This is a genomic window from Bradyrhizobium sp. HKCCYLRH3059 (assembly GCF_051168035.1).
Lineage (GTDB): Bacteria > Pseudomonadota > Alphaproteobacteria > Rhizobiales > Xanthobacteraceae > Bradyrhizobium.
In genome coordinates this window covers 280,624-337,527 of record NZ_JBNPUF010000003.1, presented here as the reverse complement: position 1 = coordinate 337,527, position 56,904 = coordinate 280,624, and the positions used below count along the sequence as shown (strand labels likewise).

Annotated in this window: 52 protein-coding genes (2 of these 52 cut by a window edge); 17 read left to right on the top strand and 35 right to left on the bottom strand. The window is 67.4% G+C overall.

What is annotated here, in order from left to right; translation table 11 throughout:
- The 9 genes in view from puhB to bchF are tightly spaced (at most 19 nt apart) and all read right to left on the bottom strand, a layout consistent with a single transcriptional unit that may run on beyond the window.
- Positions 1-58: the start of a photosynthetic complex putative assembly protein PuhB gene (gene puhB / locus ACQR13_RS12340; RefSeq protein WP_315714325.1), read on the bottom strand. The gene continues 593 nt to the left of window position 1, outside the view; the window shows 58 of its 651 coding nt (coding positions 1-58); its start codon is at positions 56-58; its stop codon lies beyond the left edge, outside the window.
- Positions 55-837: a photosynthetic reaction center subunit H gene (puhA, locus tag ACQR13_RS12335; protein ID WP_316193176.1), complete on the bottom strand. Its 783-nt coding sequence runs from the start codon at positions 835-837 to the stop codon at positions 55-57. Before puhA ends, puhB begins: the two co-directional genes overlap by 4 nt.
- Positions 838-856: 19 nt before the next feature.
- On the bottom strand, positions 857-2,287 hold the full coding sequence (locus tag ACQR13_RS12330) for a BCD family MFS transporter (RefSeq protein ID WP_434862863.1): 1,431 nt from the start codon (positions 2,285-2,287) through the stop codon (positions 857-859).
- On the bottom strand, positions 2,284-2,985 hold the full coding sequence (gene bchM / locus ACQR13_RS12325) for a magnesium protoporphyrin IX methyltransferase (protein ID WP_316172517.1): 702 nt from the start codon (positions 2,983-2,985) through the stop codon (positions 2,284-2,286). The genes ACQR13_RS12330 and bchM overlap by 4 nt, the downstream gene beginning before the upstream one ends.
- Before the next feature lie 13 nt (positions 2,986-2,998).
- Positions 2,999-3,904, bottom strand: coding sequence for a ferredoxin:protochlorophyllide reductase (ATP-dependent) iron-sulfur ATP-binding protein (gene bchL, locus ACQR13_RS12320; RefSeq protein WP_316172518.1), 906 nt, complete (start codon positions 3,902-3,904; stop codon positions 2,999-3,001).
- Positions 3,901-7,491, bottom strand: coding sequence for a magnesium chelatase subunit H (locus ACQR13_RS12315; protein ID WP_434841327.1), 3,591 nt, complete (start codon positions 7,489-7,491; stop codon positions 3,901-3,903). Before ACQR13_RS12315 ends, bchL begins: the two co-directional genes overlap by 4 nt.
- Complete coding sequence (bchB, locus tag ACQR13_RS12310; protein WP_434841328.1) at positions 7,466-9,022, bottom strand: ferredoxin:protochlorophyllide reductase (ATP-dependent) subunit B; 1,557 nt, start codon at positions 9,020-9,022, stop codon at positions 7,466-7,468. Before bchB ends, ACQR13_RS12315 begins: the two co-directional genes overlap by 26 nt.
- 1 nt (position 9,023) lies before the next feature.
- The gene (locus tag ACQR13_RS12305) at positions 9,024-10,310 is read right to left on the bottom strand and encodes a ferredoxin:protochlorophyllide reductase (ATP-dependent) subunit N (RefSeq protein ID WP_316193179.1); all 1,287 of its coding nucleotides are present in this window, start codon (positions 10,308-10,310) and stop codon (positions 9,024-9,026) included.
- Positions 10,307-10,906 (bottom strand): 2-vinyl bacteriochlorophyllide hydratase, encoded by a 600-nt coding sequence (gene bchF / locus ACQR13_RS12300; RefSeq protein WP_316201213.1) that lies wholly within the window; start codon positions 10,904-10,906, stop codon positions 10,307-10,309. Before bchF ends, ACQR13_RS12305 begins: the two co-directional genes overlap by 4 nt.
- Positions 10,907-11,135: 229 nt before the next feature.
- Between bchF and ACQR13_RS12295 the strand changes: the two genes are divergently transcribed.
- Genes ACQR13_RS12295 through ACQR13_RS12270 form a run of 6 tightly spaced genes read left to right on the top strand, consistent with a single transcriptional unit; the run spans position 11,136 to position 17,288 of the window.
- Complete coding sequence (locus ACQR13_RS12295) at positions 11,136-12,032, top strand: cobalamin B12-binding domain-containing protein (protein ID WP_315750179.1); 897 nt, start codon at positions 11,136-11,138, stop codon at positions 12,030-12,032.
- Positions 12,033-12,053: 21 nt separating this feature from the next.
- The gene (ppsR, locus tag ACQR13_RS12290) at positions 12,054-13,538 is read left to right on the top strand and encodes a transcriptional regulator PpsR (protein ID WP_434844495.1); all 1,485 of its coding nucleotides are present in this window, start codon (positions 12,054-12,056) and stop codon (positions 13,536-13,538) included.
- A gap of 14 nt (positions 13,539-13,552) precedes the next feature.
- Positions 13,553-14,467 carry a chlorophyll synthase ChlG gene (gene chlG / locus ACQR13_RS12285; RefSeq protein ID WP_316193183.1) on the top strand — a complete coding sequence of 305 codons (915 nt, stop codon included), beginning with the start codon at positions 13,553-13,555 and terminating at the stop codon, positions 14,465-14,467.
- Complete coding sequence (locus tag ACQR13_RS12280) at positions 14,464-15,798, top strand: BCD family MFS transporter (RefSeq protein WP_434862862.1); 1,335 nt, start codon at positions 14,464-14,466, stop codon at positions 15,796-15,798. The genes chlG and ACQR13_RS12280 overlap by 4 nt, the downstream gene beginning before the upstream one ends.
- 3 nt (positions 15,799-15,801) lie before the next feature.
- Positions 15,802-17,013: a geranylgeranyl diphosphate reductase gene (locus ACQR13_RS12275; protein ID WP_434862861.1), complete on the top strand. Its 1,212-nt coding sequence runs from the start codon at positions 15,802-15,804 to the stop codon at positions 17,011-17,013.
- Between the two features lie 11 nt (positions 17,014-17,024).
- The gene (locus ACQR13_RS12270) at positions 17,025-17,288 is read left to right on the top strand and encodes a hypothetical protein (protein WP_316191951.1); all 264 of its coding nucleotides are present in this window, start codon (positions 17,025-17,027) and stop codon (positions 17,286-17,288) included.
- Between the two features lie 18 nt (positions 17,289-17,306).
- On the opposite strand, the gene ACQR13_RS12265 is transcribed toward ACQR13_RS12270, so the two are convergent.
- The gene (locus ACQR13_RS12265) at positions 17,307-17,741 is read right to left on the bottom strand and encodes a c-type cytochrome (protein WP_315714312.1); all 435 of its coding nucleotides are present in this window, start codon (positions 17,739-17,741) and stop codon (positions 17,307-17,309) included.
- Positions 17,742-18,058: 317 nt separating this feature from the next.
- On the opposite strand from ACQR13_RS12265, the gene ppsR (ACQR13_RS12260) reads away from it, so the two are divergent.
- Entirely contained in the window at positions 18,059-19,429 is a 1,371-nt protein-coding gene (gene ppsR / locus ACQR13_RS12260; protein WP_315714311.1) for a transcriptional regulator PpsR, read from the top strand.
- Positions 19,430-21,604 carry a GAF domain-containing protein gene (locus ACQR13_RS12255; protein WP_315714310.1) on the top strand — a complete coding sequence of 725 codons (2,175 nt, stop codon included), beginning with the start codon at positions 19,430-19,432 and terminating at the stop codon, positions 21,602-21,604.
- A 256-nt stretch (positions 21,605-21,860) separates the two neighbouring features.
- Here ACQR13_RS12255 and ACQR13_RS12250 read toward each other — a convergent pair whose 3' ends face one another.
- The 12 genes from ACQR13_RS12250 to ACQR13_RS12195 all read right to left on the bottom strand — a co-directional run bounded on the left by ACQR13_RS12250 (position 21,861) and on the right by ACQR13_RS12195 (position 32,752).
- Positions 21,861-22,544, bottom strand: coding sequence for a heme oxygenase (biliverdin-producing) (locus ACQR13_RS12250; protein ID WP_434842800.1), 684 nt, complete (start codon positions 22,542-22,544; stop codon positions 21,861-21,863).
- 17 nt (positions 22,545-22,561) lie between these two features.
- Complete coding sequence (gene pufM, locus ACQR13_RS12245) at positions 22,562-23,488, bottom strand: photosynthetic reaction center subunit M (protein ID WP_315750173.1); 927 nt, start codon at positions 23,486-23,488, stop codon at positions 22,562-22,564.
- Positions 23,489-23,506: 18 nt separating this feature from the next.
- Entirely contained in the window at positions 23,507-24,352 is an 846-nt protein-coding gene (gene pufL / locus ACQR13_RS12240; RefSeq protein ID WP_315810497.1) for a photosynthetic reaction center subunit L, read from the bottom strand.
- Positions 24,353-24,493: 141 nt separating this feature from the next.
- A complete protein-coding gene (gene pufA, locus ACQR13_RS12235) occupies positions 24,494-24,682 on the bottom strand; it encodes a light-harvesting antenna LH1, alpha subunit (RefSeq protein ID WP_315714306.1) in 189 nt (62 codons plus the stop codon).
- A gap of 16 nt (positions 24,683-24,698) precedes the next feature.
- Positions 24,699-24,932 carry a light-harvesting antenna LH1, beta subunit gene (gene pufB / locus ACQR13_RS12230; RefSeq protein ID WP_315714305.1) on the bottom strand — a complete coding sequence of 78 codons (234 nt, stop codon included), beginning with the start codon at positions 24,930-24,932 and terminating at the stop codon, positions 24,699-24,701.
- A gap of 151 nt (positions 24,933-25,083) precedes the next feature.
- Positions 25,084-25,311: a hypothetical protein gene (locus tag ACQR13_RS12225; protein WP_315827731.1), complete on the bottom strand. Its 228-nt coding sequence runs from the start codon at positions 25,309-25,311 to the stop codon at positions 25,084-25,086.
- A gap of 30 nt (positions 25,312-25,341) precedes the next feature.
- Entirely contained in the window at positions 25,342-26,793 is a 1,452-nt protein-coding gene (bchZ, locus tag ACQR13_RS12220; protein ID WP_434862860.1) for a chlorophyllide a reductase subunit Z, read from the bottom strand.
- Positions 26,793-28,343 carry a chlorophyllide a reductase subunit Y gene (gene bchY / locus ACQR13_RS12215; RefSeq protein WP_316172527.1) on the bottom strand — a complete coding sequence of 517 codons (1,551 nt, stop codon included), beginning with the start codon at positions 28,341-28,343 and terminating at the stop codon, positions 26,793-26,795. Before bchY ends, bchZ begins: the two co-directional genes overlap by 1 nt.
- Positions 28,344-28,374: 31 nt before the next feature.
- Entirely contained in the window at positions 28,375-29,373 is a 999-nt protein-coding gene (locus ACQR13_RS12210) for a chlorophyllide a reductase iron protein subunit X (RefSeq protein ID WP_316172528.1), read from the bottom strand.
- Positions 29,370-30,311, bottom strand: coding sequence for a chlorophyll synthesis pathway protein BchC (gene bchC, locus ACQR13_RS12205; RefSeq protein WP_316172529.1), 942 nt, complete (start codon positions 30,309-30,311; stop codon positions 29,370-29,372). The genes ACQR13_RS12210 and bchC overlap by 4 nt, the downstream gene beginning before the upstream one ends.
- An 89-nt stretch (positions 30,312-30,400) precedes the next feature.
- Entirely contained in the window at positions 30,401-31,546 is a 1,146-nt protein-coding gene (locus tag ACQR13_RS12200; RefSeq protein WP_316172530.1) for a methyltransferase, read from the bottom strand.
- Between the two features lie 336 nt (positions 31,547-31,882).
- Positions 31,883-32,752 carry a polyprenyl synthetase family protein gene (locus ACQR13_RS12195; RefSeq protein ID WP_315827725.1) on the bottom strand — a complete coding sequence of 290 codons (870 nt, stop codon included), beginning with the start codon at positions 32,750-32,752 and terminating at the stop codon, positions 31,883-31,885.
- A 121-nt stretch (positions 32,753-32,873) separates the two neighbouring features.
- Here ACQR13_RS12195 and crtD point away from each other — a divergent pair, with 121 nt between their 5' ends.
- Together crtD and ACQR13_RS12185 are read left to right on the top strand one after the other, a co-directional pair.
- Entirely contained in the window at positions 32,874-34,403 is a 1,530-nt protein-coding gene (crtD, locus tag ACQR13_RS12190; RefSeq protein ID WP_316172531.1) for a 1-hydroxycarotenoid 3,4-desaturase CrtD, read from the top strand.
- A 155-nt stretch (positions 34,404-34,558) separates the two neighbouring features.
- A complete protein-coding gene (locus ACQR13_RS12185; protein ID WP_316172532.1) occupies positions 34,559-35,263 on the top strand; it encodes a hydratase in 705 nt (234 codons plus the stop codon).
- 615 nt (positions 35,264-35,878) lie between these two features.
- Here the strand turns inward: ACQR13_RS12185 and ACQR13_RS12180 are convergent.
- The 10 genes from ACQR13_RS12180 to hutI form a co-directional block, all read right to left on the bottom strand.
- Positions 35,879-36,022, bottom strand: a complete 144-nt coding sequence (locus ACQR13_RS12180) for a hypothetical protein (protein WP_315714295.1) — start codon at positions 36,020-36,022, stop codon at positions 35,879-35,881.
- A 146-nt stretch (positions 36,023-36,168) separates the two neighbouring features.
- Complete coding sequence (locus tag ACQR13_RS12175) at positions 36,169-37,209, bottom strand: phytoene/squalene synthase family protein (RefSeq protein WP_434862859.1); 1,041 nt, start codon at positions 37,207-37,209, stop codon at positions 36,169-36,171.
- Positions 37,206-38,744, bottom strand: coding sequence for a phytoene desaturase (locus ACQR13_RS12170; RefSeq protein ID WP_434862858.1), 1,539 nt, complete (start codon positions 38,742-38,744; stop codon positions 37,206-37,208). Before ACQR13_RS12170 ends, ACQR13_RS12175 begins: the two co-directional genes overlap by 4 nt.
- Before the next feature lie 51 nt (positions 38,745-38,795).
- Positions 38,796-39,701 carry an alpha/beta fold hydrolase BchO gene (gene bchO, locus ACQR13_RS12165; protein ID WP_434842788.1) on the bottom strand — a complete coding sequence of 302 codons (906 nt, stop codon included), beginning with the start codon at positions 39,699-39,701 and terminating at the stop codon, positions 38,796-38,798.
- A gap of 33 nt (positions 39,702-39,734) precedes the next feature.
- Positions 39,735-40,703, bottom strand: a complete 969-nt coding sequence (locus ACQR13_RS12160) for an alpha/beta fold hydrolase (RefSeq protein ID WP_434842787.1) — start codon at positions 40,701-40,703, stop codon at positions 39,735-39,737.
- A 133-nt stretch (positions 40,704-40,836) separates the two neighbouring features.
- Positions 40,837-42,576, bottom strand: coding sequence for a magnesium chelatase subunit D (locus ACQR13_RS12155; protein ID WP_316169230.1), 1,740 nt, complete (start codon positions 42,574-42,576; stop codon positions 40,837-40,839).
- Positions 42,573-43,619 (bottom strand): magnesium chelatase ATPase subunit I, encoded by a 1,047-nt coding sequence (gene bchI / locus ACQR13_RS12150; protein WP_316169231.1) that lies wholly within the window; start codon positions 43,617-43,619, stop codon positions 42,573-42,575. Before bchI ends, ACQR13_RS12155 begins: the two co-directional genes overlap by 4 nt.
- Positions 43,620-43,703: 84 nt before the next feature.
- Entirely contained in the window at positions 43,704-45,374 is a 1,671-nt protein-coding gene (gene hutU / locus ACQR13_RS12145) for a urocanate hydratase (protein ID WP_316169232.1), read from the bottom strand.
- Positions 45,375-45,383: 9 nt separating this feature from the next.
- Positions 45,384-46,931, bottom strand: a complete 1,548-nt coding sequence (hutH, locus tag ACQR13_RS12140; protein WP_434862857.1) for a histidine ammonia-lyase — start codon at positions 46,929-46,931, stop codon at positions 45,384-45,386.
- Entirely contained in the window at positions 46,928-48,142 is a 1,215-nt protein-coding gene (hutI, locus tag ACQR13_RS12135; RefSeq protein ID WP_434862856.1) for an imidazolonepropionase, read from the bottom strand. Before hutI ends, hutH begins: the two co-directional genes overlap by 4 nt.
- Positions 48,143-48,229: 87 nt before the next feature.
- On the opposite strand from hutI, the gene ACQR13_RS12130 reads away from it, so the two are divergent.
- The 5 genes from ACQR13_RS12130 (at position 48,230) to ACQR13_RS12110 (ending at position 53,164) form a co-directional block, all read left to right on the top strand.
- Positions 48,230-49,588 carry a formimidoylglutamate deiminase gene (locus ACQR13_RS12130; RefSeq protein WP_434862855.1) on the top strand — a complete coding sequence of 453 codons (1,359 nt, stop codon included), beginning with the start codon at positions 48,230-48,232 and terminating at the stop codon, positions 49,586-49,588.
- Complete coding sequence (gene hutC / locus ACQR13_RS12125) at positions 49,585-50,322, top strand: histidine utilization repressor (RefSeq protein ID WP_316225947.1); 738 nt, start codon at positions 49,585-49,587, stop codon at positions 50,320-50,322. Before ACQR13_RS12130 ends, hutC begins: the two co-directional genes overlap by 4 nt.
- 128 nt (positions 50,323-50,450) lie before the next feature.
- On the top strand, positions 50,451-51,395 hold the full coding sequence (locus tag ACQR13_RS12120) for an ABC transporter substrate-binding protein (protein WP_316225946.1): 945 nt from the start codon (positions 50,451-50,453) through the stop codon (positions 51,393-51,395).
- A gap of 213 nt (positions 51,396-51,608) precedes the next feature.
- The gene (locus ACQR13_RS12115) at positions 51,609-52,382 is read left to right on the top strand and encodes an ABC transporter permease (protein WP_434842920.1); all 774 of its coding nucleotides are present in this window, start codon (positions 51,609-51,611) and stop codon (positions 52,380-52,382) included.
- A complete protein-coding gene (locus tag ACQR13_RS12110) occupies positions 52,379-53,164 on the top strand; it encodes an ABC transporter ATP-binding protein (protein ID WP_434841349.1) in 786 nt (261 codons plus the stop codon). Before ACQR13_RS12115 ends, ACQR13_RS12110 begins: the two co-directional genes overlap by 4 nt.
- A 307-nt stretch (positions 53,165-53,471) precedes the next feature.
- On the opposite strand, the gene ACQR13_RS12105 is transcribed toward ACQR13_RS12110, so the two are convergent.
- Positions 53,472-53,759, bottom strand: coding sequence for a hypothetical protein (locus tag ACQR13_RS12105; protein WP_434842781.1), 288 nt, complete (start codon positions 53,757-53,759; stop codon positions 53,472-53,474).
- 17 nt (positions 53,760-53,776) lie between these two features.
- The gene (locus ACQR13_RS12100) at positions 53,777-54,538 is read right to left on the bottom strand and encodes a DUF899 domain-containing protein (RefSeq protein WP_316201226.1); all 762 of its coding nucleotides are present in this window, start codon (positions 54,536-54,538) and stop codon (positions 53,777-53,779) included.
- An 86-nt stretch (positions 54,539-54,624) separates the two neighbouring features.
- On the opposite strand from ACQR13_RS12100, the gene ACQR13_RS12095 reads away from it, so the two are divergent.
- Entirely contained in the window at positions 54,625-55,845 is a 1,221-nt protein-coding gene (locus tag ACQR13_RS12095) for a helix-turn-helix domain-containing protein (protein ID WP_434842780.1), read from the top strand.
- 28 nt (positions 55,846-55,873) lie between these two features.
- Positions 55,874-56,518, top strand: a complete 645-nt coding sequence (locus tag ACQR13_RS12090; RefSeq protein ID WP_434842779.1) for a Vgb family protein — start codon at positions 55,874-55,876, stop codon at positions 56,516-56,518.
- 41 nt (positions 56,519-56,559) lie between these two features.
- On the opposite strand, the gene ACQR13_RS12085 is transcribed toward ACQR13_RS12090, so the two are convergent.
- A protein-coding gene (locus tag ACQR13_RS12085; protein WP_434842778.1) for a hypothetical protein crosses the window boundary here: on the bottom strand, positions 56,560-56,904 show its 3' end. It continues 807 nt past the right edge of the window; the window shows 345 of its 1,152 coding nt (coding positions 808-1,152); its start codon lies off the right edge, out of view — the gene reads right to left on this strand; it ends in the stop codon at positions 56,560-56,562.

Sequence of the window (56,904 nt, the reverse complement as noted above, 5' to 3'; positions counted from 1 at the left end):
AAAGCAGCCGCTCGCCCTCCGGCAGCATCAGCGTGTCCATCTCCCTGCGCGTACTCACAGCAGCGGCTCCTGCCGTGCAGCAGTCGCGTAGAGATGACCGCCGCCATAGTAGCCGACGATCTTGTCTTCCTCGAGCTTGGTGACCTGGTCGGGGTTGGCAAGGCCCGGCACGCTGGCGAATTGCGAGCCGAGGATGGCATCGACCAGCACCGCCTTACGCGACCTGTCGACGATGGCCATGGTCATCGGCAGCAGCACGTGACGTCCGACGATGCCGTCGACCTCGACCTCGAGGTATCGGATCAGCATCTCGGCGCGGTCGACCCAGACCTCCCGAACCTTGCCGCCGAGCCTGCCGTCGCAACCCAGCACTGGCATGCCGCGCGGATCCGGATCTTCGGAGGCGATGAAGATGCTGCCGTCGACGCGCAGCGGCACGATCGCAGGGATGTTGTCGATGGTCAGCTCCGGCTCGTCCTTGCGCGCGGCAAAGGAGCCCGGGCCGACACCGTCGAGCATCGGATTGCCGGTCGGCAGATAAGGCGTGCCCGGCCAGGGATACATCGGCGTCACCGGCGCATCGGCGCGGTCGTTGTCCCAGTTCGGCAGGGTCGCGGTGCGGCCGCCATGCATGTGGTAGGTCTTCGGGCTCGGCGGGGTCGGGAAGCCGTGACCGCTCGAGGCGGTCCGGCGGCCGACGCGGCCCTCGAACTGCAGCGGATAGCCTTCGCGCTTGTCCTCGGTGCGCAGGTAGAAGATCAGGGCTGCGAAGAACACCCAGAACCCGTAAAGCACCACCTGGGCGACATCGATGTAGCTCGTGAAAGACGTCTGCATGGTTTCCTCCCCGACCGGGCTAACCTGGAAATTCAGCGATTCCGAATTGTAGTTGCTGCGGCTCCGCCGCTCGCCGCCGCACCAGCGGTCCGATGACCGCAAGCGTGACGAACAGCAGCGCGATTTCGACGTGGTAGACGATGCTGTAGCCGGTCGCGGGACCGGCAAGGGCGACGCCGAGGCGGCCATCCAGCGCGAGCTGCGACATCACATCGCGAATGGCGCCGCCGCCGGCGATCGCGAGCCCCGCCGCCGTCGCCTGCACCGCGCCCCAGGCACCGAGCGCAAGCCCGCTCTCGCCGTTCTGCACCAGTGCCATCGCCGCCGTCAGCGTGCCCACGGCGAACAGCCCGCCGCCGAGACCGATCAGCGTGGTGCCGATCCGGAACAACAAGGGTGAGGCCAGCGGCGCCGAGAAGATGACAGCAGAGAAGGCGAACAGCCCGACCAGTCCGCCGACGGCGGCGATCCGATAGGGATCGGAGCCCTTGCCGAGGCGGCGCGCGGAGAGACCGAAGCCGGCCAGCGTGCCCGCGGCGAACAAGGCGGTCAGCGCCGTGGTCTCGCCGACGGTCAGATGCAGGATCTCAGCCCCGTAAGGCTCCAGCAGGATGTCCTGCATGGTGAAGCCGGCGGTGCCGAGCCCGACCGCGAGCAGCACGCGTGCCGAGCCACCCGCCTCCCGGAAGTGTCGCCAGGAGTCGCCGAAGCGCGGCCGCTCGCGGGCCGCCGACGTGCGCGACGGATCACGCGCCTCCTGCTTCCACAGCGCGATGACGTTGAGCACCATCTCGGTCAGCGCCGCGCCCTGGATCACCTGGATCAGCCGCATCTCGCTGAACTCGGCTAGCAGCCCACCGAAGGTCAGCGCGCTCGCCATCATGCCGAACATCAGCATCACGTAGAGAAAGGCGACGACGCGCGGACGCGAATGCTCCGGCGCGATGTCGGTCGCGAGTGACAGGCCTGCCGTCTGCGTGGTGTGCAACCCGGCGCCGACCAGCAGGAAGGCGAGCGCCGCACCGAGACGGCCGGCAATCACCTGGCCCGGCGCATCGGCCGACGACAGCAGCAGCAGCGCGAACGGCATGATCGCGAGGCCGCCGAACTGCAACAGGGTGCCCATCCAGATGTAGGGCACCCGGCGCCAGCCGAGTACCGAGCGGTGATGATCGGACCTGAAGCCGATCAGCACCCGCAGCGGTGCGAACACCAGCGGCAGCGCCACCATGGTCCCGACCAGCCAGGAGGGCACGCCGAGCTCCACGATCATGACGCGGTTGAGCGTGCCGTTGAGCAGCACCACCGATATGCCGATCGAGACCTGGAACAGCGACAGCCGCATCAGGCGCGACAGCGGCAGCTCGGTCGAGGCGGCATCCGCAAACGGCAGATAGCGCGACGACAGCCGCATCCACGCCTGCATGATCGATGGTGCGCGTGCGCTCATGCCGGGCGGAGCTCCAGCGCCTGCGAGATATAGAAGCCGTTGGCGATGCGGCGGCTGCGGGCGCAGCGCCAGTCGGCGAGATCGTGATGGTCGGCGATCAGGCGATACAGCTTCTGCTCGGCGACCGGCTCGATCGACGGCGCGCGGTTGCCGCGCGGGAACACGCCACCGACGGCATGCATGACGGCGAGCATCGGCGTGCGCGGCGCATAGGTCATCAGGATCGCGTCGGAGGTGCGAGCGGCCAGACCGGCGACAATCCGCACGGCATCCTCGGCGCGGTAGTGGATGAACGAGTCCATCGCGACGACGAAGTTGAAGCCGCCGTACCTGGGATCGAGCATGTCGCCGGCGACGAACTGAATGGCGTTGCGGCTGATGTCGTCGGGCAGCCGGCGCTGGGCGATCTCGATCAGGGTCGGCGAAATGTCGACGGCGACGACATCGGCGCCGCGACGGGCCGCCTCGATCGAGAAGCTGCCGGTGCCGCAGCCGGCGTCGAGAATGCGCGCGCCGCGCAGATCGAGCGGGAGCCATGACAGCAGCGTCCGCCGCATCTCGTCACGGCCGGCCCGCACCGTGGCGCGGATGCGGCCGACCGGCGCATCCGACGTCAGCCGTGTCCAGGCGGCGACCGCGGTGCGGTCGAAATAGGTCTCCACTTCACTGCGGCGGGCGAGATATTGCGCTGAGGTCATCGGCTGGCTCCACTCAATCAAAGCCAAGGAGATCGAAGATGTCGCGGTCCTTCAGCGGCACCGCCTGCATCGGCTCGCTGCCGGCCAGCAGCGAGGCCGCCAGGCGCAGATATTCGTTCTGGGCACGGTGGACGTCCGGCGAGGGCTCCATCTCGAACAGCGTGCACTTCTTCAGCCGGCTCTTCCGAATCACGTCGAGATCGGGAAAATGCGCCACCGTCTTCAGGCCGGCCCGCTCGTTGAACTTGTCGATCTGGTCCGTCGCTGCGCTACGGTTGGCGATCACGCCGCCGAGCCGCACCGGATAGTTGCGCGACTTGGCCTGGATCGCGGCGACGATGCGGTTCATCGCGAAGATCGAGTCGAAGTCGTTCGCAGCCACGATCAGCGCACGGTCGGCGTGCTGCAAGGGCGCTGCGAAGCCGCCGCAGACGACGTCGCCGAGCACGTCGAAGATCACGACGTCGGTGTCTTCGAGCAGATGGTGTTCCTTGAGCAGCTTGACGGTCTGGCCGACGACGTAGCCGCCGCAGCCGGTGCCGGCCGGCGGCCCGCCCGCCTCGACGCACATCACGCCGTTATAACCCTGGTAGACGAAGTCCTCCGGGCGCAGCTCCTCGGCGTGGAAATTGACCTGCTCGAGAATGTCGATGACCGTCGGTACCAGCCGCTTGGTCAAGGTGAAGGTGGAGTCGTGCTTGGGATCGCAGCCGATCTGCAGCACGCGCTTGCCGAGCTTGGACAGCGCGACCGAGAGGTTCGACGACGTCGTGCTCTTGCCGATGCCGCCCTTGCCATACACCGAGAACACCTTCGCGGTGTCGATGACGACGTTCGGATCGAGCTGCACCTGGACGCTGCCGGCCCCATCGGGGCGCCGCGGCGCCGTTGTCAGCGGCGGTCGTAATGTCACGTTCATGCGGCAACTCCCACGCCTTCGAGGCGATCTTCGAGCTCTTCCCCGGCCTTGCGCAGCACGTCGAGCATGTCAGGGTCCGGGGTCCAGTAGTTGCGCTCATGCGCCTCGATCAGTCGGTTGGCGATCTTCGCGGACGCGGCCGGATTGAGCGAGGCAAGCCGCTCGCGCATCGCGGGGTCGAGCACGAAGGTCGTCGTGATCTGCTGATAGACCCAGGGCGCGACCTGGCCCGTGGTGGCCGACCAGCCGACCGTGTTGGTCACGTGCGACTCGATCTGGCGCACGCCCTCATAGCCGTGGGCGAGCAGCGCCTCGTACCATTTCGGATTGAGCGTGCGGGTGCGGGTCTCCAGCGCCACCTGCTCCGACAGCGTGCGCACCGTGCCTTCGCCGCGGGTCTGGTCGCCGATATAGACCGGCGCCGCCTCGCCCTTGGCGCGCTTCACCGCGCGGCTGATGCCGCCGAGCGTATCGAAATAATGGTCGATGGTGGTGACGCCGAGCTCGACCGAGTCGACGTTCTGATAGGCCGCATCGACGCCGGCCAGCACATGGCCGAGCAACGCGTCGCGCCGGACAGGGCGTCCGTCGGTGCCGTAGGCAAAGCCCTTGCGCCGTGTGTAGACGTCGGCGAGTTCGTCCTCATCGGTCCAGGCGCCGCAATCGATCAGATGATTGACGTTGGCGCCATAGGCACCCTCGGCATTGCCGAACACACGCAGCGACGCATCCGCCAGCTCGCCGCCATGCGCGGCCTGGAACGCGACCGCGTGCTTGCGCACGTAATTCATGTCGGCCGGCTCGTCGGCGGACGCCGCAAGCAGCGCTGCTTCGGCGAGCAACTTGGTCTGCAACGGCATCAGGTCGCGGAAGATGCCCGAGAGAGTGATGACGACATCGATGCGCGGGCGGCCCAACTGCTCCAGCGGGATCAGCTTCGCGCCGCAGAGGCGGCCATAGCTGTCATGGCGTGGCTCGGCGCCCATCAGCCACAGCGCCTGCGCGATCGGCCCGCCCTCGGTCTTGAGATTGTCGGTGCCCCACAGCACCAGCGCGATTGTCTCGGGCAGCTTGTGGCCTTCACCTGCATGGCGGGCGAGCAGCCGCGCGACCTGGCGCTCGGCATCCTTGAGCGCGAAGGCGCTGGGAATGCGGAAGGGATCGAAGCCATGGAGATTGCGGCCGGTGGGCAGCACGTCGGTGTTGCGCAGCAGATCGCCGCCGGGCACGGGGCGGATGTAGCCGCCGTCGAGCGCGTGCAGGATCGCGGGCGTCTCGCCGTCGGTGGCGAGCATCCTGTCGAGCTCGGCACGCTTGGCCGGATCGGCGATGCCGGCGAGGTCGAGCAGCTCGGTCCGCTGCCCCTCGGGCGGCGGCGCGCCGACGACATGCAGGCCATGCGGGATCAGCGAGTATTCCAGCTCCAGCACGCTCGCGGACAGCGCGCCGATGCTGGCATCGCGCTCGTCACCCCACAGCGGCTCGGCCGCGGCAAGATCGACCGCCGCCGCCTGCGCCTGGATCAGCGCCGCGCTGTCGCCCCTCACCTGCTCGGTCGCGTCCGGCGACAGATTGCGCCAGGCGTCGAGCGAGGATTTCAGATCGGCGAGCCCCTTGTAGAGGCCGGCGCGCGTGATCGAGGGCGTGAGATAACTGATCAGGGTGGCACCGCCGCGCCGCTTGGCGAGCGCGCCCTCGGACGGGTTGTTGGACGCGTAGATGTAGAAGTTCGGCAGGTCGCCGATCAGACGCTCCGGCCAGCATTCCGCGGACAGCCCGGCCTGCTTGCCCGGCATGAATTCGAGCGCGCCATGGGTGCCGAAATGCAGCACGGCGTGGGCAAGGAAATCCTCGCGCAGCCAGCGATAGAACGCCGCAAACGCATGCGTCGGCGCAAAGCTGCGCTCGAACAGCAGCCGCATCGGATCGCCTTCGTAGCCGAACGCCGGCTGCAGGCCGACGAACAGATTGCCGAACTGCTCGCCCAGCACGAGGAGGCTGGCGCCATCGGTCTGGTGACGGCCGGGCGCCGGCCCCCACTGCTTCTCGATCTCGGCGAGGTGGCGCTCGCGCCGGACATGCTGATCCACCGGGATGCGCGCCGCGACGTTGGCGGCGGTGCCGAAGCGCTCGGCGTTGCCCTTGAGCACACGCGCACGCAGCGCGTCCACGGTGTCGGGGACGTCGATCGTGTAGCCCGCCGCGCGCAGCGATGTCATTACATTGTGCAGCGACTCGAACACCGAGAGATAGGCGGCGGTGCCGGCGCTGCCGCCGTTCGGCGGGAAGTTGAACAACACCACGCCGAGCTTCCGCTCGGCGCGCGCGGAGCGGCGCAGCTCGACGAGCCTGGCCACACGCGCGGCGAGTTGCGCCGCGCGCTCCGGCAGCGAGGCCATGTCGCGGCCGGCATCGGCCATCGCCGAGCGGCCGCCGAACACGGTCGGGCCGACGGCGCCGTCGAGCTCGGGAATCGCGACCATCATCGTCGCTTCAACCGGCGTCAGCCCGCGCGCGTCATCGCGCCACTGCTCGACGGTCTGGAATTCGAGCGGATGCGCCGCGATCAGCGGCACGTCGAGGCCGGCCATCACCTCTTCCGCGGCGCGCGCGTCATTGTAGGCGGGGCCGCCGACCAGCGAGAAACCGGTGAGCGAGATCACGGCATCGACGGTGGCAACGCCGTCCTTCTGGAAATAGCGCTCGATCGCCGGGCGCGAGTCCAGCCCGCAGGCGAACACCGGAATGACCGCAAGCCCGCGCGCCTCCAGCGCTGCGATCACGCCGTCATAATGCGCGGTGTTGGCGGCGAGCAGATAGGAGCGCATCAAGATCACGCCGACGCGGCCGGCCGGCTTCGCCAGGGCCGGCAACTGGTCGGCGCGCTCGATGATCCGCGGCGACAGCCGCGGATGATAGAGGCCGACATCCGGATAGGTCACCGGCTCGGCCGCGTTGGTCTCGCCACGCAGCGCGGCGCGCGGGCCGTCGGCGTAGCGGCCGACCAGGAAGCGCACCATGTTCGCAAAGTTCTGCTCGGAGCCGGCGAGCCAATATTGCAGCGTGAGGAAGTAGGCGCGCAGGTCCTGCGCGGTGCCGGGGATGTAGCGCAACAGACGCGGCATCCGCTGCAGCATCTTCATCTGGCCCTGGCCGCTGGAATTGCCGGAACGGTTGCTGCCGCGCAGCCGCTTCAACAGGCCGAGCACGCCGGTGGCCGAGCCCGACATCGTCAGCTTGCCGAGCCGCGTCAGCCGCACCACCTCACCGGCCGACAGGCAGCCGATCATCGCGTCGCAATGATCGCGCCGCGCCTGCAGCGCAGGCAGCACCGGCTGGATGTGGTCCTCCATGAACAGCATCGTGGCGACGACGATGTCGCCGGTGGCGATGTCGGCGAGGCAATGTTCGAGCGCGGTCGGATTGCAGCCCCACTCGTCGGCCGCATGCACCTTCAGATCGAGCCCGGGCAGCTCCGCCTGCAACGCCGTGCGCGCGCGCACGGCAGCCGAGGCGAGATGGCTGTCCATCGTCACGATCACCACCCGGATGGGTGTGACGTCAGCGACCGAAATGCGCTTTGGCATCGTACAAGGTCTCGAGCGTGATCAGGTTGACGTTGCGCTCGCGCGCGAATCGTTCGGTGTTGCGGCGGGCCTTGCCGCGCACGAAGAAGGGGATCTTGGTCAGTTCGCGCTCGGCGTCGGACGCCCAGGCAAGCTCGGTGGTGACGTTGGTTTCGACGACGCGCAGCTGCGGCTGCTGCGGCGGCGCGGCCGGTGCTGCGCCGAGATGCGACGGCGCGTGATCGGCGAATTCATGGTCCTCGCGGAACATGCCGAGCAGATGCTCCTCCAGGCCCATCATCAAAGGATGCACCCAGGTGTCGAACAGCACGTTGGCGCCTTCGAACCCCATCTGCGGCGAGTAGCGCGCGGGGAAGTCCTGCACATGGCTCGGCGCCGAGATCACGGCGCAGGGAATGCCGAGCCGCTTGGCGATGTGGCGCTCCATCTGCGTGCCGAGCACGAGCTCGGGGCGCAGCTCGCCGACGCGGGCCTCGACCTCCAGGTAATCATCCGTGATCAGCGGCTCCACGCCGTAGATCGCGGCGGCTTCGCGGATCTCGCGGGCGAACTCGCGGGCATAGGTGCCGAGGCCGACGACCTCGAAGCCGAGCTCCTGCGTCGCGACGCGCGCCGCGGCGACCGCATGGGTCGCGTCGCCGAAGATGAAGACACGCTTGCCGGTGAGATAGGTCGAATCGACCGAGCGCGAGTACCACGGCAGCCGGCTCTCGCTGCGCGCCAGCACCGGCGCGGCATCGACGCCGGCGAGGCCTGCGACCTCCGCAATGAAGTCGCGCGTCGCGCCGACGCCGATCGGGATCGTGCGCGTGAAAGGCTGGCCGAACTGGCGATTGAGCCATTGCGCCGTCGTCAGCGCGATCTCGGGATACAGCACGATGTTGAAATCGGCGCCGGGAAGGCGGGCGAGATCGGCCGGCGTCGCGTTCCACGGCGCGACGACGTTGATCTCGATGCCGAGCTCCACAACCTGCCTGGTCACTTCCGCGAGGTCGTCGCGGTGACGGAAGCCGAGAGCCGTCGGACCAAGCAGGTTGCAGACTGGACGGGCGCCTGTCTTCCTTTCACGGCGGGGGGAGCCATCTGCGGAAGACGCAGCCAACGCCCGTACAATCCGGTAGAGCGTTTCCGAGGCGCCCCAATTCTCCTTGCGCTGATAGGCCGGCAGCTCGAGCGGGATCACCGGAATGGGAAGCTTCAAGGCCTGCGCGAGCCCGCCGGGATCATCCTGGATCAGCTCGGCCGTGCAGGACGCGCCGACCAGCATCGCCTGCGGCTGGAAGCGCTCGTAAGCGGCGCGCACCGCGCTCTGAAGCAGATCCGCAGTGTCGCCGCCGAGATCGCGCGCCTGGAACGTGGTGTAGGTGACCGGCGGGCGGCGGTCGCGGCGCTCGATCATCGTGAACAGGAGATCGGCGTAGGTGTCGCCCTGCGGCGCGTGCAGCACGTAGTGCACGTCGCGCATCGCGGTCGCGATGCGCATCGCGCCAATGTGCGGAGGTCCTTCATAGGTCCAGACCGACAGCTGCATCTCACACCGCCAGTCTGGTTTGACGCAGCAAGGGCCGCGCGAACAGCTCGGCGAGATCGCCGGCCTGCTCAAAACCCTGAATCGGCGTGAAGATCAGCTCGATCGACCATTTGGTCGTGAGACCCTCGGCCTCCAGCGGATTGGCGAGGCCGAGCCCGCACACGACGAAATCGGGCCGCGCGGCGCGGCAACGGTCGAGCTGGCGCTCGACGTCCTGGCCTTCGCTGAGCAGGACGCCCTGGGGCAGGAGGTTCAGCTCGAAGGCGAGATGATCGCGGTGCAGATAGGGCGTGCCGACCTCGACCAGCTCCATGCCGATCTCGCGCGCCAGGAAACGCGCCAGCGGGATCTCGATCTGGGAGTCCGGAAACAGGAAGACGCGCTTGCCGGCGAGCTGCGCGCGGTAGCGCGCCAGCGCGCGCTCGGCCCGCGCCTTCAGCGGCGCGAGGGTCCGCTCGACATGGGGGCGAGAGACACCGAAGGCGTCGGCGGCGGCTGCGAGCCACAGCGCGGTGCCTTCGCCGCCGAGCGGAAATGGCGCAGCGATGCGGCGGCAACCGCGCTCCTCGAGCGCACGTGCGGTGTCGCCGAGGAAGGGCTGCGCCAGCAGCACGCGCGTCTCGGGGCCGATCGCGGGCAGCTCCGAGGAGCGGCGCGGCGGCAGGAAGGAGACCTGGTCGACGCCGATTGCCGCCAAGGTCCGCCTGAACTGGTCCTCGACGACATCGGCGAGCGCGCCGACCACCAGCAGCGATGGCCGCGCAGCCCGATCGGCTGCGGGGAGCACCGGCACCAGCGACGCGAGGCAGGCATCCTCGCCTTGCGTGAACGTCGTCTCGATGCCGCTGCCGGAGTAGTTGAGCACGCGCACATCAGGTGAGAAGCGCTGCGACAGCCGCAGCGCCGCGCGTGACAGGTCGAGCTTGATCACTTCCGACGGGCAGGAGCCGACCAGAAACAGCAGCTTGATCTCGGGCCGACGCGCCAGCAGCTGTGCGACGATGCGGTCGAGCTCGTCATTGGCGTCGACGAGGCCGGCGAGATCGCGCTCCTCCATGATGGCGGTGGCGAAGCGCGGCTCGGCGAAGATCATGACGCCGGCGGCCGACTGGATCAGATGCGCGCAGGTGCGCGAGCCGACGACGAGGAAGAACGCGTCCTGGATCTTCCTATGCAGCCAGACGATGCCGGTGAGGCCGCAGAACACCTCGCGCTGTCCGCGCTCGCGCAGCACGCCATCCGGTGACGATGCAGCTGAAACGGTGCAGGCTTGCGCGGGAATGGTCATGACGCGCGCTCCACGCTGGTGACGGCGGCCGGCGCCATCGCCTCGTCCTGCAGCCGTGCCGCGCGCAGCTTGAGCAGGAATTGCGCGGCGTTGATCGCGTAGGCGGCGTAGGCGGCGAGCACGAGCAGCATCTGCTGCTGGGCGCCGCCGATATGACCGATGATCGCGGCCAGATAGGCCGTATGCAGCGCGATCACCAGCATCGAGAACACGTCCTCCCAGAAGAAGGCCGGTGCGAACAGATAACGCCCGAACACGACCCGCTCCCAGATCGAGCCGGTGATCATGATGGTGTAGAGCAGCGCTGTTTTCAGAACGACCGAGGCGGTCGCGAGCCAGAGTCCCTCGCCGGTCGCGAGATAGCGCGCCACGAGTCCGAGGCTGATCAGGAAGACGAGGAATTGCAGCGGCGCCAGAATGCCCTGCACCAGGGTCCATGGCGTGGCGTCGCGCCGGCGCTTTTCCTCAGGCGTGTAAAGCGCTTGCCGCTTTGCACGCGGCGCCGGTTCAGGCGCGAAGCAGAGCTGGTTCCAGAGCGACGGATCGGTGGCGGATGTGAACTGGGCGTCACACCATGTGTAAAGATGATTTGACAACATCGGTGCCCAGTGATGCGATGACGACAACCACAGGGGGATTTGTGGTGCACCGCACTCGGTCTGATCAGCGCTACGTTGTGCAGTTCGCAGGTGGCGCATCGCAAATCCCCGAGTGCGAGCCCGATGGGGAAACGCTAGACCTGGGCAGGAAGAGTGTCAATCAAAATTGACGTCAAATAATATTGACGCAACGAGTGACGTGCGCTCATATGGAGGGGAGGCGCTTATGACCGAGCTCAATGAGACAGCCCGATTTCCGCGAGCCCGCTTTCGGACGAAGCGTGGGCAGCCCGGCTTTCATGCGCCTGCATCGCCGCGCATCATCGCGCCGCTGCGCAACACACGTCACCCCCAACTCAACGACGCGATCGAAGCCGAGATCATTCCGCGGCTCGTGATGGCCCATGCCTCCGCGCTCGAACGCGTCCCGGCAATCATCACGGCCTCGGCGCAGGAGGCGGCCGATTTCGCCGAACTCGTGCTGGATGCGGACGATGTTGGCGCGGTGGCCTGCATCCAGGCGCATCGCGATCACGGCGAGACCCTGGAACGCATCTATCTCGATCTCCTGGTCCCCACCGCGAACCATCTGCGCCATCTGTGGGCCGACGACGAGCGCGACTTCGCCGACGTCACGCTCGCGCTGTGGCGGCTGCAGCAGCTGCTGCGGCATTTCAGCTCGGCCTTCTGCGCCGAGCTCTCGGTCGCGCCCGCGGGGCTGCGCGTGCTGCTGACCACGGCGCCGGGCGACAGGCGCGAGCTGGGCCACATGATGTTCGGTCTCGTGCTGGCCGGCGAGTTCTTCCGTCGCGACGGCTTCGAGACCTGGATCGAGCCGGACACGGCCGATCGCGGCTTCGTCGAGACGCTTCGCTCGCAGTGGTTCAACGTCGTCGAGTTCTTCGCCAACAGCGACAAGAAGCTTGACGATCTTGCCTCGAACATAAGGATGGTCCGGCGCGAGTCCTCCAACCAGGATGTCGGCGTGCTGGTCTGCGGTCCTGCTTTTATTGAACGGCCTGAACTCGTTCTCCTGGTCGGCGGCGACGGTGTCGTCTCCGATCCGAGCAGAGAGGCTTCGCAAGCCCGGCACGTCGTGAGTCTTCTGACCGAACGGCGATAGCTGAGGGTGCAGTGAAGATGAATGCTGGAACGAGACTTGCCGCGCGAAGGCTCCTTGACTGGGAGGACAACGGCGTTGGTGAGGGCGTTCAGAGCTCCGAAAGAGTCGCTTGGCGACCTCAATGCGGATGTTGCGGGCATGCTGGTGGCCGCAGCGTCCGACATTGCGCTCGCGCTCGACGCCGACGGCAACATTCAGGACCTGGCTTTTCAACAAGCCGGCCTGCCGCTTGAATTGAGAAACACAGACGCGTGGATCGGCCGATCCTGGCAAGCAACAGTGTCCGAGGAAAGCCAGACCAAGCCAGAGCTGCTGCTCGCCGAAGCCTCCCAGCGCAAGGTGTCGCGCTGGCGCGAGGTGCGTTATCCGGCCGCGCGCGGACCGGACATCCCGATCCTGTTCGCGGTGGTGGCGATCAAGGGCGCGGCGCGCTTCATCGCGGTCGGCCGCGACGTGCGCGCCACCGCCGCGCTCCAGCAGAAGCTGATCGAGGCGCAAGTTGCCATCGAGCGCGACTACTCGCGCATGCGCAACGCCGAATCGCGCTACCGGATCCTGTTTCAGATCACGGCCGAGCCGGTGCTGATCGTCGATGCGGTGAGCCATCGCATCGTCGAGGCCAATCCGGCCGCGGCCGCCCTGCTCGACCATGGCGCCGCCAATCTGATCGGCAAGCTGTTTCCCGACGTGCTGCTGCTCGACGACATGGCGATGTCGCAATCCCTGTCGCTGGCGATCCGCTCGCAGGGCAAGATCGAACGCGCCAAGATCCGGCTCGACGGTGGCCGCGACTATCTGCTCGACGGCACCTTCTTCCGGCAGGACAACTCGTCGCTGTTCCTGCTGCGGTTCTCGCCGCAGACGTCGCAGCCTGCGCTCCCCAGGACGTCCGACGTCAACACCCAGCTCGTGCAGTTCGTCGAATCGGCGCCCGACGGCTTCGTCATCACCGACATGGACGGCCGCCTGCTGCACGCCAACGCCACCTTCCTCCAGCTTGCCCAGATCGAGAACATGCACCAGATCATGGGCGAGACGATCGACCGCTGGATCGGCAAGTCGGCGATCGATTTCTCGGTCATGCTGACCAATCTGCGCCAGCATGGCAGCGTGAAGCTGTTCTCCAGCGTCGTCCGCGGCGAGCACGGCTCGCCGGTCGATGTCGAGATCTCCGCCAGCACGGTCGGGGCGCCCGGCCAGACCCGGCTCGGCTTCACCATCCGCAATGTCGGCCCGCGCATCTCCGGCGACGGCGGCGACCACGGCTATATTCCACGCTCCCGTGAGCAGCTCGCCGAGCTGATCGGCCGCGTGCCGCTCAAGGAGCTGGTGCGCGAGACCACCGACGTGATCGAGCGGATGTGCATCGAGACGGCGCTCAAGCTGACCGGCGACAACCGCGCGACCGCGGCCGAAATGCTCGGCCTCAGCCGACAGAGCCTCTACGTCAAGCTGCGGCGCTATGGCCTTGCCGAGCCGAGCGAAGAAGACAGCCAGTTGGAATAGGTGGAACAGTTGCAATGACCGAGATCGCGCCCGTCCCGATCGCTCCAAGGATTCCTTCAAGGCTTCAGCCCTCGGCCGTTCTCGAGCTGTTGAAGCCGATCACCTGGTTTCCGCCGATCTGGGCGTTCGGCTGCGGTGTGGTGTCGTCAGGCGCGCCGCTGACGACGCGCTGGCCGATCGTGATCGCGGGCCTCGTGCTCGCCGGGCCGATGGTGTGCGCCACCAGCCAGGCCGTCAACGACTGGTTCGACCGTCATGTCGATGCGCTCAACGAACCGGACCGCCCGATCCCGTCGGGCCGCATTCCCGGACGCTGGGGCCTTTATATCGCGCTGATCTGGACGGTGCTGTCGCTCGGCGTCGCCACCCTGCTCGGCACCTGGGGCTTTGCCGCGGCAGCGCTCGGCCTTGCGCTCGCCTGGGCCTACAGCGCGCCGCCGATCCGCCTGAAGCAGAACGGCTGGTGGGGCAACAGCGCTGTCGGCCTCTGCTACGAAGGGCTGCCCTGGATCACGGCGGCGGCGATCATGAGCGCGCAGGCGCCGTCGTGGCCGGTGCTTTCGATCGCCCTGTTGTACAGCGCCGGCGCGCACGGCATCATGACCCTGAACGACTTCAAGTCGATCAATGGCGATCGCGTCAGCGGCGTCAACTCGCTGCCTGTGCTGCTCGGGCCCGAGCGCGCCGCGCGCCTCGCCTGCATCACGATGGCGCTGGCGCAGGTCGCGGTGCTCGTGCTGCTGGTCGTCTGGAGCCGACCGGCCCATGCCGCGATCGTCGCAGCGCTGATCGCGGCCCAGCTGGTGCTGATGCGGCGGCTGATGACGAACCCGCGCGAGCTCGCGCCCTGGTACAACGGCACGGGCGTGCTGCTCTACGTGCTGGGCATGCTGGTCACGGCGTTCGCGCTGGCGGGGTTGTCGGCATGAGCAGCGCTGCGTCCGCTCCTCTGTCCTGGTTCGGCATCGTCAGGCTCGGCCTGGTGCAGACCGCGCTCGGCGCGGTCGTGGTGCTGACGACTTCGACGCTCAACCGCGTCATGGTCATCGAACTGGCGCTGCCGGCGATGATCCCCGGCCTGCTGGTCGCGATCCACTATGCGATGCAGGTGCTCAGGCCCTGGCTCGGCCACGGCTCCGATGTCGGCGGGCGTCGTTTCGCCTGGATCGTCGGCGGCATGGCCGTGCTCGCGGCTGGCGGCCTGCTGGCCGCAGCGGCCACTGCGCTGATGGCGACCCACCTCGCCCTCGGCCTGACGCTCGCCGTGATCGCGTTCATCATGATCGGCATCGGCGTCGGCGCCGCCGGCACGTCGCTCTTGGTGCTGCTCGCCAAGCGTACCGCGCCAGAGCGGCGCAGCGCCGCCGCCTCGATCGCCTGGATCATGATGATCGCAGGCTTCATCGTCACCACGGCGGTGGCCGGCAAGGCGCTCGATCCGTTCTCCGGCGAGCGGCTGATGCTGGTGTCGGGCACGGTCTCGGCGGTCGCCATGGTGCTGACGCTGCTCGGCGTCTGGGGCATCGAGCAGCCCGACACCTCTGCCGAGACGACCTCCGCCATCGCGGAGCGGTCGGGCTTCATGCAGGACTTCCGCGAGATCTGCCGGGAGCCGCAGGCGCGGCGCTTCGCGATCTTCATCTTCGTCTCGATGCTCGCCTACAGCGCACAGGACCTGATCCTGGAGCCGTTCGCCGGCAGCGTGTTCGGCATGACGCCGGGCCAGACCACGCAGCTCTCATCGGTGCAACACATGGGTGCACTGATCGGCATGATCCTGATGCCGGCGATGGCGAGCCTGCATGCCGATTGGCGGATGCGGCCGCAGCCGTGGATCATCGGCGGCTGCCTCGCCTCGGCGCTGGCGCTGCTCAGCCTGGTTGCGGCCGCGACCGTCGGCCCGGCCTGGCCACTGCGCGCTTCCGTGTTGCTGCTCGGCATCACCAACGGCGTCTACGCCATCGCCGCGATCGGCGCGATGATGAACATGGTCAGCGAGGGCCGCGACAACCGCGAGGGCACGCGCATGGGCCTGTGGGGCGCCTCGCAGGCAATCTCGTTCGGCATCGGCGGCTTTGTCGGCACCGCGGCGGCCGACGCCGCGCGCCATTTCATGCCGACGACCGCCTCGGCCTACGCGGCGGTGTTCGCCGCCGAAGCGGCACTGTTCGTCCTCTCCGCCTGGCTCGCGATCTGGATCAAGCGCCCGCGCGAGCCATCACCGACGCTGGCGGCGCAGCCGGCCAATCTGGGAGCCTGACCGATGAGCCCCTCCTCCAACCCGGAATGCTTTGATGTCGTGGTCGTCGGCGGCGGTCCCGCCGGCGCCACCGCCGCCAATGATCTGGCCCGCCAGGGTCATCACGTGCTGCTGCTCGACAAGGCCGGCCGCATCAAGCCGTGCGGTGGCGCCATTCCGCCGCGGCTGATCGCCGAGTTCGAGATTCCCGACCATCTGCTGGTGGCCCGAATCTCGTCCGCCCGCATGGTGTCGCCGAGCAACCGGGACGTCGACATGCCGATCGACGGCGGCTTCGTCGGCATGGTCGATCGCGAGCACTACGACGAATGGCTGCGAGCGCGCGCCGCCGCAAACGGCGCGATCCGCCGCACCGGGACCTTCAGCCATATCGCGCGCGACGACGACGGCAAGTCGGTGGTGCACTATGTCAGGCGCATGGACGACGGCAGCGTGCGCGAGGACCGTGTGCGGGCCCGAGCCGTGATCGGCGCCGACGGGGCGGTCTCGGCCGTGGCGCGCCAGTGCATCCCCGAAGCCAGCGAGATGCGCTACGTGTTCGCGTATCACGAGATCATCCGCTCGCCGGACCGCAGCCATCCGGTGTTCGATGCCGCGCGGTGCGATGTCGTCTATCGCGGCCGGCTGTCGCCGGACTTCTACAGCTGGGTGTTTCCGCACGGACCGACCACCAGCATCGGCACCGGCAGCGCTCATAAGGGCTTTTCGCTGCGGGGCTCAGTCGCCGAATTCCGCAAGGCCGCCGCGCTCGACGATCTCGAAACCGTCCGCCGCGAAGGCGCGCCGATCCCGCTGAAGCCGCTGTCGCGGTGGGACAATGGCCGCGACGTCGTGCTGGCCGGCGATGCGTCCGGCGTGGTGGCCCCGGCCTCCGGTGAGGGCATCTACTACGCAATGGCCGGCGGCCGCGCGGCCGCCGTCGCCGTTGCCTTGTTCCTCAAGACCGGCGATGCGGCCGCCCTGGCCACCGCCCGCAAATCCTTCATGCGCAAGCATGGCGCCGTGTTCTTCATCCTCGGCATGATGCAGCGCTACTGGTACACGAACGACGCCCGCCGCGAGCGCTTCGTCGCGATCTGCCGTGACAAGGACGTCCAGCAGCTGACCTGGGACGCCTACATGAACAAGGAATTGGTCCGCGCCAAGCCGCTGTCGCATGTGCGCATCTTCTTCAAGAACATCGCGCACCTCACCGGGCTCGCGAGGGCCGCCTAGCGGCTCGCGCAATGGGTGAGCTGTTTCGCAGCCCGCATCTGGTCGACCTGATCCTCGCGGTGGTCGCCGTGGAGTTCGCCGCCGTGGCGTGGATCTGGCAGCGGCACCGCCGCGGCATCAGCCCGCGGGCGCTGTTCCCCAACCTGCTTGCCGGCGTCTTCCTGCTGCTGGCGCTGCGCTGCGCGCTGATCGGGGCGCCTTGGTTCTGGCTCGCAGGCTGTCTGGCGGCCTCGGGTCTCGCCAACGCCGCCGATCTGCGGCAGCGCTGGCGATGAGGGGGCGGCCGATACCGATCACTTCTTCTCGGAGAACGTCTTCAGATACGCGATGACGTCCTTGCGCTGCTGCTCGTTGGCGAGCTTGAACACCATCTTGGTCGATCCAGTGGCCTGATCCGCTTTGCCCTTGTCGGTGAGGAACTTCTTCAGGAAGGCGTTGGGATCTGGGAGGTATGCGAAGATGTTGTCCTCGGTCCAGACCAGCCCGGCCTCGCCGGCATGCTTGTTCAGCTCAGAATAGGCGAAGCCCGGATAGGTCCCGGTAGGCCGGCCGACCACGCCGGTGAGCACGGGACCGACCGCGTTCTTCGCCTCCGGTCCGATCCGATGGCAGGTCATGCACTGCTTGAAGACCTGTTCGCCCTTCGCAGCGTCGCCGCCGTCCAGCGCCAATGCGGCGCCTCCCGACGTTGCAACCACGACTGCCGCAACCAAACCCGCCTTGAGCATGTGCATCCTCCCAATTTGTCGTTCCGTTAGCCCATGTGACCTCATCGTTACATTTATCAGTGTCATGATATCTTGTCATTCTCACCCGAGTGATTAAGTCGCAGCTCGAACATGCAATAAGCGCAGGGATACCAACGAAAGCTGGATGCTCTGAAATAAGCCTTGACAGCGAGCGCCCTGCATGGGCTAACGACATTCTCAAGACTCTCAATACGTTAGCGGGATGGGGCGCAACACCTTCAAAATGCGCGCCAAATGAACTGGCCGCGATCCCCCGAGCGTCTCAAGAGGGTGCCAAGATAACGGGTGCCAAGACCATGGCCGAGTTTCACGGTCCACGACCCGACGTGACATTGCTGCTGGACATGGACGGCGTGATCCGTGAGGCGACGCTGTCGCCGAACATGTCAGCCGAGAATGTCGACATCTGGCTCGGCCGTCCCTGGTCCGAGATCGTCGATGATGCGAGCGAGAAGATCGAGCGCATCATGCAGGACACCAGGCGGACCGGCATTTCCGCGTTCCGACAGATCACGCAGCGATTCCCGAGCGGTCTCGAGCTGCCGATGGAATTCACGACCGTGCTGCTCGGCGGCCGGGCCGGCATGCTGGCGATCGGCAAGAATCTGCAGGCGGTCGCGGAGCTCCAGGCCCGGCTGATCTCGGCCCAGCAGACCATCGAGCGCGACTACTGGAAGCTGCGCGAGATCGAGACGCGCTACCGCTTGGTCATCGAGGATTCCAACGAGGCTGTGCTGCTGACGAAGGTGTCAGATCTGCGCATCGTCGAAGCGAATCGGACGGCGGCAGCCGCGCTCGGCGTTTCAAGCCGGCGCCGGGACAATCTGGTGGGCCGCGAGTTCCTGCAGGAGATCCCGCAAAAGGATCGCGAGCCGGTGGAGCTGATGCTGAGGCGCGTCCGCGACCAGGGCAAGGCGCCGGGCATCGTGATTCACCTCGGCCAGGACACCGCCCCCTGGATGCTCCGGGGATCGCTGATGAGCAGCGACACCGCCCCGATGTTCCTGCTGCAGATGGCGCCGATCGGCAAGGCCGCGCAGCCCGGTCCGCTGCCCGACGATCCCGAGGCGCTGATCGACAATCTTCCCGATGCCGTCATCAGCATCGATGGCACCGGTGCCGTCAAGCGCGCCAATCGGGCCTTCCTGGAGCTGGTCGAGGTCGGATCGAAAGAGGCGCTGATCGGCGAGAAGCTCAGCCGGTGGCTGACGCGCCCCGGCGCCGACCTTTCGGTGCTGATCTCCAACGTCGAGCGCCATGGAGCCGTCCGACTGCTGTCGACCACGATCCAGGGCGAGCTCGGAACCGAGACCGAGGTCGAGATCTCGGCCGCCGCCCATGGCCTCGACGGCCAGCGCCGGATCGGCCTTGTGTTGCGCAACATCGCCAGGCGGTTGTCGCCCACGGCGGAGCATGACAATCTGCGGGTCGCCCTCGCGGGCATCAACGAATCGGTCGGCAAAACACCATTGCGCGACCTGGTGAGGAGCACGGTCGAAGTCGTCGAGCAGCATTACGTCCGCGCTGCGCTCGAGCTCGCCAACGGAAACCGGACGTCGGCTGCCGAAATTCTCGGCCTCAGCCGCCAGAGTCTTTACGCCAAGCTCGATCGGTATAATCTGAGCCAGCTCGAAGAAAGCGACGAGGAAACCGAAAAGGGGAGATAGTTGCCCGTTCCGCTGACAACGCCGGCCTTCGGCCACGCTACTCTTGCGGATTGCGAGCGTGAACAGATTCATCTCGCAGGCTCGATCCAGCCGCACGGCATTCTCCTGGCGGTCAAGGAGCCCGACAACATCGTCATCCAGGCCAGCACCAATGCGGCCGCCTTCCTCAACACCGGCTCCGTGGTCGGACGTCCGTTACGCGATCTTGGCGGCGATCTCGCGCTGCAGATCCTGCCGCATCTCAACAGCCCGCTTCATCTGGCTCCGATGACCCTGCGATGCACCGCCGGGGCGCCGCCGCGCCGGGTCGACTGCACGCTTCACCGGCCCTCGAATGGCGGGCTGATCGTCGAGCTGGAGCCGGCGACGAAGACGACCAACATCGCGCCTGCGCTCGACGGCGCCTTCCACCGCATCACCTCAGCCTCATCGCTGCTCGGCCTGTGCGACGAGACGGCGACCATCTTCAGGGAGATCGCCGGCTACGACCGCGTCATGGTCTATCGCTTCGACGAAGATGGCCATGGCGAGGTGTTGTCGGAGCGGCGGCGGCCGGATCTGGAGGCCTTTCTCGGCAACCGCTATCCGGCGTCCGACATTCCGCAGATCGCGCGCCGGCTCTACGAGCGCAACCGGGTGCGCCTCCTGGTCGACGTCAACTACAGGCCTGTGCCGCTGCAGCCGCGCATCTCGCCGCTCAACGGCCGCGATCTCGACATGTCCCTGAGCTGCCTGCGCAGCATGTCGCCGATCCACCAGAAATATCTGCAGAACATGGGTGTCGGCGCGACACTGGTGTGCTCGCTGATGGTCAGCGGAAGGCTGTGGGGACTGATCGCCTGCCATCACTATGAGCCGCGCTTCGTGCCGTTCGACATTCGCGCGGCAGGCGAGGCGCTGGCCGAGACCTGCGCGATCCGGATCGCGGCGCTGGAGAGCTTTGCCCAAAGCCAGTCCGAGCTGGTCGTGCGCCGGCTGGAGCAGCGGCTGGTCGAAGCGGTGTCGCGCGACGGCGAATGGCAGGCCGCGCTGTTCGACGGCTCGCAGTCGCTGCTGCAGCCGCTCGGTGCCAGCGGCGCGGCGCTGCTGTTCGAGGGCCAAGTCACGACCGCCGGCGACGTCCCGTCGACGCAGCGCATCCGCGACCTCGCCGCCTGGCTCGATCGCCGGCGCAACACTCCGGGAGCAGCCCCCGAGGGCTTGACGGCGACCAGCTCGCTGACGCTCGATGAGCCGTCCTTTGCCGACATCCGCTCGATCGCCAGCGGCTTGATCGCCGCTCCGCTGTCGGCGAGCGAGGGCGAGTATCTGTTGTGGTTCCGGCCGGAGCAGGTCCGGACGGTGACCTGGGGCGGCGATCCGCTCAAGGCCGTCATCATCGGCGACGATCCGTCGGATCTGTCGCCGCGGCGCTCGTTTGCGAAATGGCATCAGCTGGTCGAAGGCAAGTCCGAGCCGTGGTCGAGCGCCGAGCTCGCCTCCGCCCGCGCGGTGAGCGAAACGGTCGCCGACGTGGCGCTGCAGCTGCGTTCGGTCCGCATGGTGATCGCGCAGGACCAGCTCGCCACGATCAGCGCTCAGGTGCTGCGCTCGGAGCAGCCGGTCATCATCGCCGATGTCGAGGGCCGCATCCTGCTGATGAACGAAGCGTTCGAGCAGCAGCTGCGCGCCCCGCATCCGCACATCCCGCATCTGCGCGATCTCGGCAGCTACTGCACGGCGCCGGCGGAATTCCGCGCCAATCTCGACGACCTCATGCGCAACAAGCGGAGCTGGCGCGGCGAGCTGACACTGACGGGCGGCGCCTCGCCGCAACGGCCGTTGATGGTGCGCGCCGACCCGGTGATCGCACCGTATGATCGCGTGCTCGGCTTCGTGCTGATCTTCTCGGACTTGACCGAGCGCAAGACCGCCGAGGCGGCCCGGGCGCGCTTCCAGGAAGAGATCGACGGCGCCCGCCGGCCGACGCTGCGGCTCGATCAGAGCGCAAGCCTGATCTACAAGGAGCTCGCTGCCTCCACCGTGGAGAACGCGCAGCTCGCGGCGCTCGAGGTGACGCACGGAGCACAGGCCGGCAGCATGCCGGAGATGCTGGAGAGCATCCGCAATTCGACCACGCGGACACTGGAGATCCTCGAGCACCTGGTGTGGTACCGCTCGCAGAGCGAAGAGTGACGGCGGGCCGCAGCTCTCGTCCGGGCGACCTCGACTGCCTTGTCCGTCCTGTCCCCGGAGAGCCAATCTGGATTCGAAAATCTCCCGACGTCGGCCTCTGCGATCCAAGTTGCGGCTGGGCCGAATTGGAAGGGCATATGCGATTGCCCTGCCGGAAAGGAGGAGCGGAGCCCACCGCCCTCGGGGGAGGACGCGGGGTCTCACGCGATCGTATTCGACCAACCCGATGGCGAAGGATCAATCAGGCCTCCGCACATCACGTTCTCAGCCCGGCCGCCTCCTGCAGCGCTTGCGACAGCGTGATGTTCATCTCGAACGCCAATGCCGCCTCCTCGACGACGGTCTCATGCTCCGCCATCGCCGCGCCCGCCTGCTCCAGCACGTCGCGGTAGTCGTCCTTGAACTGCGGGATATCAGCGATCTCGGGGAATTCGTAGAACGACGTCGCCTCGGGCCGTAGCTCGAGCGAACGCGCGAGAATCTTCTTGATGATCTGGCCGCCGCTGAGATCACCGAGATAGCGCGTATAGGCATGGGCCAGCAGCCGATGGCCGGAGCCGGCTCCCGCTTCCTGGATGACCCGGACATAGGCGATGGCCTCGGGCAGCAGCGGCAGAGGGCTCGCGTCGAACCACGCAAGATCAAGCTTGATCGCAGCACTGCGATGCAGCTCCGGCCGCACGATGCGGCCCATCACCGGCGTTCCCTGATGGCGGAGCAGCTCCGCTTCGAGCGTCTCGTAGACCGGCAGCAGATTGCGCAACAACAACGCGTAGGCCTGCCGCGTGCCGCGTCCCCGCAGCAGCTCGGCGACGATCCCGGTCCGCTCCGCGGTGACGTGCAGCGTCTTGGTACGCTCGCGCATCGCCTGCAAGAGACTGGCCGGGCGCGCGCTGCGTCCGGCCGTCTCGATCCGATCCAATTCGACTCTGTCCAACATGCCTCGACCTGCAGCAGTCAGCGCGGCGGCGCCAGCCCGTGTTTCACGCCCCAGTCGAACCAGCTGTCGACGACGGTGCCCGACAGTAGGATACCGATGCCGCCGGTCAAGGGACAAAGCACGGCGAACCACCAGGCCCAGCGATGGATCGATTCGGCCGTGGCATTGAAGCCCATCGTCCAGCGCCAGAACAGCGCACCGCGTTCGAAGGCCGTGCCGCGGTCGACGATCTGCTCCAGCTCACGCTCGCCGCCGTATCGGCTGATCGCGAGCACCGTCGCGCCATGCATCGCGAACAGCAGCGCCGATCCGTACAGGAAGGCGATCGAGAGCATGTGGAATGGGTTGTAGAACAAATTGCCGTGGGTGATGGAGAAGTTGTTGGTCCAGTCGAGATGCGGGAAGATGCCGAACGGCACCGCCTCGCTCCAGCTCCCCATGAAGATCGGCCGGATGAAGCCGAGCACCAGATAGAGCCAGATCGCCGCCGCGAACGCCCACGACACATGCGTGCCGAGGCCGAGCGCCCGGGCGCGGCGATAGGTGCGCGCCCACCACAGCAGGATCGACGTCGTCAGGAAGAAGCCGGCCATCAGCCACCAGCCGCCCTCCTGCAGCGGCGGGAAGATCTGCAGGCCATATTCCGGCGCCGGCGGTTGCAGCGCCAGCCACGGGAACTGTCGAATGAACTCGAGCGGGCTCCAGTTCACCGACGCCAGCATGTTGAGACCGATGATCTCGATCGCGACGAAGCCGGACATCAGCGAGGCGAGGCCAAGGAAGCCGAGATAGACCGGCCCCACCTGTGCGTCGCCGACCTTGCCGAACCAGTAGTTGAAGCTGCCCTTGCCGAGCCGCTCCCAGATTCCGGGCTCGATCGGGATGCCCGGGTAGATCGCACTGCGAACTTGGATCTGCGTGAAGATGTTCTGGTATTGGGCCATGGTGACCTCTCCTTGAACTCATTGCGGCGGCGACCAGATCGGGACCCTGCGCCACCACTCCCACCAGTCCGACCAGGCATTGCCTTCCGGCAGCAGCCAGGCGGGACCGGAGATGACGATGCACACCGCGCTGAAGAACACGGCCGACAACGCCAGGAACAGGCCGACCCGGTGGATGCCGAGCGTGCCGACCGAATAGCCGATCAGATCTCGGAACATCGTGTTCTCGTGCTCCGGCGACTTCATCTCCTCACCCCGGCCCGGATTGCTCGCCGAGAGGATCAGTCCGCCGTGCAGCGCGAGCGCGAGACACGTCGTGAAGAAGAACGTGATCGCGATCATGTGCGCAGGATTGTAGTGGAAGTTGCCGAACTGATAGCCGGTGTTCGACACCCAATCGAGATGGGTGATGATGCCGTAGGGGAAGGCGTAGCTCCACGAGCCCATCAGCACCGGACGGATCACCTCCAGCGTGAAATAGGCGAAGATCGCAAAGCCGAAGGCGAACGGTACGTGATAGCCGATCGCGAGCTTGCGGCAGATCTCGACCTCCCGCAGCGCCCAGGAGACGAATGCGCCATGCGCGCACACCGTGATGAGCTGCCAGAAGCCGCCCTCCGTGAGGGGCGCGAACGACAGCCCGTATTTGGCATCGGGCGGGTTGATGCTGATCTGCCAGAGATTCCACGTCGGTCCGAGCGCCGTGGCGTAGAGGATCAGCGCCACGCCGACGAAGGTGAAGAAGATCGTCGTCACGCCGAAGAAGCCGACATAAAACGGTCCGACCCAGAAATCGAAGAGGTCACCGCCGATCAACGTGCCGCCGCGGACGCGGTATTTTCGTTCAAAGCTGAGCATTGCCATCGGTCCTGCCTCCGCTGCCCGTCGCTCGATATGCTGCGTGTCGTGTCGTCGTGTCGTGAATTCGTGGACAAGAGGATTTGGGAAGCGGGCGAACGGGGTCTGCCGCCGTCGCACGTCCGCTTCCCTCTGGTCGTCGAGCTGTTAGCTGAGCTTCAGCGGGGTCGCCGGCTCGGAGATCGACGACGTCTTCGCTGCACGCGGTCCCTCCAGCCAGTTGAACCGGTTGGTGCTGAGCAGGATGAAGTGAATCACCAATGCCAGCCCGAACAGGAACACGCCGAGAGCCACGAGAACCCTGCGGGGATCGAACAACAACCACAAGCGCCACATAGTTTTCTCCTTTCGATCAGGTCAGGTAGGAGAGCACGATATTGGCGTAATGGGTCGCCCCATCCAGCGCCGCCGCCTTGTAGCCAGTCGGCCCGGGCAGCCAGGGACGCCACATCCAGGCGAGAATGTGGGCGACGATCGCAACCGCCGTGAAGACCACAAAGCTCGTCATGAAGATGCTATGGAATTCCCTCGCCTCCGCTTCGGTCAGCCCCGACAGAGAGCCTCCCTTGTTTGGTACGTCCACCATAGTGGTACCTCCTGGTGTTGGCCTTTCGGCCGGATGCCACTCACCGAGATGAGCGGCGTCGAAGCGCCATCCCGTCGCCGGGATGGCATCCATGCGGCGAGCCGCACGAATTCCTAGCAAGCCTTGGAGAGCGAACTCATAGCTCTCGAACTCAAAGTCCCATGAAGGACGAGGTCGCGCAGTTCGCGGCCTTGATCCTTGCTTCACCGACGATCGCGCCGAGCGGCGCGGGCCGGTGGCCGGTGATGATGGAGCCGATCCGGCGCAGCACGCCCTCGACCATCAGCACGGCGAAGCACACCGCGTAGACCAGGAGATAGTCGATGCGCTCGCGCGATCTCGGCGCGACGTCACGATCAATGCGCTCGTATAACGACATCGTCCTCTCCCTGTCCGCTATCCTCGTGCCCTACGCGGCCTGGCCCGTTGCGAGCTGCGACCGCGCATGCGCGAGAACATCTTCCGTCACCTTGTCCAGCCCCGCCTGGCGCGCGCCGCGTTCCGCCGCGTCGCGCAGCCGCTTGGCCGCCGAAATCCGCACCAGCACCGGCTGCGTCTCGATGATCTGATCCAGCGCGAGCTTGGCGCCGTCATCCCACGGCAATTCACGCTCGAGTCGCGCCGGCGTCGCCGCGATCTGGTCGAGCTGGGTGGCGAGCGGCAGGATGTTGAACAGCGCATCGAACAGCGCGTTGCAGACCTCCTGCACGACATAGGTCGCGCCGGAGTAGCCCATGAACGGCGTGCCGGTGTGGCGGCGGATCACCGTCCCCGGGAACGAGGCCGGGATGTAGATCGACCGGCTGCCGGCTTCCGCCGCATACATGCGCTCGTTATAGCTGCCGAACAGCACCAGCGGCGGCCGCTCATGGATGGCCTTGCGGATGGCGTCGTTGTCGGTCTTGGCGCCGGCGCAGCGCGAGATCGCGAAGCTGCAGGGCAGCCCGAGCTCGGTCTCCAGGAAATTGCGCAGGCCCCGCGCGTAGGTCTCGGACGCGACGATGCCGAAGCTCGCGGTGCCGAAGAAGTCCTGCGTCACCGAGCGCCACAGGTCCCACAGCGGCTTGATCGTCGTATGCTTCTCCCGGGTGATGAACGGCTCGGGATCGAGGCCGAGCATCTCGCCCAGGGAGCGCAGGAATTTCGTCGTCGAATGCAGCCCGATCGGCGCCTGCAGATAAGGCCGCTCCAAGGTCTCGCACAACAGCCGCCCGAACTCGCGATACATGCAGACGTTGACGTCGGCATCGACCAGCTTTCCGACATCGGCGAGATGGCTGCCGAGCGGAAACACCATGTTGATCTCGGCGCCGATGCCTTCGAGCAGGCGACGGATCTCGGCGACATCCGACGGCGTGTTGAAGGTGCCGTAGATCGGGCCGATGATGTTGACGCGCGGCTTCTCGCCGTCCTTGCGAGGCCTGCGCTCCGGGATCTTGCGCAGGCCGTATTCGCTCCACAGCCAGCTCAACGCGCGGTTGGCGCTCTGCCACTGGTCCTCGTCGATCGTGCGGGGCAGGAAGCGCTTGATGTTGGAGCCTTCCGGCGTGACGCCGCCGCCGATCATCTCGGCGATCGAGCCGGTGACGACCACCGCCGGCAGATCCGGATCGAGCGCCGCGCGGGCGCGCTTCATCGCCTGCTCGGTGCCCTTCTGGCCGAGCTCGTCCTCGCCAAGCCCTGTCACGACGATCGGCAGCTCGTGCGGCGGCAGGCCGTCGGTGTAGTGCAGCACCGAGGTCACCGGCAAATTCTCGCAGCCCACGGGGCCGTCGATGATGACCTGCAGGCCCTTGATCGCGGTGAAGGCGTAGACCGCCCCCCAATAGCCGCCGGCGCGATCGTGGTCGAGGATCAGCATCACACCATCTCCTCGGACGTGCGCTTCCTGGCCTGCGCCGCGACCGCCTTGCGGAACTTGTCGCGGAATTCGGGACGTTCGACCGGTGTGACCTGCCACACGCCAGCATTGTCGCCCTCGCCGACACCTTCGAAGAAGTCGCGCATCTCGTCGAAGCGCGCCTTGCCTGCGATCGCCGCGTTGACGACCTGCGCCAGCGAGCCGGCTCCGGAGACACCAAACAGCGGCCGCGCCGAGATCAGATTGGTGAAGTAGAGTGACGGGATCGCGCGCGCCTTGGCCTTCTGCACGACCGGCGTGGTGCCGATGGCGAGATCCGGCGCGAACTCATCGACCGCCGCGAGATCCTGCTCCAGCGAGGCGCGGTACTGCACGCGCACACCGCGGCTCTCGAGCCAGGCAAAATCGGCCTCCGACCAGCGCGTGCGCGGACAGGCGGTGCCGACATAGCGCAGATCGGCGCCGCTCTCGGCCAGCAGACGCCCGACCAGCAGCTCCGATCCCTCATATCCCGACAGCGTGATGCGGCCGCGGATCGGCGTGGCCGCAAGCGCCGCGCGAATTGCCGGCAGCACCGCGTTCTTCGCCGCGTCGATCTGCGCGCGCCCGACGCCGCAGGTCTTGCCGACAGCTTCCAGCCAATCCGCGGTGCCATCGCAGCCGACCGGCGCCGAGCCGATGATCGGACGGCCCGCCGTCTCGAACTCGCGGATCGAAGCCGTGTAGAACGGGTGGATCGCCGCCACCGCCGCACAATCCAGCGCGCCATAGAGCTCGCGCCATTCGCGCGTCGGCACGGTCGGACCAGCGGCAAGGCCGAGCGGCGCCAGCATCATGCCGATGCCAACGGGATCGGCGGGGAATATCTCTCCCAGCAGGGTGATGGTCGGCTTGTCGCCGCGTGGCGCCCGCGGCGTCTGCACCGGGCCCTGCTCCGCCTCGCGGCGCGCGTAGTTCAGCATCGCGCCGGCGAGCACATCCTTGGCCTCGGTATGGGTCGGCACACCAAAACCTGGAACGTCGATGCCGATGATGCGGACGCCGTTGATCTCCTTCGGCAGGATCTGCAGCGGCACGCCCGAGGCGGTGGGGACGCAGAGATTGATGATGACGACGCAGTCGTAGTTGGCGGGATCGGCCAGCTTGAAGACCGCCTCACGGATGTCCTCGAACAGTTTTCCGGTGACCAGCGTCTCCGAGTTGAACGGGACGTAGCCGACGCTGCGCCGCGCGCCGTAAAAGTGCGAGGTGAAGGTCAGGCCGTAGACGCAGCAGGCCGAGCCCGACAGCACGGTGGCGGTGCGGCGCATGCGCAGGCCGACGCGCAGCGAGCCGAACGCCGGGCACATGCTCTGCGGCTGATCGTGCGGCCCTGCCGGATAATCGGCCGCGTACCGCGCCAGCACCTCGCTCTTGCCGGCGGCATCCGCCGCACGCTTGAGCTCGGCCTTGCCGGCATGACAGCCGAGCGCCTCGGGCTGCACCGGCAGGAGGCCTGCCTCTGCGCCGCTCTGCGCGCTCATTGCCTGATGGACCACAGGATCGCTCATTGCATTCCATTCCGCTCGTCGGCCGATCCCATCACAAATTGTCGTAGATCACTTCGAGCGAAGGCTTGGTCACCGCGGCGCTGCCACACATGTCTTCGAGCGTCGCCTGCTCCAGCACGACGCCGCGTCCCACATCCGAGCCCTTGAACAGACCGAGCAGGCCGTCATGCGTCAGGGGGTGCGGATGCTGCGGCGGCGCCTCGGCGACGTTCTTGGCGAGATGCTCGAACAGCGGCGCCCAGGGCGTTCCAGGCCGGCCGATGATCTGATAGCTCGCGCTCTTGCGGCGGATGTCGTCGTCCGCCGGGATCGAGGCCAGCACCGGAATGCCGGTCGCCTCGGCAAATGCGGCGGCCTCGCCGGTGCCGTCGTCCTTGTTGATGACGATGCCGGCGACGCCGACATTGCCGCCGAGCTTGCGGAAATACTCCACCGCCGAGCAGACATTGTTGGCGACGTAGAGCGATTGCAGATCGTTGGAGCCGACGATGATCACCTTCTGGCACATGTCGCGCGCGATCGGCAGGCCGAAGCCGCCGCAGACGACGTCGCCGAGGAAGTCCAGCAGCACGTAGTCGAAGCCCCAGTCGTGGAAGCCGAGCTTCTCGATCAGTTCGAAGCCATGGATGATGCCGCGTCCGCCGCAGCCGCGGCCGACCTCGGGCCCGCCGAGCTCCATCGCGAACACGCCGTCGCGCTTGAAGCAGACGTCGCCGATCTTGACCTCCTCGCCGGCAAGCTTTTTCTTCGAGGAGGTCTCGAGGATGGTCGGGCAGGCCCTGCCGCCGAACAGCAGCGAGGTGGTGTCGCTCTTCGGATCGCAGCCGATCAGGAGCACCTTCTTGCCCTGCTGGGCCATCATGTAGGACAGGTTGGCGAGCGTGAAACTCTTGCCGATGCCGCCCTTGCCGTAGATCGCGATGATCTGCGTGGCCTTCTTCGGCGCAGCCGTCGACGGCGCATCCGGCTCGATCGCCGCTTCGGCGCGCAGGGCATCGGTCATGTCACTGATCTTGGTCGGGGCATTCATGCGGCAGCTCTCCAGTCCAAGACCATTTTGAGACATGACGGATCGTCGAACGCGGTCCGGTAGGCGCTCTCCGCGGACAGAGCGTCGGCGTGGTGCGTGATCAGCCCGTCCAGAGACAGCCTGCCGGTGTCGATGAGATTGCGCACCGCGAGCAGATCCTCGTGCTTCCATTCGGCGGCGACGCGGATCGCCGCCTCGCGCATGAAGGCCGGGGGGTAGGAGAAGGAGAGCGGCGCACTGTAGAAGCCGGCGAGGATGATCTCGCCACGTGGCGCCAGGCGAGCAATGAGGCTGTCGAGCAGGCCGGCATCGCCGCTGGCATCGAAGATCAGGCGATAGTCGCGTCTGCTGTCCTCTGCGGGATCGATGACGCGATAGCCCGTCGCGCCAACGGCGCGCTCCGGATTGCTCTCCCACACCACGGGCGGATCGCCGCCCATCGCCACGATCAGCCGTGCCAGCAGACGGCCGAGCACGCCATGGCCAACCACGCATTCGGCCTGGCCGTCACCACCGATTGACAATGCATGATAGGCGGTGGCCGCCAGCGCCAGCAGCACGCCGCGCTCGCCGGTCGTTTCATCGATCGCAACAATGCGCTGCGCGGGAACGTTGAGGCGCGAGGCGGCGGCGCCAAACAGGCTCCTGACCTCGCCGAAGCAGCGCGCCGCGCCCGGCACGAACACGCGCTCGCCTTTACGAAAACCGGAATGCGGGGCGGCGTGCGCGACGCGGCCCACCGCCTCGTAGCCCGGCACGAGCGGATAGCCCATGCCGGGAAACTGGGGCATGCGGCCTTCGTACAGCAGCCGTTCGGTACCGGTGCTGATCGCGCTCCATTCGATGTCGACGGTCAGGCAGTCCGGGACGTCTGCGAGCAGCAGGTGCTGCAGCGACAATTGCCTCGGCCTCCCCAGTACGACGGCGATCGCGTCCATAGCCCAACTCCCCGGCGACGCCCGCTTAGTTACGGGTGTCAGGTTAGCCTGACTGAAAGAAGTGTCAATATTTATTTACAGTCCGGGTGTCAGCTTTTCGCGACAATCACGCTTGCGATCAGCGGAATTCGCGTACGAAGTACTCGCACCTGCGAAAAACCCGCCGCCTGGAGCAGGTCGCGCAAGCGGGCGGCGCTGCGCGGCCGCCCCTGTCCCATCGCGCGGAGATAGATCTCGAAATAGGCGCTGACGCCGTCGGCCCCGCCGGCCGCCTCGCGCATCGGCTCGCCCAGCAGCAGCACGCCATCGTCAGGCAAGGCGGCGCGCACCTTCGCGAGCAACCGCGCCACGGCGTCGTCGTCGTGATCGTGCACGACACGAATCAGCGAGATCACGTCGGCGCCCGTGGGGAGCGGATCATCGTGGAAGCTGCCCGGATAGATCATGACGCGATCGGCGAGCCCGGCCCTGGCGAGACGCTCCTTCGCGATCGCGGCGACCCCGGGCAGATCGAACAGCTTGAGCTGCACTTGCGGCGCAGCCCGCGCGGCGGCGGCGAGGAAGCTGCCGTCACCACCGCCGACATCGAGCAGGCAACGGTGGCCGCTCAGGGGATAGGCTGCGAGGACGATGTCCGCGATCATCGGCTGCGACGCCGCCATCAGCGCCGTGTAGGGCGCGACGCTGTCGGGTGTCAGCGCATCGCCGGTCTTGTCCAGCGCATACGGCCAGTACTGTGCGAGCCGGCGCTGGCGGTCATGTCCGCGCAGCAGCGCCACGGGATCGGTGAGATCGGCATACAGCGCGGCGTGATGTCGAACCATGGCGGCGATGCCGGGATTGCCGAGCAGCGCCGCGCCGAGCGGCCCGAGCCCGTAGCGCGCCGCACCGCGGCGCTCGAGCAGCTGAAGCGCGGACGCCGCCTCGCACAGGCTGAGCATCACGTCGGAGGCCATCGCCGCGCGCGACGCCAATGTCGCGACATCGCGGGGGCCGGAACGCAAGCCTTCGAACAGATCGAGTTGCACGCAGGCCGCCAAAGTCTGCGAATAGACGAAGCCGGCGCAGAGATCGAACAGCTGCGCGGCACGCTTGCGCGCGATCGGCCGCGTCAACGGAAACGCCGCCGCCCAGCGTTGAAACGCCGCACTCGCCAGCAGCCCGTCCCGCCAGCCGCGCCAGCGATCGCCGAAGCTGACCGGCGCCGGCGTGTTGTGGCGGATGGCCCCGGGCATGGCGCTAGGGCTCCAACCACGAAGGTTGCGCTGGCTGACGCAGTTGATTGGTCCGAATGGCTCGACACACGCAGGTGCCCACCCTCCCCTGGAGGGGGAGGGTCGCCGCGCGCGAAGCGCGCGGCGGGGTGGGGTGGGCTCGGAAATTGGTGCTTATGAGTCCCGATGCTCTTCGCTGCGCCTGCCTAAGCCTGCGGGGTATCACCGGCACTGCGCGCGCGGATGGGCTGTCACCCCACCCCGCCGCGCGCTTCGCGCGCGTCGACCCTCCCCCTCCAGGGGAGGGTGAGCAACGCTCGTGTGGTGAGACCGTCGCCATCCCATGCGGCCGAACAATCACGCCGCCGACTGCGCCAGGCGGCGCGGAACGAGGCGCTTGGCTTCCTGCTCCATCAGGACGCGCAGCTCGTGCGCGTGGGCGCAGGGCGGCATGGTGCGGATGCCGTCGGCGACGAGATCGTGCAGATAGCTGACGGCGCCGGTGAGCCCATAGATCAGCACGGCGTTGGGCCGCCCATGCGCGGCGTCCTGGCCAACGGGCTTGCCCGCCTCCTCTTCGTCACTGGCGGCATCGCGAATGTCGTCGGCGACCTGATAGGCCTCGCCAATGGTCTCGCCGAGCGTGCGCCACGCTTCCGGATTCTCATGCCCTGCCGCAGCGGCACCCGACACGGTGGCCGCCGCAAACAGCGCGCCGGTCTTGGAGCGGTGATAGCGCGACAGATCGATCTGCGGCTCGCATTCCCAGGCTTGTCCAGCCGAGATGCCATGCGGCACGCCGACGGCATCGCCGATGGTCGCGATCAGCTGCGCCAGCCGCAGCGGCGAGCAGCGCGACTTGGCGAGCGTCTGGAAGGCGAGCACGATCAGCGCATCGCCCGCGAGCACCGCGAGCGGCTCGCCGAACGCGGCATGCACCGAGGGCCGCCCGCGTCGCAGCGCCGCGTTGTCGAAGCACGGCAGATCGTCATGCACCAGCGAGGCGCAGTGCAGCAGCTCGATCGCGGATCCCGCCGCATCGGTCGCGGCCGGCTCGTCGTCGCCGCAGGCGCTGGCCACCGCATGACAGAGCCGCGGACGAACCCGCGCCCCCTTGGGAAACACCGCGGACTGCATGGCGGCCGAGAGGCGCGGCGGGCATCCGGGCCGGTCGGCCAGAGCGACCGCTGTGACGAGGGATTTCTCGATCCGGGCCATCACGTCCATGCCAGCCTCCCCTGCCGCGAGGCCATGCCGGCCCTCGCCTATGTAAATTTCAACTTACACCCATGCTGTAAATCATGCTAGACATTTCCTGCGTCAGGCCGGGCGGACAGGAGCAGAAGTGATGGCCGATCACCGCGTGATCGTGGTTGGCGCCGGCGTCGCCGGCCTCAGCGCCGCGCTCACCCTCGCCGCGCGCGGCGCTGCCGTGACCGTGCTGGAGCGCGCCGCCGTACCCGGTGGCAAGATGCGCCAGATCGCGATCGGACCTGCGCGCATCGATTCCGGGCCGACCGTGTTCACAATGCGCTGGGTGTTCGACGAACTGTTCGCCGACATCGGCACGTCGCTCGACGATCACCTCACCCTGACCCCACTCGACGTTCTCGCCCGCCACGCCTGGACCGACCGCAGCCGGCTCGATCTGTTCGCCGACGAGGAGCAATCGGCCGACGCCATCGGCCATTTCGCCGGACGCAGCGAGGCCGAGGGCTATCGCGCGTTCTGCCGCGATGCCCGCCGCATCTTCGAAGTGCTCAAGGATCCCTTCATCCGCACGCCGGCGCCGAGCATGACGCATCTCCTGCGCACCGCCGGCTTTCGCGACCTCACCGCGATCCGCCCATTCCAGACGCTGTGGAAGGCGCTCGGCGGCTATTTCCACGATGCCCGCCTGCAGCAATTGTTCGGCCGCTACGCGACCTATTGCGGCTCGTCGCCGTTCCATGCGCCGGCGACGCTGATGCTGGTCGCCCATGTCGAGCAGTCCGGCGTCTGGCTGATCGACGGCGGCATGCACGAGCTCGCCGCGTGCCTCGCGGCGCTGGCGCGGCGCCACGGCGTCACCATCCGCTATGACGCCGAGGTCGCCGGCATCGCGACGAACGCCGGCCGCGCTGCGGGCGTGCAGCTCGCCAATGGCGAGCAGATCGCCGCCGACGCCGTCATCGCCACCGCCGATGTCGCGGCATTGGCGCAGGGCCTGTTCGGACCCGAGGCGGCGCGAGCCCTCCCCGCCATCCCGGAATCGGCGCGCTCGCTCTCGGCGATGACCTGGAGCTGCATGGCGCGCGCCGACGGCTTTCCGCTGTTGCGTCACAACGTGTTCTTCTCGCGCGACTCCCGCGCCGAGTTCGAGCAGTTGATCGACCGTCGCACGATGCCGCAGGAGCCGACCGTCTATGTCTGCGCGCAGGTGCGCGACGACCAGCCGCGCGAGGCTGCGACGAGCGAGCCGCTGTTCGTGCTGATCAACGCCCCCGCCACCGGTGACCATCACAGCTTTGCTCCCTCGGAGATCAGCCAATGTGCCCGCCAGACCTTCGACCTGTTGCAGCGCTGCGGCCTCAGCATCGCGACGACGCCGGAATTGACCCGCGTGACGACGCCGACGGACTTCAACCGGATGTTTCCGGGCACGGGGGGCGCGCTGTACGGCCGCAGCTCGCACGGCTGGATGGCATCGTTCCAGCGGCCGGGCGCGCCGACGAAGCTGCCGGGGCTCTACGTGGCGGGGGGCAGCGCGCATCCGGGACCGGGCGTGCCGATGGCGGCGCTGTCGGGCCGGATGGCCGCTGCACGGGCGATCGCGGACCTCGCTTCGACCGCATTGTCCCGGAAGACGGCTATGCATGGTGGTACGTCGACGCGCTGAGCGATGACGGGCGATTCGGCATCACGCTCATCGCCTTCGTCGGCAGCGTGTTCTCGCCGTACTACGCGTGGGCGCGGCGGCGGCGAGCGGCCGATCCCGAAAATCACTGTGCGCTCAACGTTGCGCTCTACGGCGCGCGTGCGCGGCGCTGGGCCATGACCGAGCGCGGCCGCGGCGCGATCACGCGCGAATCTGCCAGCCTCGGGCTCGGTCCCAGCAGCCTCGCCTGGAACGGCCGCGAACTCACCATCGAGATCAGCGAGGTCAGCGTGCCCTGGCCGCTGCCACTGCGCGGTCGCGTCCGCGTCGTGCCGACGGCGCTGAACGAGATCGCGTTCACGCTCGATGCCGAGGGACGCCATCGCTGGCAGCCGATCGCGCCATGCTGCCGCGTGTCGGTCGATTTCGATCATCCGGATCTGCGCTGGCGCGGCGACGGCTATTTCGACATCAACCATGGCGACGCGCCGCTGGAGCGCGACTTCCAGAGCTGGCAATGGTCGCGCGCGGCGACGCGCACCGGCACCGTGATCTCGTATGACACGGTCGCACGCGACGGCGCCAATGCGTCGCTCGCGCTGCACGTCGACCCCGCGGGCCGTCTGGAATCGATCACGCCGCTCACGGAGGCGCCTTTGCGCAAGACGCTGTGGCGCGTCGACCGCAGCGCCCGCGCCGACGCCGACGCACCGGTGCGCGTCGTGAACACACTGGAGGACGCCCCGTTTTACGCGCGCTCCCATCTCGCCGCCCGTCTGCACGGCGAGGATGTCGAGGTGATGCATGAGAGCCTGTCGCTCGACCGCTTCCAGATGCCGATCGTGCAGGCCATGCTGCCGTTCCGGATGCCACGGTGGTGAGGATGGGACAGGGGCGACGTTGGCTGCAGTCGCTGGCGAGCGCAGCGGACCTGCAATGGTCGCGGAACGACGGCGGAATGCGACGAGACGGATTCCGATAATAATAAATCTCTTGCTATTTATCTGAAATCATGATTGTCTACGCGCATCCCGCCTCACCGCAGAGGGGCGTAGCGCGCGATCGTCACGACACGCGAGGTGGGGATGCGATGGCCGCGAGGGATCGCAGCATTCTCTTCGACGAGGGTGCCGACGAACGATGTCTTGCGGACGTGAAGTCGCAGCGTCCTGATACCCCGACGCTGGTATCAAGCCGCGATGGCGCTCATGTGCCGCGTGGTGATGGTGGCCAACAAGCCCGGCGCACCAGGGAGACTGCGTATAAGCGTGAAGACCGTCGCGCAGGGAATGCCGGTTGAATCGGCTTTGCCTGTGGTACCTGCCGCCTGCATTTTTTCTGCAGGCGGGCCATGGGTGAGGCCTTCACCCGGCATTCCCTGCGCCCTCTGCACTGTTTGCGAGGGACAAGATCATCGCAGACCTCGGGCAACCTCTGCCGCGAGAACGCGAAGCCATGTCGATCGCTGTTTGAGACGTGAATCCGCCTCCCCCGCCCTACCGCTTCTCCGCTTCGCGCTCCCTGGCCTCGCGCTCGGCGCGCTGGCGGTCGAGGCGGCGGCCTTGCCATTCGAGCACGAGCCAGCCGAGCACGCACATGGTGACGACGACGAATTCGAGCAGGCCGCCCATCTCGCTCATGGCGCGTCACTCATCGCGTCTCACCTGGTGTCCAGCTCATGACTTCGTGTGTCATGACATCGCAGTCGAGCCACACGGGTCGCGCCAATGCGGTCGTACCGTCGTACGCGAGTCGTCTTATACGTGACGGCGACGACCTCGCCTCGCTACGATATCCGCCCCGAGCGCAACAACTGATCGCGTCGCTCCAGGCGCTCGAACAGGTCGAGCACCCACAGCGCGCGATCGTGAACAGTCCGGCGCGGCGGCGCGATCGCATGCGGGCGCTGTACATCCGCCGCGACGACCGCCTCGATCAAAATACGCGCCTCCGGCCGCGGCGGCGCCAGCGACGGCTGCTCCTGCAGCAGCGACATCACCGCCGCCTTGCCGAGAAGCTGCAGCTTGCGCGGCATCGAGACGAATGCGCGCCGCGACAGCGAATCGAATTCGGCACGTGCGACCTCGCGGCCGATCTCGGCATAGATCAGCCGCGCCGCGTGGATGCCGGGCCGGCAGGTCCACGGCAGATCGGCGATGCCCGCAGCAGCGCGCGCATAGAACACGTCGGCGACCGCGAGCAGTCGCGCGGTGACTCGCCCGATGCGGTCGTCGAAGAACGGCGCGGCACGCCAGGTCTCGATATCGAGACCTGCCTCGCGCAGCCATTGCCGCGGCAGATAGAGCCGGCCGGCGCGGGCGTCCTCGCCGACGTCGCGCGCAATGTTGGTGAGCTGCATGGCGATGCCGAGATCGCAGGCGCGTCCGATCGTCTCGGCCTCGCGCCGATTCATCAGCAGCGACATCATCACGCCGACCGTGCCGGCGACGCACACGGCATAGGCGAGCACGTCGCTCAGGGTCTCATAGCGGCGGCCCTGCGCATCCCAGGCGAGGCCTTCGAGCAGCGCCTCCGGCAGCGCGCGCGGAATCGTGAACTGCGCCACGACGCCGGCCAGCGCGCGATCGACGGGACTGTCGTCCGGCGTGCCATCATAGATCCGGTCGAGCCGTTCGTGCAGCAGCTCGACGGCGTCGACGCGGCGGCCGGGCCCGTCGATCGCATCATCGGCCTCGCGGCAGAACGCGTAGAGCGCGACGGCGGGATCGCCGACCGCGCGAGGCAACACTTTCGAGGCGGCAAAGAACGTCTTCGATCCGCCCCGCAACATCCGCCGACAGATCGCAATGTCCGTTTGCCAGCTCATCGCCGCTCCAGCTCATGCGGCGCGGGCACGAGATCATCGAGCACACGCGCCGAGGACAGCACGCCCGGCAGGCCGGCGCCGGGATGGGTGCCCGCGCCGACCAGATAGAGCCGCTCGACCTCTTCGCTCTTGTTGTGCGGCCGGAACCAGGCGCTCTGCATCAGCACCGGCTCGAGCCCGAACGCCGCGCCGCGATAGGACGACAGGCGATGCTCGAAATCATCCGGCGTCAGCAGCCGCGACGTGACGAGCTGGCCGGCAAGGTCCGGCAGCAGCGTGTCGCTCAGCGCGGTCTCGATCCGCTGGCGGAACGGCTCGGCCGTCGCCGACCAGTCGATGCCGCTCTGCTGATGCGGTACCGGCGACAGAACGTAGAAAGCATCGCAGCCATCGGGCGCCAGCGACGGATCGGTCGCGGTGGGGCGATGCAGATAGAGGCTGAAATCATCCGCCAGCACCTTGCGGCGGAAGATGTCGTCGAGCAGGCCGCGATAGCGCGGGCCGAGCAGGATGGTGTGATGCTGAACGTCATCATAGCGGCGCTTCGTGCCGAAATACCAGACGAACAGGCTCATCGAGTAGCGCGCACGGTCGATGCGCGCATCGGTCCAGCGCCGGCGCGGCACGCTCGGCAGCAGATGCTTGTAGGTCCAGGCCGCGCAGCTGTTGGAGACGACTGCATCGGCGGCGATCGTCTCACCGGATGCGAGCCGCACGCCGGTCGCAACGCCGTTCTTCGTGGTGATCTCGGCCACGGGCGCCGAGCAGCGCACCTGGCCGCCCTGCCCCTCGATCAGGCTGACGAGCCCTGTCACCAGCGCGCCGGTGCCGCCCATCGCAAAGTGCACGCCCCAGCGACGCTCGAGATAGGCGATCAGGCAGTAGATCGACGTGGTCGTAAACGGGTTGCCGCCGATCAGCAGCGGATGGAAGCTGAGGATGACGCGCAGCCGCTCGTCGCGGACGTAGCGTGAGACGAGGCCGTAGACCGAGCGAAAGCTCCGCAGCTTGATCATCGCCGGCGCGATCTTGGCCATGTCGAGCAGCGACGAGAACGGCACGTCGCCGAGCTCCTCGAAGCCGACCTTGAAGATCGCCTCGCTCGCCTTCATGAAGCGCTCGTAGCCATCGACGTCGCCGGGTGCCAGGCGCGCCACCTCGGCACGCATCTCGGCCGGGTCGCCCGAGCAGTCGAACACGGTGCCGTCGTCGAAGCGGATGCGATAGAATGGGGAGATAGGCTTGAGCGTGACGTCGTCGGACATCTTCCGACCGCACAGCTGCCACAGCTCCTCGAACAGGAACGGCGCGGTGACGATGGTCGGGCCGGCATCGAAGGTGAATCCGTCCTGGCGATGCACATAGGCGCGGCCGCCGGGCGCATCGAGCTGCTCGTAGACCGTGACGCGATAACCGCGCGCACCAAGCCGGACCGCTGCGGCGAGGCCGCCGAAGCCGGAGCCGATCACGACCGCATGCGGCCGGTCTCCGAGCACAGCCGGGACAGCGGCCTTGATGGTGGAGACGTCGAGCATGGACGAAAGCGTAAATTGAAATTGACGCTTTCGCCAGCCAAAAATGTCAATTTACTTGGACGTTTCCCGCTGCACTGCAAGGACGCCCGCGCGCTCGGCGGCGTTGACGATCAGGCCCGCGATCCTGGCCGGCTGCTCCTCATGGGCCAAATGACCAAGGCCATCAATGAGTTCGAGCTGCGCCTGGGGCACCAATCGCTGGACGCGACGCGCGACGTCTGGCGGGATGGCGCGGTCATTCGCGGCCGCGACCAGAAGCAGCGCGGTCTTCAACCGCGGCAGCTCGCGCCCAAGCGGATGCAGGTCCCAGTTCGCCATCATCTCGAGCGCGGCGCCGACATGGCCGGGGCTGCCGACCAGCCGCCGATACAGCCGCTCGCCTGTCGCGTCGATCGTCGAGCCGGTGCCCTTCAGCAGCCGATGCACCGCCGCCGGATCGCGGCCCCGCCAGGCGAACAGCCGCGGCACCAGCGGATTAAGCGCCATCATCTTGGCGAGCGGCGACAGGAACTGCGCGGCCGCGCCGCCGAACGGCAGATAGGCGCCATTGAGGCTGACGATCAGCTTCGGCCTGATGAGATTGTCGAGCGTCATGCGCGTCAGGATCGCCGCGCCCGCGGAATGGCCGATCGCGATTTCAGGCGCGATCGCAAGCTTCTCGCAGAGGCCAGCGAGATCGCGCGCCATGCCGTCGAGCGACAGCCGCCGCCCCTGCGGCGTGGAGGTGAAGCCGTGGCCGGAGAGATCCGGCGCGACGACGGTGAAGTGCCTGGCGAGCAGCGGCGCGAGATCCCGCCAGGAATGGGTCGCGGCTCCCGTGCCATGGGCGAGCAGCGCAACGGGCCCCTCGCCCATGATCTGAACATGCCAGCGCAGGCCCGCGGCCTCGACGAAGCGGCTGGCTGCGCGGTTGGGCCAGTCGCTGCCGTCGACGCTCCAGTTCGGCTTGTCGCTCATGCCGGCCCACGCGGTTGGACGCCGCCGGCATCGTCAACGATCGGCCGCGCGCGTCAGGAAATCATCGTAGCTGGCGGCGACTTTATCAAGCTGTTCGAAATGCGGCATCGCGCCGGTCTGCATCACCTCGATCTGCCAGTTGGGCAGAGCCTCGACGGCGTGCTTGCCGTGATAGTCGACGAAATCGCCGCGCACGCCATGCACCATCCAGACCGGCATCGCCAGTGCCTGGTAGAGCTTCAGGGCATTGGTGCTGAACAGATAGCCGGAGACGAACGAATACGGCGCGTTCTCGGCGCCGGGCTGATGGGTCGTGATGTAGTCATACTCCAGCAGCCCCTCGTCGATGTCCTTGCGGCCGAAGGTCTTCTGCAGGAAGAAACGAATGCTGGCGCGCGAGGTCAGCAGGGTGAAGAAGCCGTGCTTCCACAGCGGGACGTTGAGGATGTTGCGGACCCACGGCATGGCGCGGGTCGTGTCCTTGGTGCCCGCCGACTCGGCCGCGGCCTCGGCGCGGCGATCGAAGCCGGTCGGGCTGAGCAGCGCCAAAGTGCGAAACAGGTTCGGCGCCTCGGTGCCGGCGCGCGCGGCGAACTCGCAGCCGAGCGACAACGCGATCGCGTCGATCGCGACGTCGCCATGACGGCGGCGAATTTCGTTCGTGGCGAGCAGAATCGCATCGGTCATGATGCGCGGCGTATAGATGCGGTCGGCGCGGTCCGACAGGCCGAAGCCCGGCAGGTCGAGCGCATAGACCGGACGCGTCTGGCGGTAGTGCTCGAACAGCGGCTTCATCTCGTAGGCCGTCGCCGCGGCGTTGACGCTGTGAATCAAGAGCAGCGGCCGCTGCTCCGCCGGGGCGGCGGGGCCGTCGCCATAGCAGGTGATGCGGCCCGTACGCAGATCGGCGAGTTCGAAGCTTGGCGCTGCAAGCGGCGGCGGCATCGTCACAGCGCGCGTGTCAGCCGCATGATCACTCTGTGTGGTCGAGGCGACCTGCATGGCGTGCTCCTGTGTGACGATATCGGGCGACGGCAGGCAAGCGCTGCCATACGAGTGGGTGAGCATAGCGATGACCGATCCTCTTGTCAGTCGCCGTTGGGAACGCAGCTTGACGCCGGGGGTTCCACCGCCATCAGCCGCGGCCGGCTTGCGCCATGACGGCCTGCGACAACCGTACGGCATCCGCATGAGGCAGCGCGACGTAACGCGCCTGCATCGCACCGGCGAGCTGCGCGGCCTTGTCCTGCGGGCGCGGCGAGGAATCGACCAGCACGACCGGAATGCCGGTCAACGCGAGCTGCCGTGCGGCCACCAGCGCCTCCGCCTCGGCCTCGCTGCGGCCGCCGCCATCGCGCGCGACATTCGCCCGGCCGTCGGTCATCAAAACGATCGTCGGCGTCTGGCCCTTGGCCTTCACGGCGAGCGCGAGCTCGGTTGCGCCCCAGATCGCCGCCGACAGCGGTGTGCCGCCGCCGCCGGGCAGCGCCGCGAGGCTGCGCTTGGCGCGCGTCAGCGAGCGCGTCGGCGGCAGCAGCAGCTCGGCGCCCCTGCCGCGGAACGCGATCAGCGCGACCTCGTCGCGGCGAATGTAGCATTCGGCCAGCAGCAGCTCGACGGCGCCCTTCACTTCCGCAAGCCGCTGCAAGGCCGAGGAGCCGGAAGCATCGACGACGAAGATGGTCGTGGTGCCCGAGCGCTGCTTGAAGCGGGTGATCCGAATGTCGTCCTTGTGCACGATCAGCCGGCCACTCTTGCCGGAATGTTGCGTCCGCCGCCGCAGCGGCTGCCACGGCGCTGCCGCGCGCAAGGTCTCGAGCACGTTGAGCCGCGCGCCGGCGCGCCATTCGCCGCGACGCGCGCCAATCGGACGGCCGCGCTTCGGCACCTTCTGAGCGGTGCCCTGCTTGCTGACGCTGCTGCTGCGGACGCGGGTCGCGCGTTCCTCTTGCAGCCGCTTCAGCAGGTCGACTGGAATGGCCGCCTGCGCCGCTTCGACCACGCGATCCTCGAGCGAACCGTCCTCGCTGCGGTCGTCGTCCTCACTCTCGGCCCACTCATTCTCGGGCTCCGGCGCCTCGCTGTTCTCAGTCTCGTCATCCGCTGCGGGCAGCCGGGTGGCGCGCGGCGCCAGCACCAGCCGCGCGGCGCAGGCGATGTGCGCTTCGGCGACTTCGACCTCACCATCAAGGGCCGCTGCGATGCGCGCGACGCGACAGGCGAGCAGCGGCGCGCGCAGCGAGTCGATGCCGAGCGCGCAGGCCGTCATCGTCAGCGCCGCGATCGCGTCGTCCGACGAACGGACCTGCGGCAGCCGCGCACGCGCTGCTGCGATGTCCGACGATTTGAACAGGCTCTCGCCGAGATCGACGCGCGCAACTTTGCTGAGATCGAGATGGCAGGCCAGGCGGTCGGCCAAGGCAGGCGACACGCGCTCATCACCGATGCCCTCGTCGAGCGCAATCAGTCCGAGCCGAGCCGGTGCGCGCAGCGACATGCCATCGCGCTCGATGCTGATAGCCCCGGTGTCGACGGCAACACAGAGATGTGCGACCGTCGACCGCGACATGCGCTCGGCCATCACGGCGATCAGCCCGCCGCCATCGGCATCGGCGAGCAGCCCACGTTGCAGCACCGGCCGCCCCGCCTGCAACGTCGCGGCGAGATCGAGGCCGCCAAGCAGGCGATCGTCCGAGATCGACGGCGGCAGCTTGCGCAAGGGTGTCGACGGCGGCATCAGCTCGTGCAACAGCTCCAGCCACTGCTCGCGCACCGGACCTGCGCCCGCACGCAGCAGCACCGACGCGGACGGGTCGATCGCGGCCAGAGCGGCCGCGATCATCGCATCGGCCCAGATCGCGGCGCCATCGCTCACGGCGCGAACAGCTCGTCGAGCGCGCGCTCGACCCGCACCGACGAGCCGGAATCGTCGAGCGGATTGCGCCTGAGACGGTGTCGCAACGCCATCGGCGCGACCGTCTTCAGATGGCGGTCATCGACCGCCTTTGCGCCCTCCAGCGCCGCTACCGCGCGCGCCGCCCGCATCAAGGTGAGTTCGCCACGCAGGCCATCGGTGCCGAGCGCCATGCAGAGGCGTGCGGCCTGCTCGAGCTCACGATCGGCGACCTTGACCGCTCCGATGTGCTCACGGCCCGCGAGGATACGCTTGCGCTGCTTCGCCTCCTCCTTCTCCCAATGCGCAACGAAGGCGCTGGGATCGGTCTCGAAGGCATCGCGCCGCTTGACCACCTCGATGCGCGTCGGCAGATCATTGGGCGTCTTGACCTCGACCGAGAGGCCAAAGCGATCGAGCAATTGCGGCCGCAACTCGCCCTCCTCCGGATTGCCGGTGCCGACCAGCACGATGCGGGCGGGATGGCGGATGCTGAGACCGTCGCGCTCGACCACGTTCTCGCCTGACGCGGCGACGTCGAGCAGGAGATCGACGAGATGATCCTCCAGCAGATTGACCTCGTCTATATAGAGAAAGCCGCGATTGGCGCGCGCGAGCAGCCCCGGCTCGAACGATTTCTCGCCATGAGCCAGCGCACGCTCGAGATCGAGCGCGCCGACGACGCGGTCCTCGGTGGCGCCGAGCGGCAGGTCGATGACCGGAACCGGCACCTGGTGCGCCTTCAACGCCGCCGGCTTCTTTGTCTTGCCGCTCGGCTTGGAGCGCGCGCGACACGCGGCACATTGCGCAGCGACGTCGGCCGGATCGCATTGATAGGGACAGCCGATCACGGCGCTCATCGGCGGCAAGAGCGCGGCGAGCGCCCGCACCGCGGTGGATTTTCCGGCGCCGCGATCGCCAAAGGCCAGCACGCCACCGACCTTGGGATCGACAGCAGCGATCATCAGCGCCAGCTTCATCTCGTCCTGGCCGACGATGGCCGAGAACGGAAAGGCGATTCCCATGAGCGTCCCCTGCGCCGCGACGCGTTCCCGCCGCGTTGCCAGCATGAGACCACAATCAGGGGCCGCTCTTCAACCCATCAGCGCTTAACGGACGAGGCTCGGCAGATCGAGACCATTGGCCTCGGCGCAGGCGATGGCGTCCTCATAGCCGGCATCGGCGTGGCGCATCACGCCGGTCGCCGGGTCGTTCCACAGCACGCGTTCCAGCCGCCGCGCAGCGTCCGCCGTGCCGTCGGCGACGATCACCATGCCGGCATGCTGCGAATAGCCGATGCCGACGCCGCCGCCATGATGCAACGACACCCATGTGGCGCCGCTCGCACAATTGAGCAGTGCGTTGAGCAGCGGCCAGTCCGACACCGCATCCGAGCCGTCCTTCATCGCCTCGGTCTCGCGGTTCGGGCTCGCCACCGAGCCCGAATCGAGATGGTCGCGGCCGATCACGATCGGCGCCTTGACTTCGCCGCGCGCCACCATCTCGTTGAAGGCGAGGCCGAGGCGATGGCGATCGCCGAGCCCGACCCAGCAGATCCGTGCGGGGAGGCCCTGGAACTTGATGCGCTGCCGCGCCATGTCGAGCCAGTTGTGCAGGTGCTTGTTGTCGGGCAGCAGCTCCTTCACCTTGGCGTCAGTCTTGTAGATATCCTCGGGATCGCCGGACAGCGCCGCCCAGCGGAACGGGCCGACGCCGCGGCAGAACAACGGGCGAATATAGGCCGGCACGAAACCCGGGAAGTCGAAGGCATTGGCGAGGCCCATGTCCTTCGCCATCTGGCGGATGTTGTTGCCGTAGTCGAGCGTCGGGATGCCCATGGCGTGGAAATCGAGCATGGCCTGGACGTGGCCGACCATCGACGTCTTCGACGCCTGCTCGACCGCCTTCGGCTCCGAAGCACGCTTGGCTTCCCACTCTGCGAGAGTCCAGCCCTTCGGCAGATAGCCGTTGATCGGATCATGCGCGCTGGTCTGGTCGGTGACGATATCCGGCCGCACGCCACGACGCACGAGCTCGGGGAAGATCTCGGCGGCATTGCCGAGCAGGCCGACCGACACCGCCTTCTTGGTCGTCGCGGCGTCGGCCATCAGCGCCAGCGCCTCGTCGAGCGTCGTGGCCTGGCGATCGAGATAGCCGGTGCGCAGCCGCATCTCGATGCGGCTCGGCTGGCATTCGACGGCGAGCATCGAGGCGCCGGCCATGGTCGCCGCAAGCGGCTGTGCGCCGCCCATGCCGCCGAGGCCCGCGGTCAGAATCCACTTGCCGGAGAGATCACCGTTGTAGTGACGGCGGCCGACTTCGACGAATGTCTCATAGGTGCCCTGGACGATGCCCTGGCTGCCGATATAGATCCAGGAGCCGGCCGTCATCTGGCCGTACATCATCAGGCCCATTCTATCGAGCGCATTGAAGTGATCGAGCGTCGCCCAATGCGGCACGATGTTGGAGTTGGCGATCAAGACGCGCGGCGCATCCGGATGGGTGCGGAAGATGCCGACCGGCTTGCCCGACTGCACGACCAGGGTCTGATCCGCCTCGAGCTTGCGCAAGGAAGCGACGATGCGATCAAAGCTGTCCCAGTCGCGCGCGGCGCGGCCGATGCCGCCATAGACGATCAGTTCGCTCGGCTTCTCCGCCACATCAGGATCGAGATTGTTCATCAGCATGCGCAAGGGCGCTTCGGTGAGCCAGCTCTTGGCGCTGATGTCGCTGCCAATGGGGGCGCGGATCACCCGTTCGTTGTCCAGGCGTCGGTTCATGGGTCCCTCTCATCCAAGCTTGGGAAACGGATCGCGTCCGAGTGCATGCGTTGCAACCGTGGCCAACACACCGCCACCGACGAGCGCGGCCGCCTTGGCGAGATCGTCGGCCATGTAGCGGTCGTGCACCAGCGCCGGCACATGCGCGCGAAGCGCGGCAATGACGGCAGACAGCGCCGCGCTGGTGCCGTGCGGCGCTCGCAGCTCGATGCCTTGGGCGGCGACGAGCAGCTCGATGCCGATGATAGCAGCGAGATTGTCGGCCATGTCGTACAGTCGGCGCGCCGCATGTGCAGCCATCGAGACGTGGTCTTCCTGGTTGGCGCTGGTCGGCGTCGAGTCGATCGAGCACGGCAGCGCGCGCTGCTTGTTCTCGGCGAACAGCGCCGCGGCCGTCACCTCGGCGATCATGAAGCCGGAGTTCAGGCCCGGCTCCGGCGTCAGGAACGGCGGCAGGCCGAAGTTCAGCGCGGGATCGACCAGCGTCGCGATGCGCCGCTCGCTGATCGCGCCGAGCTCGGACAATGCCAGCGCGATCTGGTCGGCGGCAAACGCCACCGGCTCGGCGTGGAAATTGCCACCAGAGATGATCTCGCCGGTGTCGGCCAGCACCAGCGGATTGTCGGTAACGGCATTAGCCTCGGTGACGAGCGTACGCGCGGCCTGTGTCAACAGATCGAGCGCCGCGCCGGCGACCTGCGGCTGGCATCGCAGGCAATACGGATCCTGCACGCGCTCGTCGCCTTCGAGATGCGACAGCCGTATGGCGCTGCCGTCAAGCAGTTCGGTGAGCACGCGGCCGGCTGCGATCTGGCCGGGATGACCGCGCAGCGCCTGAATTTCGGGCCGGAACGGCGCCGTCGAAGCCATCGCCGCATCGACCGACAGTGCGCCCGTCACCAGGGCAGCGTTGAGCAGATCATGCGCGCGGAACAGACCGGCGAGCGCATAGGCCGTCGAGAACTGCGTGCCGTTGATCAGCGCCAGCCCTTCCTTCGGCCCGAGCGTAACCGGCGTGAGGCCGGCGCGCGCCAGCGCCTCGCGGCCCGGCACGAGCCGGCCGTCGACGAAGGCCTGGCCTTCGCCGATCATGACGGCGGTCATATGCGCGAGCGGCGCGAGATCGCCGGAGGCGCCGACCGAGCCCTGCTGCGGCACAAAGGGCGATACGCCGCGCGCCAGCATCGCCTGCAACTGTTCGATGATCTCACAGCGCACGCCGGAGGCGCCGCGACCGAGCGAGATGATCTTCAACGCCATCATCAGCCGCACCACCGGCTCAGGCGTCGCGGGGCCGACGCCGCAGCAATGCGAGAGAATGAGATTGCGCTGGAGCTGGGCCGTCTGGTCAGGCGGGATGCGCTTGGAAGCCAGCTTTCCGAAGCCGGTGTTGATGCCATAGACCGGCTCGGCGCCCTGCGCCGCCTTCGCCACGATCCCTGCTGCCGCTTCGACACGCGGCCAATACGCCGAATCCAGCATGAGCGACGCGCCGGTGTAGACGCGCACAAGATCATCGAGGCTGACGTGGCCGGGCTCTGCGACGATCGTGCTCATTGGCCCCTCCACACGCGCCGGTGCAGCGGGTTGAAGCCCATGCGGTAGACCAACTCCGCGGGACGGCCGATGTCCCAGATCGCAAGATCGCACCACTTGCCGGCCTCCAGCGTGCCGGTCTCGGCTAGCAAGCCCAAGGCCCGGGCGCCTTCGCGCGTGACGCCGGCGATGCATTCATCGACCGTCATCCGGAACAAGGTCGCCGCCATGTTCGTGGTCAGCAGCAACGAGGTCAGCGGCGACGAGCCCGGATTGCAGTCGGTCGCCAGCGCGAGCTTTACGCCGTGCTTGCGAAACAGCTCGACCGGCGGCTTCTGCGTCTCGCGAATGAAGTAGAACGCGCCAGGCAGGAGCACCGCCACCGTGCCGCTCCGCGCCATCGCAACAGCACCCGCTTCGTCGGTGTGCTCGAGATGATCGGCCGACAGCGCGCCGAACTCGGCCGCGAGCGCGGCGCCGCCGAGGTTCGACAACTGATCGGCATGCAGCTTGACCCGCAGGCCGAGCGCCTTGGCCGCCGCGAACACGCGCGATGTTTGCGCAGCGGAGAAAGCGATATTTTCCATGAATGCGTCGACCGCATCGGCGAGGCCTGACCTGGCAACCGCCGGCAGCATCTCGTTGCAGACGAGGTCGATGTAGCGGTCCTTGTCGCCACCGGCTTCGACCGGCAACGCATGCGCGCCGAGAAAGCTGGTGCGCACGCTGACCGGCCGCTGGCTGCCGAGCGCGCGGGCTGCGGACAATTGTCGCAGCTCTGTCGCGGCCTCCAGGCCATAGCCGGATTTGATCTCGATCGTCGTGACGCCTTCGGCGAGCAGCGCATCGAGCCGCGGCAGCGCGCGGGCGATCAATTCCTGTTCGCTGGCGGCGCGCGTCGCCGCGACGGTGGACACGATGCCGCCGCCGGCACGCGCGATCTCCTCATAGCTCGCGCCGGCGAGCCGCAGCTCGAACTCGTGCGCACGGTCGCCTCCAAAGACAAGATGGGTGTGGCAGTCGACGAGACCCGGCGTGATCCAGCGTCCCTCGCAATCGATGCGCTCGGGCGCATCTCCATCAGCCGGAAACTCCGATTGCGGACCGGCAAAGGCGATGCGGCCATCGCGTGCAGCGATCACGCCCTGCTCGATCACGCCGAGGCCCGGCTCCCCCTCGCGCAAGGTCGCGAGCCGCGCATTCTGCCAGATCCGGTCGAAACGCTGGGCCATGCTGCCTCCCCCTTCACGAAAGCTTGACGGGCGATATGTCTATACATAAACTCGCTTCCGCCGTCCTGTCCAGCGGGCTTATCGATCATGGCGTCATTGCACTTCGCATCCGCGCTTCTGCCCAGGGGGTGGGCCGAGGACGTGCAGGTCGTCATCAGCAATGGCGCAATCGAGTCGGTATCCGCCGGCGTGCCTCCGACCTCCGACGACGAGCAACATGAGGTCGCGATCCCCGGCATCGCCAGCCTGCACAGCCACGCGTTCCAGCACGGCATGGCCGGGCTTGCCGAGATCAGCGGCCACTCGACGGATACGTTCTGGACCTGGCGCGAGACGATGTACCGTTTCGCCCTGTCGATGCGCCCCGAGGATGTCGAGGCGGTCGCGGTCCTGCTCTATGTCGAGATGCTGGAGCGCGGCTTCACGCGGGTCGGTGAATTCCATTATCTGCACCACGATCGCGACGGTACGCCTTACGCCGATGTCTCCGAGATAGCGGGGCGCATCGCCGCGGCGGCCCAGACATCCGGCATCGGCCTGACCCTGCTACCGAGCTTCTACGCGCATGGCGGCTTTGGCGGCGCGGCGCCGCATGACGGCCAGCGGCGCTTCATCTGCGATATCGATCAGTTCGCCAAACTGCTGACGGCCTCCCGCAAGGCGATCAGCTCGCTTCATGGCGCCAATCTCGGCATCGCGCCACACAGCCTGCGGGCGGTCGCGCCGGATGAACTGGCCGCGCTGCTGCCGCTCGCCGAGGGTGGCCCGATCCACATTCACGCCGCCGAACAGGTGAAGGAGGTCGAGGACTGCCTCGCCTGGTCCGGCCAGCGCCCGGTGCAATGGCTGCTGGATCATCACGACCTCAACGATCGCTGGTGCCTGGTCCACGCGACGCATATGACGGCGGATGAAACGGCGGCGCTTGCGAGGAGCGGCGCGACGGCGGGCCTTTGTCCGGTCACCGAAGCCAGCCTCGGCGACGGCATCTTCCCGGCACGCGACTATCTGCGCGCGCGTGGGCGCATCGGCGTCGGGACCGACTCGAACGTGCTGGTCGGCGTGAGCGACGAGTTGCGCCAGCTCGAATACGGCCAGCGGCTGACGCATCGTGAGCGCAACGTGCTGACGTCAGGTCCGGATGCGTCGACAGGCCGCACGCTCTTGGATGCCGCTCTTGCTGGCGGCGCACAGGCGCTGGCGCAACCGCTCGCCGGCCTGCAGGTCGGCGGCCGCGCCGACATCCTCACGCTCGATCTGTCGCATCCGTCGCTCGCAGGGCGAACGCGCGATGCGCTGCTCGACGGCTGGATCTTCGCGACGTCGCACGGCGCCATCGATTGTGTCTGGGCCGGCGGCGCCAAGGTCGTGCAGGGAGGCCATCATCGGTCGCGCGAGGCGGCAAGGCGCGGCTTTAACACGGCGGTGCGGAGGCTGCTCGCATGAGCCTCGCCGATGACAGCGCCAGGCCGGGAGCCGGCACGCTCTACAAGACGATCCGGCAGGACATCGAGCGCCGCATCCTCACCGGCGAATGGCCGCCCGGCCACCGCATCCCGTTCGAGCACGAGATCATGGAGCATTACGGCTGCTCACGCATGACCGTGAACAAGGCACTATCGGAGCTCGCCCAGGCCGACCTGATCGAGCGGCGCCGCCGTGCCGGCACGTTCGTGCGGCGTCCGCAGTTCCTGTCGGCGGTGCTGAAGATCCCCGACATCCGCGCCGAGATCAGCGCGCTCGGCCGCGCCTATGGCTATGAACTGATCTCATCGACGCGCCGCACCGCCAACGCCGCCGATCGTGAGCGCCTCGGCGTCAAGACACCGTGCAAGGTCATCGCGATCCGCTGCCGCCACAGCGCCGACAACGTCCCGTTCGCGATCGAGGACCGGCTGATCGATCTCGACGCCGTACCCGATGCCGCGAAGGCCAATTTCAAGATCGATCCACCGGGCTCCTGGCTGCTGCATCACGTGCCCTGGACCGAGGCGGAGCACGCGATCAGCGCCATCGTCGCCGACGACGCAATCGCCGAAGGCCTCGACATCGCGGTCGGCTCACCCTGCCTCGTGATCGAGCGTCACACCTGGCGCAAGGGACAGCCGCTCACGGCTGTCAGGCTGATCTATCCCGGAGAGCAGCATCGCCTCGTGGCGCGGTTCAGGGGCAGCGAATGAGACAGCTCACGCGCGCCCGAACTGAGCATGGGATTTGCAAGCACGCTTGCAGAGATGAGCGGAGATCGCAGCCATCACGGCTGCGAGCCGCACGAAGGGCTTTCTTCTCACAGCAAAGGACGATGACGATGCGCAGATTTGGGCTACTCGCAGTAACGGCCGCGCTCCTGGCCTCGACGACCGTCTATGCCGACGACGTCAAGGTCGGTATCGGCATTTCCGGCTGGACCGGTTTTGCGCCGCTGACCTTGGCGAAGGAAGCCGGCATCTTCAAGAAGAACGGCCTCGACGTCACCATCAAGAAGATCCCGCAGAAGGACCGCCACCTCGCGATCGCCGCCGGTGACGTGCAGTGCGCGGCGACCACGGTCGAGACCTGGATCTCCTGGAACGCCAACGGCGTCGCCACCAAGCAGATCTTCCAGCTCGACAAGAGCTACGGCGCCGACGGCATGGCCGTGCGCAACGACATCGCCTCCATCAAGGACCTCAAGGGCAAGACCGTCGCAGCATCCGCGCCCGGCACCTCGCCCTATTTCGGGCTGGCCTGGATGCTCAAGAAGAACGGCCTCACGGTGAAGGACGTCACCATCGTGAACCTGGAGCCGGCCGCGGCCGCGCAGGCCTTCGTTTCCGGCCAGAACGACGCGGCGATGACCTACGAGCCGTATCTGTCGACGGTGCGCGCCGCGCCCGACAAGGGCAAGATCATCGCCACCACCCTGGATTATCCGATGGTGATGGACACCTTCGGCTGCACACCGAAGTTCCTGTCCGAGAATCCGAAGGCCGCCAAGGCGCTCGCCGACAGCTATTTCGAGGCGTTGGACATGATCGCCAAGGACCAGGCCAAGGCCTATGAGATCATGGGTGCCGACGTGAAGCAGACGGCTGAGCAGTTCGGCAACTCCGCGAAGTATCTGCGCTGGCAGGACAAGGCCGCGAGCCAGAAGTTCTTTGAGACGGAGTTCAAGACCTTCAACAAGGAGGCGGCCGAGCTCCTGCTCGAGGTCGGCATCATCAAGCAGATCCCGAAGATCGAGGATCTGTATGACGCGAGCTTCATCAAGTAGGCGCTGAAGCGTGCCCCGCACGATCCGTCATTGCGAGCGAAGCGAAGCAATCCAGGGCCCAGCGTGAGACTCTGGATTGCTTCGTCGCTTCGCTCCTCGCAATGACGGTGTTGAGGCATCCCGCCCGATATTGAGCAGCGTATTCCGAAGCCAACTCAACATGAGCGGCCCGCCCCCTCGCGAGCCGCACCCAACACGAAAGCCCGATCCGTGATCCGACCTCTCGAACCCGTCAGCGCCAGATCGAGAACCGCGCTCGGCCTTGCCTTCTTCGTCGTGTTCGTCGCGGCGTGGTCGCTGGCGACGGTTGGCGGCTATGTGCCGAAGACGTTCCTGGCAGATCCCCTGACCATGCTGCGCGAGGGCTGGGACCTGCTGGTCAAGTTCGGCTTCCTCACCGACATCGGCATGACCGTCTGGCGCGTCGTCGGCGGTTTCGTGCTCGCGGCCGTCATCGCCGTTCCGCTCGGCCTGTTGATGGGCGCCTACAAGCCGATCGAGGCGTTCCTCGAGCCGTTCGTCTCCTTCGCGCGCTACCTGCCTGCCTCCGCTTTCATCCCGCTCCTGATCCTGTGGGCCGGCATCGGCGAGTTGCAGAAGCTGCTGATCATCTTCATCGGCTCGGTGTTCCAGATCATCCTGATGATCACCGTCACCGTCGGCAACACGCGGCGCGACCTCGTCGAAGCCGCCTACACGCTCGGCGCCGGCGATCGCGGCATCATCGCGCGCGTGCTGCTGCCGTCGGCTGCGCCTGAGATTGCCGAGATCCTGCGGCTGGTGCTCGGCTGGGCCTGGACCTATGTCATCGTCGCCGAACTGATCGGCTCGTCCTCCGGCATCGGCCACATGATCACCGACAGCCAGGCGCTGCTCAACACCGGACAGATCATCTTCGGCATCATCATCATCGGCCTGATCGGGCTGATCTCGGATTTCCTGTTCAAGGCATTCAACGCCTGGCTGTTCCCGTGGAAGCTCGCATGACCACGCTCGTCATCGATCAGGTCACCCGCATTTTCCCGGCCCGCCAGGGCCACGCGCCGACGCGCGCGCTGGAGCCGGTCGCGCTCACGATCGGCAACAACGATTTCGTCACCATCCTCGGCCCCTCCGGCTGCGGCAAGTCGACCCTGCTGCGCATCGTCGCCGGGCTCGACCATCCGACGAGCGGCAAGGTGCTGCTCGACGGCCGCGAGGTCGAAGGCCCCGGCGCCGATCGCGGCATGGTGTTCCAGTCCTACACGCTGTTTCCCTGGCTCACCGTGCGTGAGAACATCGCCTTCGGCCTGCGCGAGCGCGGCGTGCCTGAGGACAAGCGCAACGCCGTCGCCGACCGCTTCATCCAGCAGATCGGCCTTGAGGGTTTCGAGAACCACTGGCCCAAGCAGCTCTCCGGCGGCATGCAGCAGCGCTGCGCGATCGCGCGCGCGCTCGCCAATGATCCGAAGATTCTGCTGCTCGACGAGCCGTTCGGCGCGCTCGACAACCAGACCCGCGTGCTGATGCAGGAGATGCTGCTCGGCATCTGGGAGCGCGACCAAAAGACGGTGCTGTTCGTCACCCACGACATCGAGGAGGCGATCTTCCTCGGCAGCCGCGTGCTGGTCATGAGCGCCCGCCCCGGCCGCGTCAAGGCCGACATCAAGATCGAGCTGCCGCATCCCCGCTCCTACAAGATCAAGACGTCGCCGGAGTTCGTCGCGCTGAAGGAGCGGCTGGTGGAGGAGATCCGGGCCGAGGCGCTGAAGGTGGCCGCGGAGGCGTGACGCCGCGCTGTCGCGGTGCGCGGTGTTTAACTGTGCGCTCAAACTGGCGGTGATGCTTGCGGAAACATACCCCTCACCCAAGTGAGTGTGCCGCGCTGTCTTACATGCCCTCTCCCACAAGGGGAGAGGGCGCAGTAACTGGCCCTGCGCAGGCTCGAATGGCGAGCAGTACTTTCCCAACGATCGCCGCGACAAGACTGCCCGATACAGCGCCCTCGCCCCTTGTAGGAGAGGGCATCGCCGGCCCACCCGCGGGCTCGCTCAGGTGAGGGGTCTCTCTCGGCAACCAACGCTGGTCGACGCCGAACTAACTCAAAGGCTGCTGCGATCGAGCCCCGGCGGACCTCGCCCTCGGCCGGCTCCGCCGCATCCGCTTCAGCCACGGCACCAAGTGAAACGCGCTCATCAGCAGATACATGACCGTCATGTCGCCGAGCGGCGCGCCCGCCGGCATCGCCGAGCAGATCATATCTGCCCGGCCGTCGCGGGCCATGGCGTTCAGCACCGCCATCAACGCGAAGGTCGGCGCCGCAGCAAAGCGGAGTGCCTCAGCGAGGTCCGGCATCGCGCGCCGCTTGGACGGGACGAACGCCATGGCTTCACTCCCTGCTCTCAGCGCGCCGCGTATTCGTCGCGGCGGCGCCACCACACGCCCTGCTCGTTGCGGCCCTTCGGCGCGCGGTCGAGCCACTGATAGGCGCCCCACAGCCCATCGAGGCCACGGGCGTAGCTCGAATAGGTGTGGTAGACGACGCCGTCTTCGACAATGAAGGCACTCATGCCCGGGCGGTCGCGCATGAAGGTGGCGCCGTCCGTGCCGGTGCCGGCGGCGACTTCCGCCACCATGGCCGGGACGTCGGACGGCTTCATCGGCGGGCTGGTGCGGTAGTTGTACTCGCTGCCCCCCTGGCGCTGCTGCTCCTCGGTGATCGCGACATTGAAGTCGAAGTTGAAATCGCTGCTCGCCGACGACGCCCAGGGGAAGCTCCAGCCCATGCGGCTCTTGTAGGCCCTGAGCTTCGCCAGCGGCGCGCGCGACACCGCCCACAGCATCACGTCGTGATTGGCGAGATGGACCTGGAAGCCGTTGAAGCCGTCGGCGATCATCGAGCAGGACGGGCAGCCGGCCTGGAAGTCGGGGCCGAACATGAAGTGATAGACGAGGAGCTGCGAGCGGCCCTGGAACAGATCGGGCAAGCTGGCAGGCCCCTCCTCGGTATCGAAGCGATAGGCCTTATCGACGCGCACCCAGGGCAAGGCCTGGCGACGCTGCGCCAGTTCATCGCCGCGGCGGGTGAACTCCTTCTCGGCCTGCAGCAAATCGAGGCGTGCCTTGAGCCAGTCTTCGCGAGTTCCGGTGAGATGCATGGTCATGTCGGTGTTCCTTTTGCGTGTTGACCGCATCTGAGACTAGGATCGCCGCGGGAGGAATGCGGAGTGACAAGTGTGGCGGGATTTGCATGGACTCGCTGATCTCGGCGGCGGCACAGGCGCTGGCCGCGGGTGATCCGCTCGGCGCGCTCAATCGCGTCGCGCTGCGCGACGATCCGCCGGCGCTGGCGCTGCGCGGCATCGCGATGGCCAGGCTCGGCGATGTCATCAGGGCGAAGGCGCTGCTGCGCCAGGCCGCGCGCAGCTTCGGCCCGAAGGCGGCCATGGCGCGCGCCCGCTGCGCCGTGGCGGAGGCCGAGATCGCGCTGGCGGCGCGCGATCTGTCATGGCCGACGAAGGCGCTGGCCGAGGCGCGCGCAACGCTGGAGCAGCACGGCGACCGCACCAATGCCGCCTATGCGCGGAGCCTCGAAATCCGGCGCATGGTCCTCATCGGCCACCTCGATGACGCCGAGCGGGGGCTCGCCGATCTCGATCCCTCGCCGCTGCAGCCGGCGGCGCGCACCATCTATGAACTGATCGTCGCCGGCCTGGCGCTGCGCCGCCTGCAGACCAAGGCGGCGCAGGCGGCGCTCGAGCGGGCCGGAGCCATGGCCTGGCGGACGCGGAGTCCGGAGCTGCAAGCCGAGGTCGAGCGGCTCGCGGCCACGCTGTCCGCGCCGGCCGCTCGCTTGATCCGAGGAGGCGAGCAACGGCTGCTGCAGCTCGATGAGGTCGAAGCGCTCTTCCGATCCGACGGCCTGATCGTCGATGCCTGCCGGCTCGTGGTGCGCCAGGGCAGCCTCGTCGTGCCGTTGGCGCGGCGTCCGGTGTTGTTTGCTCTCGCCCGCAGGCTGGCGGAGGCGACGCCCGATGATGTCTCGCGATCGGAGCTGATCGCCGCGGCTTTCCGCGGCAAGGAAGCCGATGAGTCGCATCGCGCCCGCTTGCGTGTCGAGATCGGGCGCTTGCGCCGGCTCTTGAAAGACATGGCCGACGTCAATGCGACGCGCGGCGGCTTTGCCCTGCTGCCGCGCGATGGCCGCCGCGTCGTCGTGCTGGCACAGCCGATCGAGGACGAGAATGCGCCCGTGCTCGCCTGCCTCGCCGACGGCGAGGCGTGGTCGAGCTCCGGCCTTGCGCTGGCGCTCGGCGCCAGCCAGCGCACGATGCAGCGCGCGCTCGACGCGCTCGCTCTGTCCGGCAAGGTCCAGTCGTTCGGCCGCGGCCGCGCGCAGCGCTGGACCTGTCCGGTGGTGCCGGCATTCGCGACCAGCTTGTTACTCCCGGCGTGGTCGTCGCTCGATTAGCGTGCTGCCGTCAGCAATGGAGAAGGTCATGACACGCGCACCTGCAGAGATCATCCGCGAATACGGCCCGTTCGACGGCACCGACCGAGTCAACGGCGTCAGCTATGACGGCGAGCAGGTGTGGATTGCGACCGGCGCCAGCATCAAGGCGTTCGATCCTGCCGACGGCGCGGTCCGCAAGTCGCTCGACGTGCCCTCGCATGCCGGGACCGCCTTCGATGGCAAGCATCTCTATCAGATCGCCGAAGATCGCATCCACAAGGTCGATCCCGACAGTGGCCGCGTGCTCGCGACGATCCCGGCGCCCTCGGGCGGTGGCGATTCCGGGCTGGCCTGGGCTGAAGGGTCGCTCTGGGTCGGCGCCTATCGCGACCGCAAGATCCACCAGATCGACCCGGCAACTGGGCAGATCCTGCGCAGCATTTCCTGCACGCGCTTCGTCACCGGCGTCACCTGGGTGGATGGCGAGCTCTGGCACGGCACCTGGGAGGACGATGTCAGCGACATCAGGCGCATCGATCCCGCGACCGGCGAGGTCCTCGATCAGCTCGACATGCCGGTCGGCACCGGCGTCTCCGGCATGGAGTCCGACGGGAGCGAGACGCTGTATTGCGGCGGCGGCGGCAGCGGCAAGGTGCGTGCGGTCAGGCGACCGAAGCAGGCACGGAGGTAACACGCAAATGAGCCACGGCAGGCTCAGCGAGCGGAGGCAGCCTACTTCGCGATGGACGTGAACGCCGCCTTGCGAAAGTTGGCGTTGGCTTCCTCGCGCGTCTGCAACTGCTGGCCGCCGCCGCCGACCGGCTTGGTCGGCGTGATCACGGAGAACAGGACGAAGCCGCCCGCCTTGCGCGGGAAGATGAAGTACTCGGCGATGTCCGACTTCTCGCTGTCCTCGCAGGACGACATGCCGCGGAACACCACCGCGCTGTCGACCAGCTCGCTGTTGCGGGCGGAGATGAACTTGCCTTTGCAGTCGCGCGCGTCGTTGCCGATGATCGTGGCAGCGACTTCCAGGCCGTCCAGGTTGCGCTGCGGCGGCACGATCCGGACGAAGCC

Excerpts from the sequence above, each read along its gene's own strand:
- ACQR13_RS12250 (WP_434842800.1), bottom strand. The coding sequence starts at position 22,544 with ATGTTGGACAGAGTCGAATTGGATCGGATCGAGACGGCCGGACGCAGC.
- ACQR13_RS12095 (WP_434842780.1), top strand. The coding sequence starts at position 54,625 with ATGGACTCGCTGATCTCGGCGGCGGCACAGGCGCTGGCCGCGGGTGAT.
- crtD (WP_316172531.1), top strand. The coding sequence starts at position 32,874 with ATGGCCGATCACCGCGTGATCGTGGTTGGCGCCGGCGTCGCCGGCCTC.
- ACQR13_RS12110 (WP_434841349.1), top strand. The coding sequence starts at position 52,379 with ATGACCACGCTCGTCATCGATCAGGTCACCCGCATTTTCCCGGCCCGC.
- ACQR13_RS12100 (WP_316201226.1), bottom strand. The coding sequence starts at position 54,538 with ATGACCATGCATCTCACCGGAACTCGCGAAGACTGGCTCAAGGCACGC.
- ACQR13_RS12225 (WP_315827731.1), bottom strand. The coding sequence starts at position 25,311 with ATGTCGTTATACGAGCGCATTGATCGTGACGTCGCGCCGAGATCGCGC.
- pufB (WP_315714305.1), bottom strand. The coding sequence starts at position 24,932 with ATGGTGGACGTACCAAACAAGGGAGGCTCTCTGTCGGGGCTGACCGAA.
- bchZ (WP_434862860.1), bottom strand. The coding sequence starts at position 26,793 with ATGCTGATCCTCGACCACGATCGCGCCGGCGGCTATTGGGGGGCGGTC.
- ppsR (WP_315714311.1), top strand. The coding sequence starts at position 18,059 with ATGGCCGAGTTTCACGGTCCACGACCCGACGTGACATTGCTGCTGGAC.
- bchB (WP_434841328.1), bottom strand. The coding sequence starts at position 9,022 with ATGCAGCTGTCGGTCTGGACCTATGAAGGACCTCCGCACATTGGCGCG.
- pufM (WP_315750173.1), bottom strand. The coding sequence starts at position 23,488 with ATGGCCCAATACCAGAACATCTTCACGCAGATCCAAGTTCGCAGTGCG.
- pufL (WP_315810497.1), bottom strand. The coding sequence starts at position 24,352 with ATGGCAATGCTCAGCTTTGAACGAAAATACCGCGTCCGCGGCGGCACG.
- bchO (WP_434842788.1), bottom strand. The coding sequence starts at position 39,701 with ATGAGCGACAAGCCGAACTGGAGCGTCGACGGCAGCGACTGGCCCAAC.
- bchY (WP_316172527.1), bottom strand. The coding sequence starts at position 28,343 with ATGAGCGATCCTGTGGTCCATCAGGCAATGAGCGCGCAGAGCGGCGCA.
- ACQR13_RS12160 (WP_434842787.1), bottom strand. The coding sequence starts at position 40,703 with ATGCAGGTCGCCTCGACCACACAGAGTGATCATGCGGCTGACACGCGC.
- bchI (WP_316169231.1), bottom strand. The coding sequence starts at position 43,619 with ATGGGAATCGCCTTTCCGTTCTCGGCCATCGTCGGCCAGGACGAGATG.
- hutH (WP_434862857.1), bottom strand. The coding sequence starts at position 46,931 with ATGAGCACGATCGTCGCAGAGCCCGGCCACGTCAGCCTCGATGATCTT.
- ACQR13_RS12195 (WP_315827725.1), bottom strand. The coding sequence starts at position 32,752 with ATGGACGTGATGGCCCGGATCGAGAAATCCCTCGTCACAGCGGTCGCT.
- ACQR13_RS12120 (WP_316225946.1), top strand. The coding sequence starts at position 50,451 with ATGCGCAGATTTGGGCTACTCGCAGTAACGGCCGCGCTCCTGGCCTCG.
- ACQR13_RS12180 (WP_315714295.1), bottom strand. The coding sequence starts at position 36,022 with ATGAGCGAGATGGGCGGCCTGCTCGAATTCGTCGTCGTCACCATGTGC.
- ACQR13_RS12175 (WP_434862859.1), bottom strand. The coding sequence starts at position 37,209 with ATGAGCTGGCAAACGGACATTGCGATCTGTCGGCGGATGTTGCGGGGC.
- ACQR13_RS12105 (WP_434842781.1), bottom strand. The coding sequence starts at position 53,759 with ATGGCGTTCGTCCCGTCCAAGCGGCGCGCGATGCCGGACCTCGCTGAG.
- hutC (WP_316225947.1), top strand. The coding sequence starts at position 49,585 with ATGAGCCTCGCCGATGACAGCGCCAGGCCGGGAGCCGGCACGCTCTAC.
- ACQR13_RS12305 (WP_316193179.1), bottom strand. The coding sequence starts at position 10,310 with ATGACCATTCCCGCGCAAGCCTGCACCGTTTCAGCTGCATCGTCACCG.
- bchL (WP_316172518.1), bottom strand. The coding sequence starts at position 3,904 with ATGAACGTGACATTACGACCGCCGCTGACAACGGCGCCGCGGCGCCCC.
- ACQR13_RS12295 (WP_315750179.1), top strand. The coding sequence starts at position 11,136 with ATGACCGAGCTCAATGAGACAGCCCGATTTCCGCGAGCCCGCTTTCGG.
- ACQR13_RS12210 (WP_316172528.1), bottom strand. The coding sequence starts at position 29,373 with ATGAATGCCCCGACCAAGATCAGTGACATGACCGATGCCCTGCGCGCC.
- ACQR13_RS12130 (WP_434862855.1), top strand. The coding sequence starts at position 48,230 with ATGGCGTCATTGCACTTCGCATCCGCGCTTCTGCCCAGGGGGTGGGCC.
- bchC (WP_316172529.1), bottom strand. The coding sequence starts at position 30,311 with ATGGACGCGATCGCCGTCGTACTGGGGAGGCCGAGGCAATTGTCGCTG.
- ACQR13_RS12170 (WP_434862858.1), bottom strand. The coding sequence starts at position 38,744 with ATGCTCGACGTCTCCACCATCAAGGCCGCTGTCCCGGCTGTGCTCGGA.
- ACQR13_RS12330 (WP_434862863.1), bottom strand. The coding sequence starts at position 2,287 with ATGAGCGCACGCGCACCATCGATCATGCAGGCGTGGATGCGGCTGTCG.
- ACQR13_RS12315 (WP_434841327.1), bottom strand. The coding sequence starts at position 7,491 with ATGCCAAAGCGCATTTCGGTCGCTGACGTCACACCCATCCGGGTGGTG.
- hutI (WP_434862856.1), bottom strand. The coding sequence starts at position 48,142 with ATGGCCCAGCGTTTCGACCGGATCTGGCAGAATGCGCGGCTCGCGACC.
- ACQR13_RS12275 (WP_434862861.1), top strand. The coding sequence starts at position 15,802 with ATGAGCCCCTCCTCCAACCCGGAATGCTTTGATGTCGTGGTCGTCGGC.
- ACQR13_RS12280 (WP_434862862.1), top strand. The coding sequence starts at position 14,464 with ATGAGCAGCGCTGCGTCCGCTCCTCTGTCCTGGTTCGGCATCGTCAGG.
- puhA (WP_316193176.1), bottom strand. The coding sequence starts at position 837 with ATGCAGACGTCTTTCACGAGCTACATCGATGTCGCCCAGGTGGTGCTT.
- pufA (WP_315714306.1), bottom strand. The coding sequence starts at position 24,682 with ATGTGGCGCTTGTGGTTGTTGTTCGATCCCCGCAGGGTTCTCGTGGCT.
- ACQR13_RS12200 (WP_316172530.1), bottom strand. The coding sequence starts at position 31,546 with ATGCCCGGGGCCATCCGCCACAACACGCCGGCGCCGGTCAGCTTCGGC.
- hutU (WP_316169232.1), bottom strand. The coding sequence starts at position 45,374 with ATGAACCGACGCCTGGACAACGAACGGGTGATCCGCGCCCCCATTGGC.
- ACQR13_RS12090 (WP_434842779.1), top strand. The coding sequence starts at position 55,874 with ATGACACGCGCACCTGCAGAGATCATCCGCGAATACGGCCCGTTCGAC.
- ppsR (WP_434844495.1), top strand. The coding sequence starts at position 12,054 with ATGCTGGAACGAGACTTGCCGCGCGAAGGCTCCTTGACTGGGAGGACA.
- bchM (WP_316172517.1), bottom strand. The coding sequence starts at position 2,985 with ATGACCTCAGCGCAATATCTCGCCCGCCGCAGTGAAGTGGAGACCTAT.
- ACQR13_RS12185 (WP_316172532.1), top strand. The coding sequence starts at position 34,559 with ATGACCGAGCGCGGCCGCGGCGCGATCACGCGCGAATCTGCCAGCCTC.
- ACQR13_RS12270 (WP_316191951.1), top strand. The coding sequence starts at position 17,025 with ATGGGTGAGCTGTTTCGCAGCCCGCATCTGGTCGACCTGATCCTCGCG.
- ACQR13_RS12265 (WP_315714312.1), bottom strand. The coding sequence starts at position 17,741 with ATGCTCAAGGCGGGTTTGGTTGCGGCAGTCGTGGTTGCAACGTCGGGA.
- chlG (WP_316193183.1), top strand. The coding sequence starts at position 13,553 with ATGACCGAGATCGCGCCCGTCCCGATCGCTCCAAGGATTCCTTCAAGG.